This is a genomic window from Hyphomicrobium sp. 2TAF46 (genome assembly GCF_052114865.1).
Classification (GTDB): Bacteria; Pseudomonadota; Alphaproteobacteria; order Rhizobiales; family Hyphomicrobiaceae; genus Hyphomicrobium_B.
The window spans coordinates 110,911-166,921 of record NZ_JBFRFO010000002.1 but is presented as its reverse complement, the minus strand read 5'-3'; the positions used below and the strand labels follow the sequence as shown (position 1 = coordinate 166,921).

Sequence of the window (56,011 nt, the reverse complement as noted above, 5' to 3'; positions counted from 1 at the left end):
TGCCGGCGCAGCGGAGTTCGCGGGCTTCTTCGGCGACGGAGCGAGCTTCGGGACCGGCGTTTCGGTTTCCCTCGTGATCCACGAGCTGTTGTCGGCCATCAGCGGCGCGGCGGCGCCGACGCCGAAGAGCGCCAACAGCGCGACAGGGGCTACGAACTTCGTGACGCGCCCGATCATTTCGCGGGCTCCCGAATTCTCAAGGCCTCGGAAAATTTACGGATTTCAGAAGCGGCCGTTTCCGCAGCATTTGTGGATGTGAGGCGTACCGCGACGAAGTCAGCGCCGGTTGCGGCGAGGGAATGCGCAGAGTCCGGACTATTGACATCAAAGGCGACGCAGGGAATTTCGAACACTTCGCTCCACCATGAGACGAGATCGAGCTGTCGCTCGGCGGCGCGTTCCAGGTCTTCGACGTGAGGGGGAACGCCGAAGGCAACGTAATCGGCGCCTGCTTCCGCCACTTCCATTGCGTCGTGACGGCTGCGCCCGGCATCGACACCAATGATCATTCCCGGCGCGGCCGCTTGCTTCAAAGTTTTGAACTCGCGGACGATTTCGCGCGACCAAGGCAAATGGACGCCGTCGGCGCCGAGTTTCGCCGCATCGTTGAGGCTCGAGGCGACGAGGGCCGCGATATTCCTTTTCTGAGCCTCAGCAATAAGTGTGCGCGCGGTGGCTTCGTCGAGTGCGGAGCCATCTGCAGGACGAATGAGAATGCTCGCGAGATGCGCGGCATCGCACGCGGCCTTCAGCACGCTTGCTGCGTGCGCTGCGGTAGATCCCGCATCGATCTCGAAATCTAGATAAAGGCTGGTGGCGCTCGACACGCGATAAGGCTCCAATTCAGGCCCGCTCTTCAAAGCCGATTGCGGCGGAAACAAGAACGGGGGCATTCAAGGTGTGTGGCAACGTTGGTTTCCCGCATTGGGTCGCAGCAATCGAGGCTATACTCAAGACGATTCGAGTTTTCTTGGTCACAGACCGGTTTTTTCGCCGGATTCCGAGCCTTACGCAGTTTACCAACGAGGGGGGACGGGCGATGGTTGCCCATCTCTGAGTTTCGGCGTTTTTCCGCCAACTTGAGGGCTCACGTAGTGTCGGCAACGCTGGCATCGCCGCGCCTCTCGCCTATCGGAGCCAAACGGGGAATGAATAAATTTTCTCTTCGCCTTATCGGCGTTAGCTTGCTGGGGATTGGTTTAGCCGGCGGCATTCCTGCCGCCATGTCAGAGCCGACGGTTCAGAATTCGCAGGACGGGACGACGACGTATTTTCCGCCGTCCAGCACGCCTGCAACAACCGGCGCGATTCCCTCTTCCGAATCAACGAAAGACGCGGCTGAAGCCGCCACCTCATCGCCCGCGGCGGAAGCTCCGGCTGCTCCGAGGCCATCGACGGCGGCCGTAACGCCGCCCGCCAGTGAAACGGCTCCTCCTGCGGAGCCGAACGTATCGACACCGCCGCCATCGGCGACAGATCCGGCCGCGGCAACGCCCGCTGTGGCGCCTGCGGATACTGCAACTCAACCGAAGCCCGAGGCGACACCGGCCGTTGCTGCACCCGTCGCGCCGCCCGTCAGTCCGATCGTTGAGGCGGTCCGAGCGAAACTCGGCGAGAAATCTCTCGCAGGCCGTGACAACGTCAGCGAGGATGTTGCGGCCGCGCGCGACTTCTACAACTCGCGAACCGAACCCGTGTGGGTGCACGACGGCGCGTTCACGCATAAAGCCAAGGCCGTGATCTCGACGCTCAGAAGCGCGGACGATTGGGGTCTCGAGCCCAGCGATTTCCCGGTGCCGGAACTTTCGAGCGGGGCGAGCCCTGAAGCACAGGGCGCAGCGGAAGCCCAGCTGACGCTTTCGGCGTTGAAATATGCGCGCTTTGCACGTGGCGGCCGTCTCGATCCCGTGGCGCTCAGCAATATTCTTGACATGAAGCCGCCGGTCAAAGATCCGAAGTCGGTGGTGAGCGAACTGGCGAGCGTCGCCGAGCCCGATGCGTACCTGCGCGGTCTAAATCCGAGGCACGTCGGCTTCGAGCGGCTGCGCCAGGCGTTGCTGAAGGCGCGCGGTCCGAAGCAGGAAGAAGAGCCGATCGATCCGGCGCTGTTGGTAAAGCTGCCGCAAGGCAAACAGTTGAAGCCCGGCGCGGAAGACGATCAGGTGTTGCTGCTCCGCCAACGTCTGAAGGTGCCGGCCAGCAATTCCGCCGACGAGCGCGTTTACGACGACCAGCTGGCCGACGCCGTGCGCGCCTTTCAGCAGGACAATGGCCTCAAGTCCAATGGTGTCGTGACCAATCGCGTTCGCGAGGCGCTGAACAAAGAAGGCGAGCCGAAGAAAGTTGATCCCACGCGCAATCTCGACCGGCTGATCGTGAACATGGAGCGCTGGCGGTGGCTGCCTGTGGATCTCGGGCCCTTCTATGTGATGAACAACATTCCCGAGTTCACCAGCGAAATCTGGAAGGGTAACGAGCTAGAGCTCAAGCAGAAGATGATCGTGGGGCAACCGTCCTGGCCAACGCCGGTGCTCTCGGCGAAGATGCAATTTGTGATCTTCCATCCGAGCTGGGGCATGCCCGACGGCATCAAGGCCAAGGAGCTTCTACCGCGTCTCAGAAGTGCGTCCGGCGGAGGTACGGGTATCGGTTTCTTCGACCAGCTGTTCGGTGGTGGTGGCGGTGGCGGCTCCCGCGTGCTCGAGTCGTACAAATTGCAGGTCTATTACAAGGGCCAGCCGATAAATCCGGATTCCGTCGACTGGAGCACGGCCGATATCCGGCAGTACAGCTTCACTCAGCCGCCCGGGGCGGACAATCCGCTCGGTCTCGTCAAATTCCGCTTTCCGAACCGGCATGACGTTTACATGCACGACACGCCCCAGCGTGATCTCTTCGGTCAAAGCTACCGCGCTTTGAGCCACGGATGCATGCGCGTCGAGGAGCCACGCCGGACGGCGGAAGTTCTACTCGCCCAAGATAAGGGATACTCGACCGAGAAAGTCGGGCAGCTCTGGGATAGCGCCGCAAACGTTACGCTATCGAAGGAAGTGCCGGTCTATCTGGTGTACTTCACAGCTCGCGTCGACGACGATGGACGGCTCGCGACCTATCAGGACATCTATGGTCATGATGGACGGATCATGTCGGCGCTACGCGGTCATCCGGTTCGCTACACGGCGCCGGAATCGATCGATCCGACGGAATCGGATGCACCGAGCGCGTCCAACGAGCCGCGCGGCGGCACCAGGATCGGCGATGCCGGATCTGACAGCATGATGGATACACCTCCATCATCGAAGAAGAACGCGAAGAAGAGCGCATCGGCGAAGCAGCAGAAGCCGCAGGGCAAATCAACCGGCGGCACCATTCAGGATGCGCTTTCGAACATCTTCCTGAACTGAGCCGGCGCTATCGGCCATTCGGTGAGCCGCAGACAAAAAAAGAGCGGATCAAACGATCCGCTCTTTTTCTGTTTCGCAATTTGTGTTTCGAGGCGGCGCGAGTTCAGGCGGCCTTCTCGAGCTTTTCGTTCCATTTGCCGAGCGCGGCGAGGCTGTTCATCTTGGCGCGATGCGTGAAGGCGCGCTGACCGGCAGCAACATTCTCCGGCTTTCCACCCCAGGCCTGGATCGCTGCGGCCTGCAGCGCACGGCCGTAAGAGAACGTCAGCGGCCACGGCAGCGGGCCGGCGGCGTTCATGAGCGACAGGTGCTCGGTCGCCACCTCATCGGATTGGCCGCCCGAGAGGAATGCAATTCCCGGAACTGCGGACGGCACCGTTTCCTTGAGGCACCTGATGGTCTTTTCGGCAACCTCGGCGGGGCTCGCCTGCTTCGGCGATTTCTGGCCAGCGATGATCATGTTCGGCTTCAGGATGATGCCTTCGAGTTCCACGCGCGCATCGTAGAGCTCGCGGAACACGGTGCGCAGCGTCCATGCCGTCACGCGGTAGCATTCGTCGATGTCGTGGCCCGAATGCGGGCCGTCCATCAGAACCTCAGGCTCGACGATCGGAACGATACCCGCTTCCTGGGCGAGGGCGGCGTAACGGGCGAGCGCGTGCGCGTTGGCCTTCACGCAGTTCCAGCTCGGCAGGCCGTCGGCGATGGTGATGACGCCGCGCCACTTCGCAAAGCGCGCGCCGAGCTTATGGTACTCGGCGAAGCGCTCACGCAGACCATCGAGGCCTTCGGTTATCGTTTCGATCTTCGACGTCGGGCCGGCGAGCGGCTTGGCTCCGACGTCGACCTTGATGCCCGGAATAGAGCCAGCGGCTTTCATGATGTCGACGAGGGGCGTTCCGTCCTTCGCCTTCTGCCGCAACGTCTCGTCATAAAGAATGACGCCGGAGACGTAGTTTTTCATACCCTCGGTCGCGCGGAACAGCATCTCGCGGTAGTCGCGGCGGCTGTCCTCGGTCGAGGTGAGCTTGATCGTGTCGAAGCGCTTCTTGATCGTGCTCGTGCTTTCGTCGGCAGCGAGAATGCCTTTGCCAGGCGCAACGAGGGCGCGGGCAATATCCTCAAGTTTGTCGCTCATTTTTGCCTCCGTAGGCGTTTTCAATTCCTTACTCGTGAAAACGGGCGCTGTTTCACAGCGCCCGTCTGAATTCCATCAAATCAGCTTGGCCATCGCGACTGCGGTATCGGCCATGCGGTTCGAAAAGCCCCATTCGTTGTCGTACCACGAGACAACGCGGACGAAGTTCCCGTCGATCACCTTGGTTTGATCGAGGGCGACCGTCGATGACGCGGCGTCGTGGTTCAAGTCCATGGAAACGAGCTTTTCGTTGGTCGTCGCCAGAATGCCGGCGAGGCGGTTCGACTTCGACGCCTCGATGATGGCCTTATTGACTTCCTCGGCCGTCGTATTCCGCTTGGCGACGAACTTGAAATCGATCAGCGAGACGTTCGGCGTCGGCACGCGCATCGAGGCGCCGTCGAGCTTGCCATTCAGATCCGGGATGACGAGGCCGACCGCTTTCGCGGCGCCCGTCGTCGTCGGGATGATGTTCAGCGCGGCGGCACGGCCGCGGTAGAGATCCTTGTGCAAGGTGTCGAGCGTCGGCTGATCGCCGGTGTAGGAATGGATCGTCGTCATGAAGCCGTGCTGGACGCCGATGACGTCGTGCAGGACGTGGACGACCGGAGCGAGGCAGTTCGTCGTGCACGATGCGTTCGAGACGACGACGTGGTCCTTCGTCAGCTTGTCGTCGTTGACGCCGTAGACGACCGTCAGGTCGGCGTTGTCGGCGGGTGCGGAGACGAGCACGCGCTTGGCGCCCGCATCGAGGTGCGCCTTCGCCTTCTCTTTCGACGTGAAGATGCCCGTGCACTCGAACGCGATATCGACGCCGAGGGCTTTGTGCGGAAGCTCAGCCGGGTTCTTGATCGCGGTGACCTTGATCGGTCCGCTGCCCGCATCGATCGTGTCGCCGGAGACCTTCACTTCTTTCGGATACCGTCCATGCACGCTGTCATAACGCAGCAGATGGGCGTTCGTTTCTACGGGACCGAGATCATTGATGGCGACGACTTCAATATCCGTGCGTCCACTCTCGATGATTGCGCGCAGCACGTTACGACCGATGCGGCCGAAACCGTTGATCGCCACCTTCACAGTCATTCTCGGGGGTCCTCCGGGGTAAGAGATTTATGCTTGATCTGACGAGATACCGCCTGATCGCCGTTATCGCCAGGAATTGCGGGTCTTTAACGTCAGTTGGTGGCCTGCTGTCAATCAAATAGGCCCCGTGCTTGGAGACACTGCCCGGCAAATCTTTTCGTTCAACAGGGTACAAACACGGTCTCGTTTATTGACGTCGTTTACCTTCGCCACGTAACGTAGGCGGCGACTAAGGTGCGTCAATCGTGTCGCCCGAGAGGGCGATTAGAGGCCATGACTGAACGCAACACCGTCAAGATCAAGCGCGGGGAAGAGGTCAAGCCTGCCCGCAAACCGATGGGCGACGTTGAGCTCCGGTCGGAAAACGCGCGCTTGCGTGCCGAGTTGGCGGCCGCGCATCAGCGTATCGCGGAGCTCGAGCAGCGGTCGGCTGATGCGCTCAACCGGATTGATTGGGCGCTCGATTCGCTTCATAGTCTGCGCGAGAGCGGTTGACTGTGCGCGTCGTTCAATCGGAGAGCGGCGGAGCTGCCGGATAGAATGGCCGAAGTCCCGTTCACCTTCAATCAACGCACCTATCGCTTTTCGTGCGAAGAGCACGATGCGCGGCGTCTCACGGATATCGTCGATTATCTAAGCTCCAAGCTCGATGGACTGCTGCAGGAGCACGGCGCCGTCGGCGACGAGCGGCTCATCCTCATGGCTGCATTAATGGTGACCGACGAGCTGTTCGACGCCCGGGCGGACGTTGACGAGCTGCTCGAAGGCAGCGCGCCGGAGGTGCGATCGGCCGCCATTCGCAGCATCGAGGCCGATGACCCCGGTTCCGACCACGAGGACGAAGACATCGAGCCGGTGAGGCGGCGGGCCAAAGGCTAGCGCGTATCCCAGGATAACGCCCGGCCGGGCCCTGGATTTTTCCCGGTATCTCGCTTAAATCAGGGGTGCTGCGGGGCTCGTCAGGGACAAATGACCCGGGGGCCTATAAGATCCGCACGGGTGCTGTCCCTGTCCGGAGCCGTGGCTTCGGACATATGGTGCCCACCTACGCTCGTAGGGACCACGCGGGATCATGTTCCCAACGGCCTTCGCGGCATTTGCCTTTTGGACGGATTGAGCCGTTTGACTTCGGAAGTTATGCCAGACGCCAAAAAAGAGTTGCGAGCCGAAGCGTTTCGCCGGCGGAAAGCGGCCTTTGAGCGTCACGGAGCGGAGGCGAGCCGGAAAATTGCGGCCCAGGGCCTCGATTTTTTGGGTATCAAGCCCGATGCGGTCGTCTCGGGCTTTGCGGCTATCCGCGACGAGATCAATCCAGCGCCGCTGATGGCTTGGCTGCAGGCCGAAGGGTTCAAGCTGGCGCTTCCGGTCATGCAGGGGCGCGGGAAGCCGCTTCTGATGCGATCGTGGTCGCCGGGCGATGCCATGGCGCCGGCGCAGTGGGGTATCGCGGAGCCGCTCGACGACAAGCCCGCGGTCGACCCGGATGTCCTTCTGGTGCCGCTCCTGGCCTTCGACGCGAGGGGTTACAGGCTCGGCTACGGCGGCGGTTTTTACGACCGGACGCTGCGGCGATTAAGGCAGCTGAAGCGCGTCGTCGCCGTGGGCGTCGCCTATGATGAACAAAGGGTCGACGCGGTCCCGGCCGAAAGCTATGACGAGAAACTCGATTGGGTGCTGACACCCTCGGGCCCGCAACGTTGTTTCGATCCTTGATCCGGAAGTCTTGATGCGTCTCTTGTTTCTCGGCGATATCGTCGGTCGCCCGGGCCGAACGGTGGTTTGTGATGCATTGCCGGGATTGATCAAACGCCATGGGCTGGATTTCGTCGTGATCAACGGCGAGAACTCGGCTGGCGGCTTCGGAATTACCGAGGCGATCCTCAACGATCTGATAGACGCGGGCGCCGATTGCGTGACGCTCGGCAATCATGCGTTCGATCAGAAAGAGGCGCTGGTTTTCATCGAACGTCACGAGCGGCTGATCCGGCCACTGAATTATCCGAAGGGAACGCCTGGAAGAGGCGCGACTTTGCTCAAGGCGAAGAGCGGGGCGGATGTGCTCGTCGTCAATGCGATGGGCCGCATTTTCATGAGCGAACTCGACTGCCCGTTTCGCGCGGTCGATGCGGAGATTTCGGCGTGCGCATTGAAACACGGTGCTGATGCCATCCTGATCGACTTTCACGCCGAAGCGACGAGCGAAAAGCAGACGATGGGAATGTTCCTCGACGGGCGCGTTAGCGTCGTCGTCGGGACGCACACGCACACGCCGACGGCGGACGCCCGAATTCTTTCCAACGGCACGGCCTATATGTCGGACGCGGGCATGTGCGGCGATTACAACTCCGTGCTTGGCATGGATACGGAAGAGCCGATCAACCGGTTCTTGACGCGGATTCCGCGCGGCCGTTTCGAGCCGGCGGCTGGTCCTGGAACGATTTCCGGACTTGCGGTCGACATCGACGATGCAACGGGGTTGGCGGTGAACACGGCGCCTTTGCGCCTTGGGCCGCATCTCGAGCCTGCCATTCCCGCGTTCTGGCAGCAGAATTGAGGCGGCACGCGCTGCCGGTTTTCCAAGCTTTTTGAGGCCGTGGCGGTGGGTCTTTCGGCCAATGGCCGTCGCTCTCTTGACCGGCGCGCGGCCGTTGCGCAAAAGACGGACTTCAGTTCAGCGCAATTCTTAAAGTCGAGCGAGCACGAGCATGGCCGGCCATTCGCAATTCAAGAACATCATGCACCGCAAGGGCAAGCAGGACGCGATGCGTTCGAAGCTCTTTGCGAAGCTTGCGCGCGAGATCACGGTTGCTGCGAAGTCGGGTACGCCCGACCCCACTATGAATCCGAGATTGCGCCTCGCGATCCAGGAAGCGCGCGCCGAGAATATGCCGAAGGACAACATCGAGCGCGCCATCAAGAAGGCGCAGGGCGGCGATCTCGCGAACTATGAAGAGGTCCGCTACGAGGGCTATGCGCCCGGCGGCGTCGCCGTGATCGTTGAAGCTCTCACGGATAATCGCAACCGGACGGGCGGCGTTGTCCGAAGCGTGTTTACGAAATTCAACGGCAACCTCGGTGCGACCGGCGCCGTCGGACATATGTTTAATCATATCGGCGAGATCACCTACAAAGCTGCCGCTGGTTCCGCAGAGACCATTCTCGAAGCCGCGATCGACGCCGGTGCGGATGACGTGCAATCGGATGCCGCTGCACATGTGATCTCATGCGCGTTCGAGTCCTTGGGCACGGTCGCGGGGGAACTCGAAAAGAAGCTTGGCGAGCCGGAAAGCGTCAAAGCGATCTGGAAGCCGAACCTCACGACGTCCGTCGATGAGGACAACGCCCAGTCGATCATGAAACTGCTGGCAGCTCTCGAGGATGACGACGACGTGCAGAACGTCTTCGCCAATTTCGAGATTTCGGACGAGGTCATGAAGAAGCTGACGGCGGCCTGAGGCAGGCGCTGCCGATCGCTGCCCTATTCTCCCGAATAGAATATCCCGAACACGGCGTAGACGAGGCCGGCGATGATCATCAGCAGGCCGACAATCCCGGCGAGCTGAGCCATGGCATTGCGAAAGTTGGCGGCCGCGCGCTTCTTCGCGGGCTTCGCCGAGCCGGCGGGATTTTTCAAAAGTTTGTTAACGGCGGCTTCGGTTGTTGCTGCTGCAATTTCGGCGGACGCGCTGTTACGCCGGGACCATCGAAAGAGCCAGAAACCGGCAAAAATCAGTAATACGCCCGCCACAATCCAGAGGGGATGTGCAAATCCGGGGTCCATGACTTCCTCGCCGGTTGGGTTGGTTATGAAGATGCTGGTCAATCGGCAACACTAAAGCCCAAATCTCGGGTTCTGACGAGGGCCGTTCACGGTGAGAGGGGCTATCGCCCGCCTTGCCAAAAAAGTTATGATTGCTGCGCATGTTGCGTACGAGGGGGAGTAAATGGCGGCGGACGGACCATCGGGTGCAAGGGGCCGGGTTCGCGTCGGATTGGTCGTCGTCCATGGCGTCGGTGAGACCGAGCCCGGTTATTGCGTCAACGCCGTTCTCGATACGCTGGCCTCGACGAGGCCGGGCTACAGTGTTTCCCCAGCCAACGAATATAACCGGATAGCAGAGCCCGAGGCCGGGTCGCCGCCGCCGGTTTTTCCGGTTATTCGCCGCGGCGCCGCGCACACCAGCGGCATCGAGATCGAGGCGGTGGAACTGCACTGGGCCGATCTGACCACGGTTCAAGAAGGCCGTGTCAACACGCTGCTGCAACTCTTCCGGGTCATCTTCGAATCCCATCACCTCGTGGACGCGATGCTCGACCGCACACGGGATGTGATCTCGTGGCTGCTCCGAAAAATATTATGGGTTGCCGGGTGGCTCATTCGCGGGCCGAGCGCTGCACTGACGATCGTGACATCCGTTATCTGCGGCCTTTTCCTTTTCGAGCCTGCAACGCTGACGACCGACGTCGTGGACGTGAGATCGCAGGTGCTGATCGTCACTGCGATCATGTTCATCGGATCGCTCTACGTCTTCTACCGGATTTCGCGACAGCAGGATTACTCGTGGTACGACACCGTATTCTGGCTCGGGATTGCGGCGCTCGCGGTGTTCGGGCTGACATTTTACGATGTGCTGTTGCCGCTGCTTAAAAACGTTCCTGATCTCGAGATTGGTCCGGAGCGCGGAGCTGGCGCGCATGTGGTGGATTGTGCCGTCGCCGGATCCTCGGCGGCTGCCTGCTACATCAACGGTCTTTACAAGGTCATCATCTGGGGCTGGCGCATTTGGGGCGGGATCATGCTGTTCGCCACGGCGCTGCTCGGCATTGCTTATCTGCGCGCGTTGAAGACGGGCGATCGCTCGCGCCTGGCGACGGTTTCGACGAGCATCGCTATTTTGATCATGCAATTCCTGCTCTGGACGACGGTCGTCGTCAGCGCGATCTATCCGATCCTCAATCGCGCCGAGACGATAACGACCCTCAAGGAAGCAAAGCCGTTCATAGAGCGCGCGATCGAGGCGCATCAGATCGACAGGAACAGCGCCGTCGCCAAGCTCGTGCAGGTTCCCAATATCGAACTCGACTGGATCGGCCGGTTCAAATTCATCTTCGCGGCGGCCGCTCTAACGGTGATGCTCTTCATCATCGGCGGCGGCATTTTGATCGAACTCAGACATTTGCGGGCGCGACGAGGCCTGTCCGATCTCGAGCACACGGCGCGGAACATGCCGAGGCTGCTCTTCAATCCGTTTCTTGTCGGGCTGCTGATCATCGCTTTCATTGTCGTCTTCGCGCTGGTGTTCGTGCAACCCTACCTCGACAGCAACCATGTCTTCGTGACGCTCAGAAGCTATATCCTTCCGCTCGCGGCCGTCGTCGCGCTGGTGCTGCCGTTCTTCTTCGGTCGGCGCATTGCGAACGTCGTGAACGTCGCGCGCGATCTGATCGACCATCATTATCAGCCGCGGCAGGAGACGGCGGCGTACTTCATCCCGTCAGCCTTCCGCGCGCGGTTCCGGCATTTGCGGCGTGAGCGTATTCAGGGGCGGCTCAATCTCGTTCTCGAACACTTCGTTCAGAACCAAGGCTACGATGGCGTGATTTTTCTGGCGCACAGCCAGGGCTCGGTCATCGTGTATGACTTCCTGCGCGATAACGGCCCGCATTACACGAGGCTGGGCGACGCTTCGCCGGCGCTGCTGACGTTCGGCTCACCGCTCGGTACGCTCTATCAAAAGTATTTCCATGAATACTCGGCCTCGAAGGGGGCACCGCTCGGCATCGCCGCCAGCCTCAAATGCTGGATCAATCTCTATCGCGTCGACGATTACATCGGCGGCCGCATCAACCCGCCGCGCGGGCTGCGCATCGACAACCACGTCATGGGGATCGGCGGGCATACGGGCTACTGGACGGAGCCCGCCGTCGCCGAGGCGCTGGATGCGATTCTGACGGGCAAGGTTGCCGACGCGACGAAACCGCCGCCGCTGCCGCCGCCACCGATGACGCCTTCGGCGCCCTATGCGGTTCGTGCTATGCGGAGAGCATGAATGGACGAACGATTCGCATTATCGGCATCGATCCCGGGTTGCGGCGCACGGGATGGGGCATCGTCGAAAGCGACGGCGTCCGGCTCGGTTACGTCGCGTCAGGCGTCATCACGCCACCGAAAGACGACGATCTCGCCTACCGGCTTTCCGCACTGTTCGACGCCGTGACGAGCGTCATCCAGAGTTTCAGTCCGTCCGAGGCTGCCGTCGAAGAGACGTTCGTCAACGAGAACCCGCGTTCGACGCTGAAGCTCGGACAGGCGCGCGGCGCGGTACTACTCGCGCCCGCCCGGCTCGGTCTCAGGGTTGCGGAATACACGCCGAATTTGATCAAGAAGTCGGTGACGGGGGCGGGACACGCCGAAAAGCAGCAGATCCAGGCGATGATCGGTTTTCTGTTGCCGAAGGCGACCTTCGGATGTGCCGACGAAGCCGATGCGCTCGCGATCGCCATAACGCACGCTCATCATCGCGTCAGCCGGCAGCGGCTGGCAGCCGTTGCAACCAAGGTTCCGCAGTCATGATCGGCAAGCTCAAGGGCAAGGTCGACGCTGTCGGCGAAAGTTTTCTCGTGATCGACGTCAACGGCGTCGGCTACGAAGTGCAGGCGTCATCGCGAACGCTGCGCAATTTGAAGCCCGGCGATAATGTGTCTCTGACGATCGATACGCACGTCCGCGAGGACGCGATCCGGCTGTTCGGATTTCAGAGTGAACTCGAGCGGAGCTGGTTCCGCACCTTGCAGTCCATTCAAGGCGTCGGAGCCAAAGTCGCGTTGAGCGTTCTCGGCGTATTGGCGCCGCAGGACATTGCCAGCGCGGTGGCTCTCGGCAATTGGGCGGCGGTCGAAGAGGCCCCCGGTGTCGGCAAGAAGCTGGCGCAGCGCATTGTCGCCGAGCTGAAGGACAAGGCCCCGGCGCTATCGCTCGGCGGTCATGCGATTCCGGCGGCGGGTGCTACATCGTCGTCCGCGATCGAAGGACCTTTGGGCATGGCGTTTGCGGAAGCTCTCTCGGCGTTGACCAATCTCGGCTATAACCCGGCCCAGGCCAGTGCCGCCGTAGCCATCGCTGCAAAGGATCTAGGCCAGGCGGCGGATACGGCCGGCCTCATCAAGCGAAGTCTTAAGGAACTGGCTCGATAACAGCCCTGAGACCGGCAAAATCGATCGGAAACGTTGCCTCACCATGCGTAAGATTACTTTGAGCAACACCCAACGCACGATTTGGATGGTGCTCATTACCTCTCTCGCGGTCGCCTTTTTTGCGGGCCTTATCGCTCTCGGGCTGATGTTTCTCAGTCCATTGACCGATCCGTTGTTGCCGCCGCGTGGGGCCGAGGGTCTTGGCGAAGCTGCTATCGATGCGTTCGTCTGGAGCGCCTTTCCGGCAACGATCGGGGCGCTGGGCTTAACGCCGTTCGTTTTACAACGTGGCACCTACAGCTGGCTCGAAGCGGCGGTCGCGGGTGTCCTCGCGTTCATGGCGGCGGTCATCATATTTCCATTCGACGCGCCGGGCGGGGTGCCGTTTCTCGCATTCGCCGCGGGGCTTCTGATGATCGGCATGCGGGCGTTGCTGATCGTGGCCGGGATTCTCAAATCCTGATCACGGGAAGCCCAGAGATTTGCCGCTCGACTTGACGGCGCAGCCGAATAGCATCACGAACAAACCATGACCGACAGGCTTGTCAGCAGCGCGCGAAACGACGTCGACGCCTTCGAGGCGACGATACGTCCGCAATCGCTCGATGAATTCGTCGGGCAGGAACAGGCGCGGGCGAACCTCAGGGTTTTCATCAAGGCAGCGCGCGGGCGGGGCGATGCTCTCGACCATGTGCTCTTCGCGGGCCCTCCTGGTCTCGGGAAAACGACGCTCGCGCAGATCCTATCGAAGGAACTGGGCGTCGGATTTCGCGCGACGTCGGGGCCGGTGATCTCGAAAGCCGGCGATCTCGCGGCGCTTTTGACGAATCTCGAAGAGCGCGACGTGCTCTTCATCGACGAAATCCACCGGCTCAATCCGGCGGTCGAAGAAATCCTTTATCCGGCGATGGAGGATTTCCAGCTCGATTTGATGATCGGTGAGGGACCGGCGGCGCGGTCGGTCAGAATCGATCTTCCGAAATTTACGCTGGTCGGCGCGACGACACGCGCCGGGCTCCTGACCAATCCGCTGCGCGATCGTTTCGGCATTCCTGTGCGGCTCAACTTCTATTCGATCGGTGAGCTGGAACTCGTCGTCGGCCGCGGCGCGCGCGTGCTCGGCGCGCAGATGTCGCCGGATGGTGCGCGAGAGATCGCCAAACGCTCGCGGGGAACGCCGCGGATCGCCGGGCGCCTCTTGCGCCGCGTACGTGATTTCGCGAGCGTCGAAGGCGCAGTCATTATCAATGCCGAAGTCGCCGACCGGGCGCTGACGATGCTTGAAGTCGACCACGAGGGGCTGGATGCGCTCGATCACCGATATCTCGGCTGCATTCTCAAGAATTACGAAGGCGGGCCGGTCGGCATCGAAACGCTGGCGGCGGCGCTTTCCGAGCCACGCGATGCGCTCGAGGAAATCGTCGAGCCCTTTTTGCTGCAACAGGGGTTCATCGGCCGCACGCCGCGTGGCCGGGTGTTAACACTGAAGGCATACCGGCATCTCGGCGTCAGCGGTCCAGCACGTGCGGCTTCCCCCGAACTGCCGATTTTCGAAGACGATGCAGACGGGACTTAACGCCGCTGTTCCTGCTTTAGAGTGGCGGAATTCACGGTTTCGACAGCATTCTCTGGCCAAGGTGCGTTGGTTTTGATTTCACAGCACAATCCGATTTAACGAGACCGAGGGTAACGGGTTTTGATCAGCCGTCGCGATCTGCTCAAGATGACGGGCATTGCCGGTGCCGGCACGACGGCGCTGAGCGGTTATGCGCTCGCCGAGGTCTTCCGTGAAAAAGTCACGGTCTACAACCTGACACCGCCAAACTGGACGCCGGGTCTCAAGCTGAAGCTTGCCGTGCTCGCGGACCTGCATGTTTGCGAGCCGTGGATGTCGGTCGAGCGGCTTCAAGGCATCGTCGAGCAGACGAATAGTCTTGGCGCGGATGCAATTCTGCTGCTCGGCGACTACGTCGTGGGGCACCGGCTCGGCAAGTATTCGCAGAAGGTGAGCAACGGCGCGTGGGCGACGGCGCTCGCGAAGCTCTCGGCGTCATTGGGCGTGCATGCGGTTCTCGGCAACCACGACTGGTGGGAGTCGCGAGAGGTGCAGGACAGACGCGCGGGCCCGACACCGGCGGGCCTCGCGCTGCAAGCCGTCGGTATTTCCGTTTATGAAAATAACGCCGTCCGCCTCGAGAAGGACGGCAAGCCCTTCTGGCTCGCCGGTCTCGGCGACCAATGGGCGTTCAAGCGCCGCGACGACGATTACGACGAGTCCGTAGCCGGCGGAAAAGTCGCCTTTGACGGCGTCGACGATCTGCCGGGGACGCTGCGACAGATAACGGACGATGCACCGCTCCTTCTGATGGCGCACGAGCCCGATATTTTCCCGGTCGTGCCGGAGCGCGTTTCGCTGACGATCTCGGGCCATACGCACGGCGGGCAGGTCCGCATATTGGGATACGCGCCGATTGTACCGTCGCGGTTCGGCTCGCGGTACGCTTATGGCCACATCGTCGAAAACGGCCGCCACTTGGTCGTTTCCGGCGGTCTTGGCTGCTCATCATTGCCGATCCGGTTCGGCTCTCCGCCCGAGATCGTGATGATCGAGCTCGGCGGTGCCGAGGAGGGCCAGGTTTGACCGGAGCGCGTTGGCCAGACCTTGCCGGGCGCATCGTTCAGGACGCAGAAGGCCAGCGTCACATCCTTCCCGTACGGGTCTACTTCGAAGACACCGATGCTGGCGGCGTGGTCTATCATGCGTCCTATGTGCGGTTTGCGGAGCGCGGACGCACAGATTTTCTCCGGCTGCTCGGCACCGACGCCCGGCGGATGATCGACGGCACCGACAGCCGCGAACCGGCCGCTTTCGTCGTCCGTCGCATGTCCTTCGATTTCGCACGTCCGGCACGCATGGACGATCTCCTGGAGGTCGAAACGCGCGTCAAGGAACTCGGGGCGGCCAGCGTAACGCTCGACCAGAGGATCAGCCGCGACGGTGTGCCTCTCGTCTCGGCCGAGGTCGTCGTGGTGCTCGTGTCGATTTCGGGAAAACCTCTCCGTTTGAGCGACACGGTTCGAAAGGCATTCGAGGCGCACGCCGAAGGGCGAAAGAATTCTTCCGCCTAGTTCCCCGGGATTTCGTGGACGTTCCGGACGCCGCGTCCAGACGCCAATTGACATTCGCGAGCACGCTCTGCATGGCTCATGGTGAGATCAATGGCCGCATTTTTCGTGGATAAACACGAAGATGCGTCATTGCCATCGGCTACACAAAGCCCTCGTTTGGTCATATTGGGCGTCAAAAGCTCTCGATGCGAATGAGCGCGGTGGGCGATGGCGCTTGCTGCCGGGGTGGACGTCATTACGCCGTCATACGCAAACTTCATCGGGCCCGCGCCGGGCGCGTCCCAATGCTGCCGAAATTCCAAGGCCCGTGCGGTTCCGTACGGGTATCGCAATTCTTCGACATGGATGGTGAAATGAATCCCGCGGATGTCGCCCAAAGCGCCGTTGCCCCGGTCGGAGCGAGCGGCTTCTCGTTCATCGAGCTCTTTATGCAGGCGAGCCTCGTCGTCAAAATCGTGATGACAGGGCTCGGCGTCGCGTCCGTTTGGTCGTGGGCGATCATCTTCGAAAAGCTCCTGGCGTTCCGGCGCGCGCGCGTCGAGAGCGATCGCTTCGAGCAGTTGTTCTGGTCGGGCCAGTCGCTCGATGAGCTTTACGCCAACCTCTCGCGCGGGCGGACGATCACGATGGCGGCGCTTTTCGTGGCGGCGATGCGTGAGTGGAAACGATCGGTCGAAGGCAACATCCGCGCGCTCGGCGGCATTCAGCTGCGCGTCGAGAAGGTGATGGACGTCACGATCAGCCGCGAGATGGAACGTCTCGACCGGCGTCTCCTGTTTCTTGCGACGGTCGGATCGACAGCACCGTTCGTTGGACTCTTCGGTACGGTCTGGGGCATCATGACGAGCTTCCAGTCGATTGCCGTTTCGAAGAACACTTCGCTAGCGGTGGTCGCGCCCGGTATCGCGGAAGCCTTGTTCGCGACGGCGCTTGGCCTCATGGCCGCCATTCCGGCGGTTATTTTCTACAATAAGTTCTCGGCTGATTCGGCCGCGATCTCTCAACGTCTCTATGCTTTTTCCGATGAATTCGCAGCGATCGTATCTCGCCAGATCGACGTGAGGGCTTAAATCCAATGGGGATGAGCGTCAAAGCGGGCGGAGGCGGCGGGCGCCGGCGGCGCGGCCGGCACATGCCGATGAGCGAGATCAACGTCACGCCGATGGTCGACGTGATGCTCGTGCTCCTGATCATCTTCATGGTCGCGGCGCCGCTGTTGCAGACGGGTATCGACGTCAATCTGCCGGAATCCAAGGGCCAGCAAATCGAGCCGCCGAAGAAGGATCCGGTGGCGGTAACGGTCAAGGCCAATGGCGACGTCTACATCGGCGACTCGCAGGTTCCGCTCGACGACCTGGCGACGAAACTCAAGGCAATCGCGGGCAACGGCTACGACGAGACAATCTTCGTGCGCGGCGACAAGGGCGTGAATTACGGCACGGTGATGGAGGTCATGAGCCGCATCAACCAGGGCGGGTTCAAGAAGCTGTCGTTCGTTCTCAATGGGGAGAAGGGAGGCACTTAGCGCCCGCAATCGCCAGAGGACGATACGTATGACGAACAAGAATGCGCGTCGGCCAAGGGAGACGCTAAGGGCGATGCCGACGCATCGCACGAGCGGTTCGACGCCGCCCATGCGCATTCTTGTTCGCCCGACGGGTCGCCGCGCCCGGACGACCGGTTCGTCGCGACGCTTGTCCGTAGCGAAGGCTGCGGCCTGCGCTCCGCTCCTGCCGAATCGTCGCAAGGATCGGCGATCAGACGTGGCGTCCTTTAGCGATTGTGGGTGCTGACTGTGCCCTTAGGACTGGTTCTGTCCCTCCTCTTCCACGCCTTGCTCCTCGGGTGGGCGCTTTTTTCCATGCGCACTGCGCAGCCGCTGCTATCGCCAGATACGCCGGCGATCTCAGCGGACATCATCACGCCATCCGAGTTTCTGCGCCTGAAGCAGGGGAGCGAGGACTCGAAGAATCTCGAGACGAAGGCGAACGACCAGCCGAAGCCCGACGACAGCAAGAACGATACGCCGAAGCCCTCCAACGCGCCCCCGCCACCACCGCCGCCGGCGGAGCAGGTCGCCAAAGCCGAGCCACCGCCGGAGCCTGAGCCGCCTCAGGCCGCCGAGCCTCCACCTCCGCCGCCACCGGCGAAGACTGAGCCTGATCCGATTTCCAAGAAGATCGACGAGCCGCCGCCCCCGCCGGAGCCTCAGCCCGGTCCGACGCCGGACGAGAAAAAGCTTCTTGAGCAGAAGCTTGAGCAGGAACGCCAGGCGGAAGAAGCCAAGAAGAAGGCCGACGAGGAGGCCAAGAAAAAAGCCGAGGCGGAAGCGAAGAAGAAGGCCGAAGACGAAGCAAAAAAGAAAGCGGAAGAAGAGGCGAAAAAGAAGAAGGCCGCTGAACTCAAGAAGAAGAAACAGGAAGAGGCCAAGAAGAAAGCCGAAGCCGCGAAGAAGCAGTTCGATCCGAGCAAGATCGCGTCTCTTCTCGAAAAGTCGCCGGACGACGCAACGCCGAAGGCTCTTCTCGACAAGGACAAGAAGAAGAAGGGGCAGCAGGCATCGGGCTCAAGCTCGACTTCGACCCACTTCGGCAAGGAAGCGGGGACGCAGACCGGCTCGGATACCGTTCTTTCGGCGCGCGAGCAGGATCTCTTGAAGGGGATGCTGAAGTCGCAGCTCAACGGCTGCTGGCGGCCGCCCGGTACGGGTGGCGGCAGCGAGGTTCCGGTTGTCGAGCTTCATTGGGAGCTCAACGCCGACGGCACACTCGTCGGCGAGCCACGTGTCACGTCCGCGCCATCGACGACGGCTGGACAGGTTTATGCCGAAGCCGCACTCAGAGCCGTCAGGATGTGCGCGCCGTTTCGATTGCCTCCGGACAAGTACGAAGGCGGGTGGAAGTACATCGACTGGACTTTCGATCCGCGTGAAATGTTGTAAACGCCCAAAAGTTGCTTCATTCGACCGCGAAGCGAAGCAACGACTTGGGAATTCCGAATCGCACCGTGACGCATGAGAGACCATCCATGATCTTGAAAGTCCGCCTCAAAAGGCTCTTTTCAGTTGCGACGCTCGTCGCTGCTTGCGTCTGGCTCGTTCCGGGTTTTGCACCGGGTGCGATGGCGCAGCTCAAAGGCACGCAGACGGAAGGCACGATCGCGCCGATCCCGATCGCCGTTCCAAGCTTTCTTGGCGACGATCAGCAACTCGCGAGCAATATCGCGGCGGTGGTCGAGGCCGATCTCGAAAGGTCCGGACTTTTTCGGCCGCTCGATCATCAGTCGTTCCTGGAGCAGGTGCGCGACGTCAACGCCGCGCCGCGCTTCGGCGACTGGCGCTCCATTCAAGCCGACGCGCTGGTCGTCGGGCGTGTCGTCAACGCGGGCGACGGCAAGGTCGGCGCTGAATTCCGCGTCTGGGATGTCGCGGGCGGGAAGCAACTCGCTGGCCAGCGCTTTTCGACGGCGTCGCGGAACTGGCGGCGTATCGGCCATCTCATCGCCGACAGCGTCTATGAACGGCTGACGGGCGAGAAGGGCTATTTTGATACGCGCGTCGTTTACGTTGACGAAACTGGCCCCAAAGAGAAGCGCGTGAAGCGTCTCGCGATCATGGATCAGGACGGCGCGAACGTCCGTCTGCTGACGCAGGGCCAGGAGCTTGTGCTCACACCCCGGTTCTCTCCGACGAACCAGGAAATTACGTACATGTCCTATACCGACGGCGGCCAGCCTAAGGTTTTCATCATGAACCTGGAGACAGGCCGTCGTGAACTCGTTGGCGATTTTCCCAACATGACGTTCGCGCCGCGATTCTCTCCCGACGGGCAGCGGGTGGTCATGAGCCTCGGGCGCCCCGATGGCGGCTCCGATATTTACGAGATGGATCTCCGCTCCCGGCAGCCGCGGCAGATCACGCGGTCGAACGGTATCGATACCAGTCCAAGCTATTCGCCGGACGGCGGTCAGATCGTCTTCGAGAGCGATCGGGCTGGCAGACAGCAGCTCTGGGTCATGAATTCGGACGGATCAAACCAGCATCCGATCTCGATGGGCGACGGCAGCTACTCGACGCCTGTCTGGTCACCTCGGGGTGACTATATCGCGTTCACCAAACAGACCAGCGGGGCGTTCATCATCGGCGTCATGAAGCCGGACGGCTCGGGGGAACGCACGCTGACGGAAGGATTTCACAACGAGGGGCCGACCTGGGCACCAAACGGCCGGGTTTTGATGTTCTTCCGCGAGTCGCAGGGCACAAACGGGGGGCCTCGAATCTTCTCGGTCGATATCACGGGTTACAACGAACGAAAGGTCGACACTCCGGCCTTCGCTTCGGACCCGGCTTGGTCACCGCTTCTGAATTAACACCCTATTTACGAACGGCTTCGTTCAATTATTAACGACGCCTTTGTCGAGGCGAACAAAGATGAGTGATATCAAGGTGTTGCTCGTCTTAACCGTAGTCACAAAAGTGTTGACTTTTGCCCACTAAGTCCCGTTGCATTTTCGCATCTATTGCCTTGGAAAACTTGGGAATTGCCCCCTCAGTTCTTGATCGGGACGCGCCCTCCCGGTACCCCAGAGTACGGCTTTTGCCGGAATCGTATCAGGAGATATGACCATGCAGGGTGTGAAGGGGCTGATCCTTTTGTCAGCAGTAGTCGCGGCTGTTGCTCTCGGCGCATGCCGTCGCGAAGCTGAGCATACGCCTTTGAAGCTCGGCGGCCCGACCGCTAGCGACCAGGTCGCTCGCTAATCGCGGGTACTCTGGACTCAAAGGACTACCTATGAAGAGCGCATTCGTTCTCGTCGCAGCCTTTGTAACTGGTGCTCAGCATCAGTCTATGGAGATCGGCGGGTTCGATGCTCAGCAGCAGGACGCGCTCTAAGCGCTGCCTGTTACTCAGTACTGCGTTTTTCATCCTAATCTTCAAGACCGAGTTGTTGGCGATTAGCTCGCCACCATCTCGGTCTTGAGCTTTTTAGGGGTGCCGTCGCGGGGATGATTTTCCCGACTCGCGTGACGCGCGCTTCGCCGATTTCAGGCAGCTCGAAAAGTCGATTCTTCCGGCCGTTTTTGGTGCGGAAAAGATCGAGAAAAGTGCTCAAAACCAAATTAGTCGCACGCGCGCTTCGCAACGCGATGCTACAAGCTCCTGAGAGAACGGATCGCGGGAGATCCAGGTAATCCGAGCCCTCCTCAGGGAGAGACTTGGTGGGTCATCGGCGGACTCGGCCATATTTTCGGCTGAACGATTCTCTATGCGGGAATGAAACAGCTATCTCTCTCAGACAAAGCGCATGCAACTCGCGCGAGAGATGAGATCGATACGAAGGGGATTTGCGAAATGATGGCCACGTTTGCGCGGAGCTTGGGTCTGCGCCTTGCCGCCGTTTCGATACTTGCCGCGACGCTCGGCGCGTGCGCCAACAAAGACATGCAGCCCGACTCCCTAAGCGGCAAATACGGAAACGCGACGCCGGGCTCGCAGCGTGACTTCACGCAGAACGTCGGCGACCTCGTCTATTTCTCGACCGACTCGGTCGATCTCACGCCCGAAGCCGCGCAGACGCTGACGAAGCAGTCGCAGTGGCTGCAGCAGTACCCGAACTACACCATCACCATCGAAGGCCATGCCGACGAACGCGGCACGCGCGAGTACAACATCGCGCTTGGCGCGCGGCGTGCGACGACGGTGCGCAACTTCCTGTCCTCGCATGGCGTGAACGGTGCGCGCATCCGCACGATCTCCTACGGCAAGGAGCGTCCGGTTGCCGTCTGCAACGACATTTCCTGCTGGTCGCAGAACCGTCGCGCGCAGACGGTGCTCAACAGCGGTGGTGTGGTTAGCCAGCGTTAATCCTCGCGCCGGCTAGGTCGCTTCCAGGTCTTCTTCGTGTGGCGTTTGTGTGTTGGCTCATAAGAGCCACACTCCCACAGGGCTTTTGCGCACCCAAGATTCAGCAAAGTTTGGCCTAATTGGACTCGCATAACGGCTCCTTGATCTTCCAGGTTGCGGCGCCGTTCGATGTTGAAATTGCGGACTTCCAAGGTTGCGGTTGGCGTTTTCTGCTGTGTGATCGCCTTTACGGCGATATTGGCGCAGCGCGTCTTCGCCCAAGATGAGGCGGCGGATCGTGAAACGGCTGCGGAGCTGCTCGAAGACGGTCTAGATGCGCTTTCGGATCACGCCGACGAGTCCGGCCGGCGGCTGCTTGACCGGGTGGTCAGCGACTATCCGGGAACGATCGAGGCCTCGCGGGCAAAGCGCGCGTTGGCGGCGCTTGATCGCGGCGAGAGGACTCCAGACGAGCGGGCGCTGATCAAGGCCGGACTTGCCGAGCGTACTGTCGAATACCGGCGGGCTTTTCTGGTCGATGTCGGAGACCGCGTGTTCTTCGCGGAGAACAGCGCAATTCTCGGCGGACGGGCGCGCAGTATCGTCGAAGGTCAGGCGCGCTGGCTCAATGCCCGGCCCGATCTGACGGTCGTGGTTATCGGGCGTTCCGACGATGACGGGGGGCGGGCCACATCGGGTGAGCTTTCCCTGCAGCGCGCTCAGGCCGTTCGTGACAGGCTGGTCGCGGCAGGAATTGCGGAAAGTCGCATCGAGGTCAAAGCCGCCGGGAATACGGACCGCATCGCGGTGTGCGGCGGGCCCTTGTGCCAAGCTCAGAACCGGAATGCCGAAGTTTACATAAAGGACTGGCGTTACGATGGAACTTGGCCGCCGCGGCCGGGGACTACGGGGTTGCCTGCCAAAGCTTCGGTGGGTCCGGTGAGCGGCGCCCGATCCGATCAGGCCGAGGCGATTTCGCAATAATTGCGCTCTCTGGGTTGATGGGTCCCTGCGACCCGGCGTAGGTGGAGGCGCAGGCGATGCTGGGATACAGTTTCTTCCAGCGGTAGTTGACTGGCGCTTCAGCGATTTAACATTCGATCGAACATTAGGGGTAGAGCCGGGAATGGCCAAGCTTGCGGGGATACTTCGGAGTGGCTTGCGATTGCAGATCGTTGCGCTGGCGTTCGCCCTATCGGCCGTTCCGGTCGTGGCGCAGACCAGCGACGCGCGGCCATCGAAGAGCAGCGGGGCGGCTGCTGCAGCTTCTTCCGGTGATGCCGGGCTCAAGGCGAGGGTTCAGGCGCTCGAGGAGCAGCTCGTCGATATGCAGGTCGTCGTCGGCACTTTAGAGTCGCTTGCCAAAAGCGGCGGTTCGGCAGCGGCACCATTTCCTTCGTCGGGAGGTGCGGTTTCGGCCGATCCGGCGCGGATCGAGGGGCTGGAGACGCAGGTTCGCGCGCTTTCGGCGCAAGTGCAGCAGCTTTCGGATCAAGTTCGCAGCTTGGGCGGCGTGCCGAGGCGATCGGACAATCAGGGCGCTCCTGACGCTGGCACCGCTGATCACGCGGACGCGGCGGTCAGCGGGTTCGGATCGACGACCGTTTCATCGGGCACCGATGCCATCGGTGGCCTGCTCGACAGCCATGGACAGCCCAGCAATGGACAGCCGGAGCCGGCTGGCGGCGTCGGCGGATCGCCCGCGCCGGTCGCCACGGCGGCTTTGCCTGAGGCGAGCGAGCCGAACGCAAACCCAAAGCAGCTTTATGAAACCGCCTATGGGTATCTGCTGCAGCGCGATTACGGCTCGGCGGAAACGGCATTCACCGATTTCCTGAAGAAGTTTCCCAACGACTCGCTCTCGGGAAATGCGCAATACTGGTTGGGCGAGACTTATTTCGTCCGCGGTCAATACAAGGCGGCGGCGAGCTCTTTCCTGAAGGGCTATTCGACCTATTCGCAAAGCGGAAAGGCGCCTGACAGTCTTTTGAAGCTCGCGATGTCGCTCGACAGGCTCGGGCAGAAGGATGCGGCGTGTTCGTCCTTCTCCGAACTCGCGTCGAAGTTTCCGACGGCGGCGCAGAACGTGAAAGCACGCGCACAGAGTGAACGGCAGCGGATCGGCTGCCAATAGAAGGAGCGGCGGGCTCAGGTTCTCCGCTGAACTGAAGAAGCCGTGAGTCGCTTATCGCCATTACCGATTACTGATCTCGAAGCGGATGCCGCCTTCGGCCGGCTCGCGCGGTTCGATCACGTCGTCCTTGCCGTGTCCGGCGGTCCGGACAGCATGGCGCTCATGGTTCTCGCTGCCGAATGGCGGGCGCGTGCAAAGCTTGCGACGCCGTCGCTATCCGTCGCCACCGTCGATCACGGTCTGCGCCCGGAATCGCGTTCTGAGGCCGAACTCGCCGGTCAGGCTGCGGAGCGGCTGGGCTTACCGCACGCCATCTTGACGTGGGATGGCGCGAAGCCGCGAAGTGGTGTGGCCGCCGCGGCGCGGGGGGCTCGCTACCGGCTTCTCGAAGAGCATGCGCGTGGGATCGGCGGCGGCAAAGTCGCGATTGCGACCGCGCATCATCTCGACGACCAGGCTGAGACGTTCGTCATGCGCCTCGCGCGCGGCGCAGGCATCGACGGTCTTTCCGGCATGCGCAGTGAGCGGCCGATCTCCAGCCAATCCCAGATTGCTCTGGTGCGGCCGCTCCTCGGCTTTGAGAAGGCGCGTTTGATCGCTGCCGTCGTCCAGCGCGGCATTCTCTATATCGAAGATCCGTCGAACACGGACGATCGCTATGAGCGGGCGCGCGTGCGTTCGGCATTGGTTGAGCTTGCAACAGCCGGTTTGCCGCCCCAGGCGCTGGCGACGTCGGCGCGCCGCCTCGGGGACGCGCGCGAGGCGCTCGCCTATGCGGAGGAGCAGTTCATCGCGTCGCTCAATATCTCGTTCGGCAACGAGGTTTTTGCGACGCTCGATCGCCGGGCCTTCGATGCCGGTCCAGCCTTCCTGCGGCAGAAGGTGATGGCGCGTCTCATCGCCCGCTTCGGCGGAGACAGTCCCGAGCCGCAACTTTCCGAAATCGAAGCACTCTCGGCCCGGCTTCGGGAGGAAGAACGGTGTTCGGCAACGCTCGGCGGCGCGATGATTTCGATCGGGCCGCGCTTCATCCGGTGCTGGCGGGAGGCCGGCCGGCTCGATCACACGGAGATTGAGCTGCCGCCCCAGGCCGTAAGGATCTGGGATAATAGGTTTGCGCTGAGCTGGTCCGCCGAAAACTGGGGAGGGGGGGCGCCGCTCAACGGCCGGGAGGCCATTACCGTCAAACCGTTAGGCACCGCAGCATACGGGGCGGTTGCGCATCGCCTCCGCGACGAATTGCGACCGCCCGCGCGTGCCGCGGCGGCGCTACCGTCATTTTGGGCCGGGGATGAACTCGTTGCAGCACCCTCTCTCGCGCCTTTTGCCCTTCCGGAGGCCGAGCCGTTCGATCCCGACGGGTTCGAATTGACGCCCTTGGCGTCCGTTACATCTTAAGGATTACGACGTATGGTGGCCCCGAGAACCAAGGTAAACGCACGAACTTGTGCGGAGATTGGCCGCCACCTATGTTAAGGTCTCACTTTGGGGGCAGCAGTGCCACCGAGCACGCGCCATTTTGGTGCCGACGGCGCCATCAAGGAAAAAAATGAACCCGAATTATCAGAAACTTGCGATCTGGGCGGCGTTGTTCGTCCTCTTGCTGGCGCTCTACAATCTCGTCAGCAATCCGAGCACAACCCGCCGGACAAACGAAATTCAATATTCTGAATTTCTAGACGCCGTGGATAAGGGTAACGTCTCGGAAGCCGTGATCGCGGGCAACCGTATCACGGGTACGAAGCGGGACGCGGGCTCAAACGATGCGGCGTTCTCGACTTATGCCCCAGAAGACCCGAACCTCGTGACCCGCCTGCGCGAGAAGGGTGTGAAGTTCAAAGCGCGGCCTGCCGAGGATGAAGTGCAGTCGATCACAAGCATTCTTCTGAGCTGGTTTCCGATGCTGCTGCTCATCGGCGTGTGGATCTTCTTCATGCGTCAGATGCAGTCGGGTTCCGGCCGAGCAATGGGCTTCGGCAAGTCTCGCGCGAAGCTCCTGACGGAGCGGCATGGCCGCGTCACGTTCGAGGACGTCGCCGGTGTCGACGAGGCGAAAGCCGATCTTGAAGAGATCGTCGAGTTCCTTCGCGACCCGCAGAAGTTCCAGCGCCTCGGCGGACGCATTCCGCGCGGCTGCCTGCTCGTGGGTCCTCCCGGCACTGGTAAGACGCTCATTGCGCGCGCCGTTGCGGGCGAAGCCAACGTTCCGTTCTTCACGATCTCCGGCTCCGACTTCGTCGAGATGTTCGTCGGCGTCGGCGCAAGCCGCGTGCGCGATATGTTCGAGCAGGCGAAGAAGAATGCGCCGTGCATCATCTTCATCGACGAAATCGACGCTGTCGGCCGTCATCGCGGTGCCGGTCTCGGTGGCGGCAACGACGAGCGCGAACAGACGCTCAATCAGCTGCTTGTCGAGATGGACGGCTTCGAAGCCAACGAAGGCATCATCATCATCGCGGCGACGAACCGTCCCGACGTGCTCGATCCGGCGCTGCTGCGCCCCGGCCGTTTCGACCGCCAGATCGTCGTTCCCAATCCGGATGTGGTCGGGCGCGAGCGGATCCTGCGCGTTCACATGAAGAAGGTGCCGCTGGCGCCGGACGTCGATCCGAAGGTGATTGCCCGCGGTACGCCTGGGTTCTCGGGCGCGGATCTTGCGAACCTCGTCAACGAGGCGGCGCTGCTTGCCGCCCGTCGCAACAAGCGGCTCGTGACGCAGGCGGAGTTCGAGGATTCCAAGGACAAGGTCATGATGGGCGCCGAGCGCAAGACCATGGCCATGACCGAGGAAGAGAAGCTCGCGACCGCCTATCACGAGGCTGGCCACGCGATCGTCAATCTCGTCGTGCCGGGCAACGATCCCCTGCACAAGGTGACGATCATTCCGCGCGGCCGCGCGCTGGGCGTTACGATGAGTTTGCCGGAGCGGGATCGCCTCAGCTATTCGAAGCAGTGGTGCGAGGGCAAGATCGCGATGGCCTTCGGCGGCCGTGTTGCCGAGCAGATCATCTATGGCCGCGAACACTTGAACACGGGTGCTTCGAGCGACATCAGCCAGGCGACGAACATCGCCAAGAAGATGGTGACGGAGTGGGGTATGAGCGACTTGCTCGGGCCGCTGCTCTACTCGGAGAACCAGCAGGAAGTGTTCCTCGGTCATTCGATCACGCAACAGAAGAACATGAGCGAAGAGACCGCCAAGCTCATCGATGAAGAGACGCGGCGTATCGTGACCACCGGTCAGAAAACCGCCTGGGAAGTGCTGACGAAGCACAAGGGCGAGCTCGAGCTGATGGCGCAGGCGCTGATGGAGTACGAGACCATCACGGGCGACGAGTGTCAGGCGATCATGCGCGGTGACAAGATCTCGCGTCCGACGGACGATGACGGCAGCAAGGGACCAGCCGGTTCGGCCGTTCCGACTGCGGGCCGGCAGCCGCCGCGGCCGCGGGGCGAGCCCAAGGGCGGGATCGATATCGAGCCCGAACCGCAGCCGCAGTAATCGTTGGACGATGGTCCGCAAATTTCCTGGCGGCCGCGATAACATCGCGGCCGCTTTTGTTTCGGAAGCTCGGGAACGGATTCCCCTCCCCTTGAGGGGGAGGGGTTAGGGGTGGGGTGAATGACCAGCGGACTGTTAAAGCACTTGGGCAAATTGGCTGCTGAACTGCAAATGCTGATCTCGAAATTTCTTCTCTCTCCGAACCCCCCACCCCCGATCCCTCCCCGCGAGGGGGAGGGGAGAAGTGTTGCGTCCGGCGGAAATTTTTCTGTGTGCGAGTGTCAATGAAACGATCAGTCTACCTGCAGCCTAGCGCGATCTTCTGGGACCGGAGCGTCAGCCGGGCGGTCGATGAGGCCGACGTTCCCGAATGGAAGGGTCTGCCTCTTGCCGGCGGCCGGATGTCGTTCGCGGCGCTTGATGTGTTGACGCGCGGTTCGCCCGAAACGAAGCGGCGGACCGTTGTCCTGGGAGACGCCTTCAGCGGCGACTGGGGCCGGGAAGCGTTGTCGGCCGCCGACATTCTGCAAGCGCTTTCCGAGCCGCGTGCGCGTGTCGCCGGGTTGTCGCTCGATCGCCCGCGCATCATGGGCATCATAAACGTCACGCCGGATAGTTTCTCGGACGGCGGCCAGTTCGCGAGCACTGAAGACGCGATCGCACACGGATTGCGGCTCGTCGAAGAGGGGGCCGACATTCTCGATATCGGCGGTGAAAGCACGCGGCCGCAATCGGATACGGTCGCGGTCGATGAAGAGCTGCGCCGGGTCATTCCCGTGGTCGAGGGATTGCGAGCCAGGACCGATGCGGTGATCTCGGTCGATACGCGCAAATCAGAGGTGATGCGGCGCGCGGCTGCGGCTGGCGCGGACATTCTGAATGACGTCTCCGCTTTCACGTATGATCCGGAAGCCTTGGAGGTCGCGGCCGAGACCGGGCTGCCGATCGTCATCATGCACGCGCAAGGCGATCCGAAAACGATGAACGACAATCCGAAGTACGACGACGTCGTGCTCGATGTTTTTGATTATCTCGAGGGGCGCATCCAGGCGTGCGTCGCGGCCGGTATCCCGAAGGCGAAGCTCGTCGCCGATCCGGGCATCGGTTTCGGCAAGCATCTTCATCACAACGTCGCGGTGATGGCGGGCCTTTCGCTTTATCACGGGCTTGGCGTGCCTATCCTGCTCGGCGCCAGCCGCAAGAAGATGATCGGTCAGCTCTGCAATGTGGACGCAGCGAAGGACCGTGTGCCGGGGTCGCTCGCCTGCGCGCTTGCGGGTGTCGCGGCTGGCGTGCAGATCGTCCGCGCGCATGACGTCGCGGAAACGAAGCAGGCCGTCGAGGTTTGGCGTGCGTGCTCGGCGGGGACGGAAAAGGGGCTCGGCTGATCTCGATGGGCGATGCGGCTTTGCGAGCGCTATCTGATCTTCGGCGCCGTCGTTTTGAGGGCGGCGTAAAAGCAGAGGATCACCGCGAGGAGTGCGCCTGCCAGTGCCGGGGCGCGCCAGTCGGCACTCGCCAAGCGCGTGACGAGAAGCGCCGCGCAGACGATGATGCCCGCGACCGGCAGGATTGTCGGAATTTCGAATTGTCCCGGAGCTTCGCCCCTCCGGCGCTTCAACACAATGAGCGACCCGTTGACGGCGATGAAGACGACGAGCAGAAGCAGGACCGTGGCGGCGGCGAGATCGGCAATTTCTCCGGCAACGACCAGCAGCAACAATAATCCAAGTATCGCTGCGATCGCGATGTGCGGCGTTCTCCGCGTCTCGTGCACGCGTCCGACGACGGCCGGCAGAAGTCCTTGACCTGACATGCCGTAGATCAGGCGGGAGGCCGTCACGTAATTGACGAGTGCGGTGTTCGCCACCGAGAAGAGCGCGATGAAGCTCATCAGCCCGGCGGGTATGTCCGGAGCGCTGCGCTGCATGACCGCGGTCAATGGGCTCGGTGCTGCGGCGAGTTCCTGCCACGGCAGCACGGATACCGCAGTGATCGAGACGGCCACGTACAGGAACGCTGCGGAAACCGTTGCGATGACGAGGCCCCACGGGATCGTGCGCTGGGGGTTCTTGCATTCCTCGGCGACGTTGATGGCATCTTCGAAGCCGATAAACGCAAAGAACGTGAGCACGGACGCCTGCAGCACGACGAGGGCGATGCCTGTGTCCGCTGCCCGTGGCGGGATTTCGAAGTAGTCGACCGTGCCCCAATAGGAGATGCCCGACACGATGACGAGGAGAATTCCCGAGACCTCCAACAACGTGCAGACGACGTTGACCCACATGCTCTCGCGGATGCCCCGGAAGACGATGCCGCTAAGGATCAACAGAAAGCCCACCGTGATGGCGGTCGGTGTCAACGCCTCGATGTCGGCGATGTCGGCGAGGATCGCCGCGAAGATCTTCGACTGAGTTGCGATCGAGGTCAGTCCGGACGCTACAAGGGCGAGCCCGATGGTGAAGCTCAGGAGCGGCCGCTTGAACGCGCGGTCCGTCACATATGCTGCGCCACCCGCGCGCGGGTAGCGAGATCCGAGCGAGGCATAGGAGAGGGCAGTCAGCAGCGCCGCCAGCATGGCGATTATAAACGACAGCCAGACGGCAGAGCCGGCTTCGCCTGCGGCCTTGCCGATGAGGCCGTAAATTCCCGACCCGACCATGCTGCCGAGCGCATAGAGTGCGAGCTGTGTCGTTCCGATGGAGCGGCGGAGGCCGGGATTTGCGTCAGACGGCGCTTCGGCCACCACGTAGCGTCCCTCCCTTCGCCCGGTTGAAGCTCGTCAGCTGGCCGCGGCTTTACGGTCCGCGAGGCGACGTTCGACGCCGGCGACGATGGCTTTGCGGATGTCGTCGGTTCGCTTCACGTTTGCCGCAACAGGTACGTGCTGGGCTTCCGCGAACGCCCGCAGACTTTCCGCCGATTTGATTTCCTGAAGGCGCGTCATCAGGCCTTCGCGGCCGTGCTTCGCAAGCGTCACCATCGCGGAGAAGCGATAGGGATTGAAATTCTCGGCGCGGTCGTGCCGCTCGTTCGACTCGGCCGGGGCCGCGGCTTCGGCGGCTTTCGGGGCTTCGACCGGCGGCTCTGCTGCAAGCTCTCCCGAAGGCTCGGGGGGCATCTCGCGGACGAGCATGCGGTTGATAGCCTTCGTCAGCGCGGCTGCGAGCCGGTCCGCCGCTTCGCCCTCAAGCGTTGTCTCGCGCCGGATATGGGCGCGGAAGAACATCGCCATCTCATCGCCGGGCCAGAGCTGTTTGCCTTTGCTCATGATCGACGTCTTCTCGCCTGCAACAGTTAAGAAACGGATACTTTGTTTTTCTTCTTCGCCGCCACGGTTTCAACCAGGCGGGCGATCTCCTGATGAAGCTCTTTGACGTCGCCGGCGGCGTCGGAATACTTGACGTCGATCGATCTCAGCTGGCCGATGTAGTCGAAGGCGTTGGCGATGCCGTTGCGTTGCGGCAGAAACGTCTCGAGCACCGGATGCACGAGGCTTATTTCCTCGATCATCATATAGTCCCGGTCGTCGTTGCGCACATAGTTTGCGAGACAGACATACCGCCTGTCCTCCGTGGGCATTGCGGCAAGGTCGTCGAGATTGCGCGTGTCTTCGATCAGCATCGCGACGCGGTCGACGGCGAGCTGGGAAACGTAGTCCGGGCGGAAGGGCACGATGACCTTGTCGGCCGTCTTGAGCGCGGCGAGGGCGGCGAACGAGAGGCCCGGCGCGCAGTCCAGAATGACGACGTCATAGTCGCCTTCGAAGCGGCGGATGAGGCTTTCCATGCGGCCGCGGACGCGGTTCGCGACGACCTCCGGGACGTTGCTCTGGCTTGCCTGCTTCAGGTACAGCTCGCCCTGGATGTCCTCGAGGAGGAGGGAACCGGGGACAAGCGAAATCGGGGCCGGCTTGCCGTTCGCAATGGAAACATCGCCGACGTTCTTGGCGACGTAATCGCGGGCGTTGGCGGGGATGCCGTCGAACAGGTCGTAGAAGTAATCGGCGATGGTTTTGCCGGCTTTGCGGGCTTCGTTCCAGCCTTGACCGCCCATCAGGATGAGCGATGCGTTGCATTGGGAATCGAGGTCGATCAACAGGACGCGTTTGCCCCCGTGGACGGCAAGCCCGTGAGCCAGCATCACTGCGACAGTGGATTTGCCGACGCCACCCTTGCGGTTAGCGACTGCTAGAAAGACTGCCATAATCGATACCCCTCGGATTGCGCCCGCTAAACGACTTTGCCCCTGAAGCGCGCGCTACATCAATAGTGGACCTATGGGCCGATTCCGTAACGCGAGCCAACCTGTGTCTCAAAATCTCATAATGTGGAAAGAAGGTGCGAAGTCTGTGCAACCCCGAGTGGAATCCGGTGTAACATTTGCGGCAATTCAGCCAACGGCGTGGAATGCAAGTGCTTGCTCGGGCATCTATGGTCTCTAAGGGGACGGAAAATCACGCCGACCGCAATTGGACGACGTGTTTCACCGCTATTTTAGGATTGCCGGTTCGAGCGTGCTACGCGAATGGGCTGATCCGCACGACGGGAGGTTAGCATGGTACGCCGCTATTTCGGGACGGACGGCATTCGCGGTCTCGCCAACAGGCATCCGATGACATCGGAAATTGCGCTGAAGGTCGGGATGGCCGCCGGGACCGTCTTCCGGTCGGGTACGCACCGGCACCGCGTCGTGCTCGGCAAGGACACGCGGCTTTCCGGCTACATGCTGGAAGCGGCCCTGATGTCGGGTTTCACGTCGGTCGGCATGGACGTGTTTCTGCTCGGCCCGATGCCGACGCCGGCGGTCGCCATGCTGACGCGGTCGCTCAGGGCCGATTTGGGCGTGATGCTGTCGGCTTCCCACAACCCTTCCAACGACAACGGCATCAAGCTCTTCGATCCGGACGGCTATAAGCTTTCGGACGAGATGGAAAAGCAGATCGAAGACCTGATCGAATCCGATTCTAAATCGCTGCTTGTCGACGCCGATCGCATCGGGCGCGCAACGCGGGTCGAAAGTGCGCAGGAACGGTATATCGAGTTCGCCAAGCGCACGATGCCGAAGCAATTGCGTCTTGCGGGGCTGCGCATCGTCATCGATTGCGCGAACGGGGCGGCATATAAAGTCGCGCCGGAAGCGCTCTGGGAGCTCGGGGCCGAAGTCATCAAGATCGGCGTCGAACCGAACGGCCACAACATCAATTTGAATTGCGGGTCGACGTCGCCGAACGCGCTCGTCGAGAAGGTCAAGGAACTTCGCGCCGACATCGGTATTGCGCTCGACGGCGACGCGGACCGTGTTGTCATCGTGGATGAGAAGGGCGAGATCGTCGACGGCGATCAGCTCATGGCGGTGATCGCGGAAAGCTGGCACCGGACGGGCAAACTTGCGGCGGGCGGCATCGTTGCAACGGTCATGAGCAACCTCGGCCTCGAACGCTATTTGCGGTCCATCGGTTTGACGCTCGCGCGCACGCCGGTCGGCGATCGCTACGTCACCGAGCATATGCGCAAGCACGGCTTCAACGTCGGCGGCGAGCAATCGGGCCATATCGTGCTGTCCGACTTCACGACGACGGGCGACGGATTGGTCTCTGCACTGCAGATCCTGGCGTGCGTCGTCGCCACCGGGAAGACGGTGTCGGAAGTCTGCAACCGCTTTCACCCGCTGCCGCAGATCTTGCGGAACGTGCGCTATGCCAACGGCCAGCCGCTGGAAGACACGCGCGTTATCAAGGCCATCGAGGGTGCGAAGGCGAAGCTCGGCGAAAACGGGCGCCTCGTCATTCGGCCGTCGGGCACGGAACCCGTCATCCGCGTCATGGCGGAAGGCGATGACGAGAAGATCGTGTCGAGCATCGTCGGCGACATCTGCGACGCCGTTCGATCGGCCGCTGCGGCGTAAGCGGCGGCCGTTGCGGCTCCCGAGATAATCCGCACACATATCGTATTAACTTTTCATTAGCATTTGGGCTTCTGCTCCGGCGTGTCAAATTTCGACGCCGATTAAGCTCGTCTTAAGCCTTCTTCGTAATATTCGAGACCGGTTTTAGTAGCCGGTCCGGCGCGTCGCGCTGAGCCGCACGAGAAGGGAAAATACATGCTCATTGCGCGCAAAGTACTGCTCAGCGCGGCTCTTGTTCTTGGCAGTGCTCTGGCGGCTTCGGCTGCCGACCTCGGCGGCACCAGTCTCAAGGATGCCCCTGTGATGGAAGCCATGCCGGCTGCGTCGCCGGGTTGGTATGCCCGCGTCGATGGCGGATATAACTGGTTCACGAGCCCGTCGTTGAGCTTCAGCGGCCGTGAGGTCGGAAATTCCAGCCAAGACGGCGCGTGGAGCATCGGTGGCGGTATCGGCCGCTATTTCGGACGCGGATTCCGTGGCGATATCACAGTCGATCATATTTTCGACTCCACCACCGAGTCCTCGCTTTACTATTCTCCGGGCAACCTCGTCGGCAATTCGAAGTTCGATTTGAGCAGCACTGTCGTCCTGGCCAACCTCTATTACGATTTCAACCGTGGCGGTCGCTTCGTTCCGTACATTGGCGCCGGCATTGGTTATGCGCACAATTCGACGTCGTCAGGCACGTTCGAGCAGTGCGGTTGCACAACCGAATATGGCGGAAAGTCTACCGATAATTTCGCGGCTGCTGCAATGGCCGGCATTTCCTGGCGCATTCGCAGCGGTGGCACGACCTACGTCGGCGGCATGAAGGATGAGCCGGTCGCTGTCAGCTCGGGCAACGCACTCTACCTCGATTTCGGCTACCGCTTCCTCTACCTCGGAAAAGCTGAAACGGCTTCATTCGATGCAGACACTGTGACGTCCAGTGAAAAATCAAAGGACATCACAGCACACCAGCTGCGTGTCGGTCTTCGTTACGATCTGAACTGATTGTTCGTCTGATTGTTAGTTTGGGCGCCGTCGCGCCTTCGAGAAGACCTGGAGCAGGGGCGCAGCACCTGTTTCCGTCCGGAATGCCAAAGGTGTGGTTTGTTGTGCGTGTTTCGCGTTCGCGTGTCCTCTCCCCGTGAAGCGTAGTGGGCTCCTCCTTCCCGGGGAGCCCACGGACACCGAAACGAAACCGCTGTTCCCTCCTAGGGCTCGGTTAGCGCAAGCGTAGCGTTGAGCAGAGTCTTTGAGTGGCGCGCATGTCAATGCGTGCCGGATTTGAGGGATCGAATTATGAAATCTGCGAAGGCGTGGATCGCCACGTGTTTTCTGTTTGCCGCCAGTGGGGCGCCTGCAATGGCTGCGGACTGGGGCGGCGTCAAGGATATCGGCGGCGGTGTTGCGGTGCCTGTTCCCGCGCCCGTTCCTGTTCCGACGTATGACGCGGATTCCGATTGGTACGTCGGATTGATGCTCGGCGGAAACATTTCGCAAAGCGCGTCGACCAAGAACACGAACATCGACTATCTTGGGGATGCAAGCCCTGGTTACTTTGCGAAAGACAGCAGCGACCTTCCCATGTCGCCGATTTTCGGCCTGACTTTCGGCCGCTATCTCACGCCGTCTCTACGGGCCGAAGTTGCGATCGATTACACGCCTAATTATCAGATCACCGATGATCACAAATTGGGATATTTCGCAACGAACTCTGCGCCCAAATTTGGAAGTCCCATCAGCATTGATACAAACGAGTATTCGATTTCGCGCACCGACACCGTGAAACTTTCGCGAACGACGGGCCTCGTCAACCTGATCTACGATTTCAATACGGGGACTCGATTTACGCCATACATCGGCGCAGGTGGCGGCTTCTCCTGGAGGCGGCTGCAGCGTTCGTATACGGAAACGGCCACGTGTGTCGGTGCGACCAACTCGATCGATGGCCCATATACGCCGGCGGGCACTTGCTCCGGCAACGCCGCTCTGCCGGGAAACTCTTCGACTAACAACGGTTCGACCAGCAAGAACCAGATCAATCTGGCGGCTGCCGTGCAAGCCGGTGTCGCCACTAACCTCACCGAATCCATCATTTGGGACAACGGCTGGCAGATGCTTTGGGAGGGCGGTGCGATCTCGTCCTCGGCTCCGTCGGCGGCAGGCGAAAACAAGATCGTCTACAAGGATGCCATCCTGCAGCAGTTCCGCTCCGGCCTTCGGATCAAGTTCGATTAGAATACGTGCACCCTTGTGTTGCTTTGGTGCCGGAAAGGCGGTCGTTCGCGACCGCCTTTTTTCTTTGGCGGGCTCCGTGCTAAGAGGCCCCGATGTCCGAACCTCAAAAGCCGAAAATCAAGCCAGCTCGCCCCTTCTTTTCGTCCGGCCCCTGCGTCAAGCGGCCGGGATGGAGCCCGGATGCGTTGAGCGGCGCTCTCACTGGCCGTTCGCATCGCTCCACCGAAGGTCGTGAGCGATTGAAGCTCGCGGTGGACCGCACGCGGAGCATCCTCCGTTTGCCACCAGGCTACGAAGCCGCGATCGTTCCGGGCTCCGATACCGGCGCGTTCGAACTCGCGATGTGGAACCTCCTCGGCGAACGCGGGGCCGATGTGCTGGCGTGGGATGTGTTCGGCCGCAACTGGCTCCGCGATACGACGGCCGAGCTGAAGCTTTCCGATCTGCGCACGTTCGAAGCTGAGCCTGGATATCTTCCCGATCTCGGCAAGGTTGATTTCTCGCGCGACGTGCTCTTCACCTGGAACGGCACGACGACGGGGGTGAAGGTGCCTGACGGCGATTGGATTCCCGATGACCGGCAAGGGCTCGTTATCTGCGATGCCACGTCGGCTCTGTTTGCAGAAGACATCGATCTTCGCAAGATCGACGTGCTGACCTATTCCTGGCAAAAGGCGCTTGGCGGAGAAGGCGCACATGGGATGCTCATCGTGTCTCCGCGCGCGCTCGAACGGCTCGCGTCGTACCGGCCGCCATGGCCGGTGCCGAAGCTTTTCCGGCTGACGAACAAGGACGGAATTCTTCGCGACGTTTTCGAGGGCGTCACGATCAACACGCCATCGATGCTGTGCGTCGAAGATTATCTCGATGCTCTCAGCTGGGCGGAAGGTCTCGGCGGGATCGATGCGACAGTCGCGCGGGCGCGCGCCACATCGTCGATACTCTACGATTGGATCGACCGGACCCCGTGGGTGGCGCCGCTGGCGGCGGAGCACCGGACCCGCTCCCAGACATCCGTTGCGATGCGGTTCGCGGAACCGGCGCTGGTCAATGCGTCGGAGGACGTGCGTCTCGAGGTCATGCGCAACATTGTGATGCTGCTCGAAGGCGAGGGTGCGGCCTTCGATATTGCCGCCTACCGCGGCATGCCGGCCGGACTGCGCATCTGGTGCGGCACTACGGTCGAGAGCCAGGATATCGCGGCACTTTTGCCCTGGCTCGAATGGGGATACGCAAAGGCAAGGGCTAAGGTGCTTCCGGCGTGAATTTTACTGGCGACCTTCGCGTAATCTGGTTAATAGCGGCCGTGTCAATGCCTTTTTCTCGCGCTTTGCATCGGCCATAATCGGCCGGGGTCGCCACTCGCCGAGGCGGTTCATCGGGCGTCGTCAACCAAACAACCAAAGGTCACAGCGAGATGCGTTTTGTCTTTGCGGCAGCTTTCCTGGCCGCCATGCCGTTCAGCGCGCGTGCGGCCGAAGTGCCGGCTACGTCGACCATCGACGACGTGACGGTGTTCCTGTCGGGCGCCGAGGTCACACGCATCGCAAAGGTGCATATCGACAAGGGCGAGCATACGATCGTGATCGGCGACGTGCCAGCGAGCGCCATCCCCGGTTCCATCAGGGTCGAGGGCAAGGCGACGGGCAAGCTCGACATCGGGTCCGTCGATACGGCGAAGAAGCTGCTGCAGCGTGCCGAGAGCGAGGCTGCCGACAAGCAGCGCAAGGTTCTCGAGGACACGATCCAGACGCTCAAGGATCAGCGAACGACGGTTGAAGCGCAGTCGCAGGCTGCGAAGACGCAGAAGAAGCTCATCGCCAATCTCGCTCAGCTGCCGACGCGGCCCGCTCCGCAGACGACAAATGCCGCATCGCCGCCGGATGACTGGCCGAAGGTTCTGGCGCTCATCGCACAGGCGACAGGAGACGCGAGCAAACTCGCGCTCGAAGCGGATCAGAAAATTCGCGACATCAACCGGCAGATTTCCGACACAGAGAAACAGCTCGCGGCGCTGGCGCCGGCACGGACAGAGCAGACTGAGGTGCGCGTTCACGTCGTCGCGCAGACGCCGCTCGAGGCCGATCTCAGTGTGCATTATCAGGTTCCGGATGCCCACTGGGCACCGTTGTACGATGCCCGGCTGCAGACGGGTTCGAAGACCGAGCCGCCGAAACTGTCGCTTGACCGGCGCGCGGCGATTACGCAGCGCTCGGGAGAAAATTGGGATGCGGTTTCGCTGAAGCTTTCGACGTCGCGGCCGAGCGACAGTTCGTCGGCGCCGTATCTCGAAACGCAATTCGTGGATTTCGAACAGGCGCCGAAGCCGGTGGCTGCTGCTGCCCCTGCCCCTCCTTCGGAGCCATCGCCGCGCTTGATGGCGAAGCATCGCAATATCGCTGCCGCGGATGCACTCGGCGGTAATTTCGAGCAGGCAGCGTCCGAGTCCGTCAACGTCGAAGAAGCCGTGGCGCAGCTGCAAAGCGCGCCATTCGAGGCAACGTTCGAGGTTCCGGGGCGCGCGAGCATCTCCGGAACGGGTGAAGCCAAGCGCGTGCTTCTCGCTTCGGAGGCGCTCGAGCCGGCGTTGAGCTGCCGTGCAGTGCCCAAGGTCGATACGAGTGCCTACCTCTACGCGAAGTTGAAGTTCGCCAAGGGCACGCCTCTGCTGCCCGGCACGGTTTATCTGTTCCGCGACGGCACGTTCGTCGGCACCGGTGATTTGCCCCTTCTCAGTCCGGGCAGCGAGCATGATCTCGGCTTCGGCATCGACGACCAGGTGAAGATCAAGCATGCGGTGCTGGAAGAAAAGCGCGGTGAGAGCGGGCTCATTTCGACGTCGCACGTCGATAGCCGGAACTTCCGCGTCAATGTCAAAAACATGCATGAGCGGGCCATTGACGTAACCATCCTCGATCGCGTTCCTGTGGCGCAGAACGACGACATCAAGGTCGAACTGACGGGTCGCGTTTCGCCGACAGTGCAGAACGTCGACGACAAGCGCGGTATCATCGGGTTCCAGGCCAAGCTGGAGCCGGATGAGGAAAAAATTCTGGAGTACGGCTATCGCGTTTCGTGGCCGGCGGCGAAGTCCGTCGTCTACGGACCCTGAGGCGACAAGTCGGATACTGGCCGGATCTTGGGCCGGATCTTGAATTAAGCTAGCGGAATTGCCGCGAGGCCCTGGCCGATGCCGGGGCCAAATCATGAGAAGTGAGAAGGTTGAACTAAATGGCAAACGTGGTGGTGGTCGGAGCCCAATGGGGGGACGAGGGCAAGGGCAAGATCGTGGATTGGCTGTCGGAGCGCGCCGACGTCGTTGTCCGCTTCCAAGGCGGACATAATGCCGGACACACGCTTGTCATCGGCGGCACGACGTTCAAGCTGTCGCTGCTGCCTTCGGGTGTGGTGCGGCCGGACAAGCTTTCCGTCATCGGCAATGGCGTCGTCATCGACCCGTGGGCGTTGGTCGATGAGATCGCGCGATTGACCCAACAGGGCATCGCCATCACGCCCGAGAATCTACGCATCGCCGAGAACGCGACGCTCATTCTTCCTTTGCATCGCGAGCTCGATGTCGTCCGCGAGGCTGCGGCGGGCACCGAAAAGATCGGCACGACCGGCCGCGGCATCGGCCCCGCGTATGAAGACAAGGTCGGGCGCCGCGCGATCCGTGTGCAGGATCTGGCGTCACCCGCGACGCTTGGTGCGAAGATCGATCGGGCGCTCGCGCATCACAATGCGCTCCGACGGGGGCTCGGTCAGCCTGAGGTCGCGAAGGACGAGCTGATGGCAGAGCTTCTCGCCATCGCGCCGAAGGTTCTTCCCTATACGGATGTGACGTGGGAGCTTCTCGATCAGGCGCGGCGCCAGGGCAAGCGCATCCTGTTCGAGGGTGCACAGGGCGCGCTTCTCGACGTCGACCACGGCACATATCCGTTCGTCACGTCATCGAACACGGTCGCGGGTCAGGCGGCGACGGGGTCCGGCATCGGCCCCGGTCACGTCGGTTATGTGCTCGGCATCGCCAAGGCGTACACGACGCGCGTCGGATCGGGCCCGTTCCCAACGGAGCTGACGGATGCCATCGGCGAACGGATCGGCGAGCGCGGCCGTGAGTTCGGCACCGTTACGGGTCGCAAGCGGCGCTGCGGCTGGTTCGACAGCGTGCTGGTGCGGCAGGTCGCGAAGGTTTCCGGCATCGACGGCATCGCGCTGACCAAGCTCGACGTTCTCGACGGCTTCGATACGATCCGTATCTGCGTCGGCTACAAGCTCAACGGCGAGCGCATCGAGCGGCTGCCGGGAAGTTCGTCCGCTCAGGCAGTCATCGAGCCGATCTACGAAGACTTCGAGGGCTGGTCGGAATCGACGCAAGGCGCGCGGCGGTGGGCCGATCTTCCGGCACAAGCCGTGAAGTACGTCCGCCGGGTCGAGGAATTGATCGAATGTCCGATCACGCTCCTCTCGACGAGCCCCGAGCGCGACGACACCATTTTGATGAAGGACCCCTTCATCTGAGAGCGAAGGGGCGGCGGGGCGTGCGGGCGCGCCCGGTCGTGATCATCGGAGGCTGACGGGCGAGGGCAGGGGCGATCGCAATGTTTTTCATCGCATCGAAGGTCGTCTTCTTCTGCATTCAGCCATCGACACTGGCGGTTCTCGCGCTTGCCGCTGGATTTCTTTGTCTACAATTCCGGCGTCCGAAGTCCGGCGCGTTCTTTTTGTCGGTCGGCTTCGGAATCATCGTTCTTTTCGGCTTCCTGCCCGGTGGGAATATCCTCGTTCTGCCGCTGGAGCAGCGCTTTGCGACGCGCGTTCCGGATGTGCCGCACGAGAAAATCAGTGGCATCATTCTATTGGGCGGCTTTGAAGACGGAGCGATAACCGACAGCCGAGGCGGCTTGGCACTCAACGAGTCGGCGGAACGGTTGACCGAGACGCTGCGCCTTGCGCGCGCGCTTCCCGATGCAAAAGTGATCTTCACCGGCGGCAGCGGGTCTCTTTTCGGCGGCGAGGGGATTGGACCGGAAATCCGGAAGTTTTTCGTCGACTCCGGCATCGAGCCGAACCGCATCGTGATCGAGAACCTCTCTCGGAATACCTACGAGAACGCGATGTTCACGAAGCCTCTCGTCAATCCCACTCCGCAAGACAAATGGCTTCTGGTCACATCGGCCTACCATATGCCGCGTTCGGTCGGCGTATTTCGAAAGGCCGGATATGACGTCGTGCCCTATCCGGTCGATTTCCGGACGCGCGGCAGACGGGATGCGGTTCGTCCGCTGGACAGCGTTTCCGCCGGATTGGCGCGAACGGATCTCGCCGCCAAAGAGTGGATCGGATTGTTCGCGTACTGGGTGTCTGGGCGGAGCACGTCGTTATTTCCGAAACCCTGATGCCGAAGCTCGCTCGCAGAATCGGGGCTGCATGGTTCAGACTTCGTTGCGCCGGCGGCAACAATTTCATGAGTAAAGTGCAGACCGACTTCTGAACATCTCCCAATAGCGTTGCTGCAAATGCGAAGGCGTTCTTTTCCGGAACAAACTCCTCCCGGTAAAGTTGATCGTGCGGCATGATGTGAGGAGACGTGCAGTGCACGAGATCATTTATCTGATCGGGTTGATCGTGGTCATTTCGTTTCTTCTGGGCCTTCTGGGTTTTAGATGATCGATGGAGATGCCACGATGGTTGAAATCGTCGACGTGCGCGATACGAGTCCGTTTCTCAGCTGGCGAGGCATATTTGCCGGTGCAGTGGCGGGAACGGCGCTTTACTTTGTTCTGATGTCTATCGGCATTGCAGCCGGACTGTCGCTTTTGTCTCCATGGCCCGGCCAGTCCCATACGTGGCTGGCCGCTTCGCTCGCGGCGGCGTGGGTGCTGATCGCGACGATCGCATGGTTTCTCATTGCGGGATTTGTCGCGGCTCGCGTGCGTCCGCGCGCTGCCGATGTGCCGCCCGATGAAGTCGAATATCGCGACGGGCTGCAGGGATTCGTTACTTGGGGCGTCTGCGTACTATTTGCCACCTGGATCGTGGTGAGCGCCGGCTCTGCCGCGCTCCGGGGCGAACACTCGGCAATTGCGAAATTCTCGAGTACATCGTCGAGCCCGCTTTCGCGAGTTCTTTCCGCGTTGGCCACGCCGCCAGAGGGCAAGCCCGTCACCAACGTGCAGCTTCTCAGTCCAGAGGAAGAGAAGACGATCGAAGCGGTTTTCATGAGGTCGTTCGGCAACGAGCATCTTTCTCCGAACGATAAAAACCTCGTTTCGTCGATCGTCGCCGCGAGAGCCGGTATCGCGCTGACCGACGCGCAAGCTCGTGTCGATACGGCCTATACCGATGCGATTGCGGCGCTCGACAAGGCGAAGAAGGCGACGGAGCTTTCCGGACTGCTCACCGGCATCGGTCTTCTCATTGGTCTTGCCGCGGCTTGGTACGGCGGCATACGCGGCGGCAGCAGCCGCGACACCAGCGTTCCCGCGCGCTTCAGATTCCGCGCGTTCTGAACGGGTGATTATCCCGAGCGAGGGATATCAGTTGCCGTTGTCCAATATGATGTAACCCCGGCGCCGCGTCGGGAGCGTCGGCAACGGTGGACCGAAGACCGGCTGTCTCAGCGTCCAATTGGGTCCCGCAACACCGGCCGTGCTGACGCCGTGGCCGTTCCAGCCTGAGTCCGGCAGCAGGAAGTCGTCGGCCGCAAACGTCGGTCCCGTGCGATCGACAGGCGCCCATTGGACGCCGCCGTCCGGGCCTCGGGGGCCGGAACCTGAGCGGGGCGGCTGGGCGACTGCGGCGGCGGCCGACAGCAGCAAAGAGGCTGAGACTGCGCAAGTGAAAGCAAGAGATTTCATCGCTCGGGTCCTTCGCATCGGACTGCGTCGCAGGCTGACTGCGGAGAGTAATCCTGCCCGCCAACAACTAAAAGACCGTTTAGCCGGATCCTACAGTCTGCTGCTTTAATGGCACAGAATGCGACGCCGCCGGCCCGGAGCGAGGGGCTGGCGGACGCCCTATACCGTTATTGGATCAATGGTTATGATGCCGTTGGAATTTGAATTTCCTTGCAGGATCTGAAGGATCGGAGAACTGCTGGCCGTCGAGTTCGTGGCATCATAAAGCGCCGAGAACTGCGCAATAAGCTTGTTCAGCTTGGTCGGATCCTGAAGGTCGGTCAGGTTCAGTTTATTGGTTATCATCTTCGCCTGAGTATCGATATCGGCGGCTGACATCATCGAGGACAGGCCAAGGGCAGTCTGGGTGAACTGCAACAGGGCCTTATCCGCGAGGATCTGATAAGCGGACGTGATGCCTGTCGCCTTCTTCTGGAAGTAGAGCGCAAGGCGAACGCCGTCACTCTGGTCTCCGGCTTGGCTTTCCATCGTCTGCTCGACGTAGCCGTCCATCGTCGAGACCATCTGGCTGCGGTCCTGCGCCTGGCCTGGCGGTACGTTGAGCGTCTTGCCGTCGGTTCCGAAATTGAATGCTACGGCAAGCGGACGATATTTGGCATTTTCAGGCTTATTAATGTAGCTCTTCGGATCGAGCGGATCGCTCGTCAGGATCTGGCGCAGATCGGAGGTCGAAAGGTTTGCGTCCTTCAATCCGTAGGCGCTGGTCATGAACGTCACGAGCTTGGGGTCTTTCAGCAGATCATCGACGTTGGTGATGTTGGCGATGGTGGTCGCGTAATAGTTGCTATCGGTCTCGGCCTGATCCAGCGCTGCCGTCGTCGTGCCGGCTTGCGTCATGTAGAGTTTGACCGTCGATTTCAGGTTTGCGTCCGTTTGGGCAACCTCAGCGGTCTTGGCATTGCCGTTTGAATCGAAGTTGAACGCCGCCGCCATCGCGATATAGGCGGGGTTATGCGATTGGTTTGCGAAGCTGTTCGGGTCGCTCGCGTCGCTCTGCAAGATCTTCGTGATCGTGTACTGCGAAGTCGTGAGCGGATCTATTCCGTAGGCGGACAGAATGTAGTTGTACGCCGTGCTGTTCAGTAAGCCTTTCACGGTCGTCGAAGCGGCGATCGCGTCCTGGTAGGCCTTGGTCGCTGCGGCGTCGGACGTGTTTTGGGCCGCGTTGTAGTTCGACTTATAGAGGTTGATCAGGGTGTTGACCTGAGTGGTCGTCTGCGCGGCGCCATTTTGGACCGAGCCGTCGGTGTTGAAGCTGAATGCCGCTGCGAGCTTCTGATACGCGGTGTTTTTCTGTTGATTTGCGACGCTGTTCGGATCGGAGAGATCGCTCGTCAGGACCTGGCGTATGAGCGTTTGCGATTCCGTGGTGGGGTTGAGGCCGAACGCCGTCAACGCAACATCGTACATGATCGGGTTCGACAGCAAGTCGTCGACCGAAGTCACGCCTGAAAGGGCGGTTTGATAATATTGCGTTTTGTATGTCGCGACCGCTGGGGCAGCATTCGTTCCGGTCGCGTTGAAGTACTGCGAAATTGCGGTGACGACGTTGCTCGACGATTGCGCCGTTCCATTCACGCTGCCATCGGCCGCGAAATTGAACGCGGACGCGAGCAGCTTGAAATTGGGGTTTGAAGTCGAGAGCGTATTGGCGACGCTATTGGGATCCGAGAGATCGCTCGTCAGTACGGCTTTGATCGTGGCGCTAGTGACGTTGGACGAGCCGAGTCCAAAGGCCGTCATCGCAAAGTTCAACAGACGCGAATTCGACATCAATTGGTCGACGGACGTCACGTTGCCGATCGCGGCCTGGTAGTAGGTGGCTTCGGTCACGGCGGCGCTGCCCTTGTTGGTCTGCTGCTGCGTGTACAAGCCAATCGTGTCGTTCTCTTCCGTGGCATTCTGGGCGACCGTGGGCTGCGTTGCGAGCGTGCCGTCGGTCGAGAATTGGAAAGCTTTCGCGAAATCGGCAAATCGCGGGTCGGTGAGCTTGTTGACGAAGCTCTGGGAGTCCGTCAGGTCGCTGGTCAGAACCTTTTTCATGAAGGCTTTGGCGTAGGCCATGTCGCTCAAGCCATATGCCGTCATCGCGTAGGTGAAAAGCCGCGAATTGTTCAGGAAGTCATCGACCGTTTTCACGCTGCCGATGTTGGCCTGATAGTACTTGGCGGCGTTCGACACATCGCTCTGGGCGGAAATGCGCGAGAGCGTTTTCGGCAGGTCGGCGGCGTAGGTCCGGTAGAGCAGGTATGTTGAGATCATCGCGGGCTTTCTGCTGCAGTCGATTCACGTACGCGCATTATGGTCTCGGAGCTTGCACTGGACCTGACAAGTTGTTGCCCGGCGCTCGATGAGTTTGGATACAACTCATGCGTCACGGACGGGCACGACCGATCGTCGACAGATTCGTGTTACGATGTCGTTACTGCCGGGAGCGCGACACTCAATTATCCGGCAATTCTCCGGGGGGCTCTGCAACCACCAGTCCGCGATAGCTCGCGAGCGCGCCCGGTTCCAGTTCATGGGCCAGAATGCGGAACGGGTTGACGGGGCCGGGGAAGACGATCTGGCCGGGCGGGACGGCGTTGAAGCCGAAACGTCCGTAGTAGGGATGATCTCCGACCAGCACGACGAGCTTGGCGCCGCCCTTGTGCGCGGCTTCGAGCGCTGCCGTTATGAGCTTGCTGCCCAGTCCGAAGGTGCGATGGTCGGCATCGACCGCCACCGGTCCGAGCAGGATGGCGCCCTTCGCGCCGCCGATGGTGATTTCCGTCGTCCGGATCGAGGCGACGACCTCGTTGCCGATGCAGGCGACGAGACAGAACCGTGACAGATGCCCTTTGCCCTCGCGCACCCGGTAGGCGGATCTCGCAAAACGTCCGGGTCCGAAGACGCGCGCATGCAACCTCGATATCTCGACGATATCTTCGGGATGCGCTTTGCGAATGACGATCGATGGGGACATGCGCGGACAGTCAGGCTCGAGGACGCCGGCAAGCCCGGCAGGCGGGGCCTTCTATCATGTTTGGGAAATTGTGCGACCCTCAACCAAGCGGCTAATTCGCTCGGCGGCCGGCTTTGTGACACCGGCCGGCAAGGAGGCCGGCGCGAAGAAGCCCGTTTGGAACGTCGGGGGGGCGGAAAGCCGCTGCCAGTTGCGGACGACGTATATTCCCGTCTGCCGGTCCGGGCTTTCGGTATGGAAACCGCGCAACTCGGGTTTCGAACTAGCCTCGATGCCTGCCACGTCGCGCATAAGGCGCCGGAGCGCGGTCTCGAGGTTTTCGCCGTTCCGGACCGTCGAAGCCGGCAAGCTCCACGCGCCGTCCGCTGCCTTTCGCACCAGGAGAATGCGGTCCGCTTCGTCGATGACGCACGCCTCGACGTCCAGATACACGCCACGCGTCAGCCGCCAATATTGCTGGAAGGCGCGGGCGACGAACACGCCTAGAAGGGGTCGGTCCTCTCTCAAGGGCAAACTCTCCCTTTCCTGCCGGTCGTGAGGCATTTGCTCGTTGTCACGGTGTGCTAGAGTGTCCTTCCCTCAGGATACGCCCAATTCCCGGCATGACCGAATTTTTCACGCTTGCGCACTTTTCCGATGTGCATCTGCCGCCGGTTTTGGGGGCCGGCTGGCGGCATTGGAATGCCAAGCGCGCGCTCGGATATGTGAACTGGATTCGCAAACGGCGCCGAGTTCATCAAGGTGAGATCGCCGACAAGTTGCTCGCCGATGCGGCTGCACTGCGTGTCGATCATATCACGATCACGGGGGATCTCATCAATCTCGGGCTGCCGCGGGAGTACGAAGCGGCGCACGCTTGGCTTGAAAGCATCGGGCCACCCGAGAACGTCACCGTCGTTCCGGGAAATCATGACATCTATTCGAGCCTCCACGGCGATCCCGGGGTCGCGCGGTGGGCGGAATACATGGGGGGAGAGAACGAGACGCTGGCCTTCCCGTTCGTCCGGCGGATCGGGCCGATTGCGCTCGTCGGCTTGAATTCGGCGGTGGAGACGCCGCCCTTCGTCGCCAGCGGGCGGCTCGGAGCCCATCAGCTGGAGATCGCCGGTGAGCAACTTGCGGCACTCGGTGAAGAAGGCGTCGTCCGCGTCGTTCTCATCCACCATCCACCGCTTCCCAATCTTGCGCCGCCGCGGCGGGCGCTGAGCGATGCTGCGCACTTCGCGCATCTCCTCGAACGTGGCAATGCCGAGCTTGTGCTCTACGGACACAATCATCAATCGCGCGTTGACTGGCTGCCGTCGCGCACGAAACCCATTCCGGTGGTCGGCGTGGCTTCGGCGTCGGCGGGTTTCGCGCATGGCAAAGAACCCTTAGCGAGCTACAATCTCTTCACGTTCTTCAAAAACGGGACTGGGCTTCGCATCCGTCATGTCGTGCGCGGAATCGATGCGCCCGATGGTCCGGTCAAAAAAATCAGCGAGACTGTTCTCACGCCGGAACTGTGATCGCGTCGACTGTACGATTGTTTTCCGAGCGGCCAAATGCCACGCGCGCCAACAGCGTGCCAATATCGTGACAGTGATGCTGCAAGCTGACGCACGCGCTCGATCTTGGATTACGATCCGCCATCTCGCGAGTTGACGCCTACGCGCCGAGCACAACAGCGGCTCCGATCGCACAAGCGTTGAGCAAAAAATGCTCAATGGGCATGTGTAACATTTACACGCTAGTGACTAACCTTTGTGAATGCCCAGTCGTTCTGCCGCGGCGTCTCGGTCACACGCTTGCCCCCGGCGTTAATGATATGGGATCACGCTGGCCTTGGTTTCCGATTGGCCTGCGGGGAGCAATGCGGTTTGCCGAAGTCTGCTTACATCAATCTCGCCCTTCAGGGCGGCGGAGTGCATGGCGCCTTTACGTGGGGCGTGCTCGACCGGCTGCTGGAAGATGAGACGCTTCAGTTCGGCTGGATCAGCGCGACGAGCGCGGGCGCGGTCAACGCGGTCGCTCTCGCGGCGGGGCTTGCCGAAGGTTCGCGCGATAAGGCGCGCGAGAAAATGTACAAGATCTGGCATGCCATTCATAACGCGGCGATTCCGGATCTGACGCGGCTCAATCCCTTTCTCAATGGGCTCGTTCGGCCGTCGCACTTGACGACGCATTTCACGACGATGTTGTCGCCTTATGAATTCAATCCGCTCGGCTTCGATCCGCTGCGCCGGCTGCTCACTGAGCATGTCGATTTCGAGTTGATCCGCGCGAAGTCGCCCGTCGAGCTGCTGATTGCGGCGACGCATGTCGCAACGGGAAGAGCGCGCCTCTTTCGCGAAAACGAGATTACGGTCGATGCCGTGCTTGCGTCGGCGTGTCTGCCGGTCATGCATCACGCGGTCGAAATCGAAGGCTCGGCATATTGGGATGGCGGCTTCTCGGCCAATCCGGATCTCGTGACGCTCGCGAGCGAAAGCCCGGTCGGCGACACGCTGCTCGTGATGGTCGCGCCGCGCGTCAATACGAAGTTGCCGACGACGGCGCGCGATATTTCAAATCACGCCAATCGTCTGACGTTCAACGCGCCGCTGCTGCGCGACATCGAGGTCATAACGGCGGCGCGCGAGACATCGGGACCGCTTCTCGCGAAAGGCCGTCTCGCGCCGATTTGCCGCCACCGTTTCCATCTGATCGATGGAGGTCCGGTGACGGGTGAGCTCAATCCCGAGACGACCGTGAAGCCCGATTGGGACATCATCACGTACCTCCATGGTGCGGGACGCGATTACGCGGAGAAGTGGTTCGGCGTTGCGCGTTCGGCCGTCGGCAGGCTCGAAACCGTCGATCTGGTCAAGCACTTCTTCCCCGCCGTCGAGGCAGGCATCACGTTCCGCTCGCCGGTCTTGGCGAAGCGGCCGGCGCTGAAGCGTGGCGCTGGCGGCAAACGCCAGAAGTAATAGGCGATAGGGTTTTGAGCGATCAACTCACAAGCCGTGCGTAACCCTCGGCGATTGTTTCATCGAGCAAACGCTTGTATTCGCCATAGGCGGGGTTCTTCGGCGATATCTCGCCGAAGGCATCGGCCGTAAAGTTTTCGCGCTGCGCGTAGAGGATCGGTGTTGCGACCGGGATGAACGTCGCGCGCTGCTTGTTCAGCGTCGTGATGATGCCGCGCATTTCACCGGCGCGATCGAGCTGCGAGACGACCACCATGCGCATCGCGCCTTTCGTCAGCGAGACGAGGTGAATGAAGCTCGACGACGCCGGGATATAGAGACGGCCGCGATGCGCATATGGCGCATCCGGGCGCTCGCGCTCTTGAAAGACAAGGCTCGGCCATTCCGGGTCCCAGCTGATATCCGTGCGATAGGCGATGATCTGATCGGGGACGGAAAATGCGCGTCTCAGCGTCAGGTAGCTGCCGATGTAATGATCGACCGCCGCGCGCGAATAGGCACCCATATAGACGGGGGCGATGCCGCCGCCGTTGCCCTTGAGTTCCAACGGCCCTCCGGCGCTTTCGAGGGCGACGGATTCCCCGTGCCAGGCGTCGCGCAGCCCGTGAAAATCGAGGCCCAGCACCATGCAGACATCGAACAGCGTCTGATCGCGAACGGAGCGGCCGCCGAGCAGGTTCTGGATCGTCTTCTCGTGGCAATCGGCGGCGTCGGCGAGTTCCGCCTGCGTCAGCTTCTTTTCGACCATGGCCGTCTTGATGCGCTCGAGCGCCTCGGGACGAGTTGTGACGGGCGCAGGCTGGGCGACAGCTTTTTTCATTGGCCGCATGGTTTTGAAGCCCGGCGACGGACGCCGCCGGTTACCGGAAATTACCGATTCTTTCCGTTCGGACGCAATCGGAATCCGGGGGTAATAAACCCCTTCCTCCCGTTGCCGCTGGGTAACGCCTAACGGCCTCACGTTTCCGACCGGCTTTCCGCATTGTCGGGATGTCCACCGCTGGGGTGGGGCGGCGCTCTCGGAGGCGCGAGAACTGAGGAGATGGGCACATGTCGGACACTGGAACCTTGAAGCTGGCGGCGGCGGTATCGGCCGGGTCGCTGTTGGCGCTCGCATTTTTCGCCAGCGCGGTTCGTCCCGCAGCCGCGCAGGACTTCGACTGCCGGAGAGCGCAATCGACGTCGGAACGGACGATTTGCCGGAGCGACAGGCTGGCGGGCCTCGACGAGCGGATGAGCTCTCTCTATTCGGAACTCAAAGCCGCCTCCGGCAACCGCTACGAGCGCAGCGATTTGAGGGATTACCAACGGCAGTTCCTGGATGCGCGCGACAGCTGTGGCCGGGACACGGAATGCATCCGCGGCGCCTACCTCGATCAGATCAGTGTTTTGGAATCCCGTCTGGAACGGGCTTACCGGCGGTCGGAGCGCTGAGCGACATTTTCCGGCTTCGGACCGTCTTCCCGGCCGAGGACCTCGAGCTTGACGTCGGCCAGACCCTTGCCGGTCATGCCGAGGTTCTCGGCGGCCTTCGTCGAAAGGTCGATCACGCGGCCCGGCTTGAAGGGGCCGCGGTCGTTGATCCGGACGACGACGCTATCGCCGCTATCGAGCCTCGTCACGCGTACGCGCGTGCCGAAGGGCAGGGTTCGGTGGGCGGCCGTGAGATCCTGAGGATTGAAGGCTTCCCCGGTCGCGGTCCGCGCTCCCTTTCCATAAAAGGAGGCAACGCCCGTGAGGGCGTGACCGGCACCCGCCGGGTCGGGGCCGTGCAGGGCATAGGGCCGCTCGCCGAGCGGCGTTGCCGTTGCGGGCGGCTGCTTGGATTTCGTGAGGGCCGGCTTCGCGATGATGATGTTCGCCTGCCAATGATCGAACGTGCCTGCCGGGCTGGCGGGGGCGGTGACCGTCTTCCAATTTCCGAGGGTCACAGCCTTATTGGCTGGTCCGGAAAGGGCATCGGGCAGCGATTGGGCTTCGGACGGGCCGCTCGTGGCGGAAAGGCTCAAACCAACCAGAAGCGCAATACTTGCCGGACTAATGCTCAGGCGCACGCATATCCCCCCGGATATTCCCCAATCCGACGACTATGCTGATTCGCGATGGCGGAAAAACGTCGGGGAGCACTGGATACCCAACACTCCCCGAAGTTAGCCCGCTATGACCTTAAGACCTCAGCTCCGGCCGAGAACCTCGAGCGAGACGCGCGCGACGCCGGCTCCAGTCATGTTGATCTGCCGTGCGGCACCGCGCGACAGGTCGATGACGCGGCCGCCGATGAAGGGACCACGGTCGTTGATCGTGACGACGACCGACTGGCCGTTCGACTGGTTCGTGACGCGAACGCGCGTGCCAAACGGCAGCGTGCGATGAGCCGCCGTCATGCCCTCAGGGTTGAAACGGGCGCCCGAAGCGGTCTTCTGGCCTTCCCAGTAGTAGGACGCCATACCGCCCGTGGTGCTGGTGCCGCCGCCAACGTGTTTGCGGGTGTTGGCCTGAGCGTAATGCTTGCGCGACCCCTTAGACGCGTAGCGGGCCTTCTTACTAGATGCGTAGTGAGCCTTCTTATAGGAAGAAGCCTTATGATACGTCGCCTTGTGATGCGTCGAGGACGCCATTGCGGGGACGGCAGCTGCCGTCATCCCAGCGAACGCGAACACGGCGATCGCAATAGTTGAACGCATAGTGCACTCCTCATCAAAGGAGCAGCAGTGGTTCGGGTCGAATGAGCGGTTTCCCCCGCCCGCAGCACGCCTCCAGGCGACCACGGGTCAACCGCTTCGGAAGCGGCACCGTCGTTAATGTTGGGAGAAGTAGCCCCTAAGGCAGATTACCCCTATGACCCGTTACAGAACTCCAGAACCCAGTTCGTACTGCTGCCCGTGTTGACTGGGGTTCCCCCCGTCCTGGCCCGCCCAACCAGCACCCTGTGGAAAAGAGGTCAACCCATTGCTGTTACCACCTTTTAACCATAATTGGTAAGTTGTGGAAAATTCTAAGATATTTTGAATGCACTTTGAGGTTGCGTGACGCCAGGTCGCAGAATTGGACTGCGATTAAGGGAACGGAAATGGTGGCGTACGCTGTGCCACAAAATGTTTACCCTTCAGTCCTCTAGCGCGCAGCACTGCGTTTTCGCTCTGTGAGCGCCCCTTACAACGGACGGCTGATTTGGCTGGCCCGGGCGCTGTCGTGACGGGATAGCCGCCGGGAGCCCCTTATTTTTCGGCGGCGGTACGGCATCGAGATCAGAGCCACCCCTTCTTCTTGAAATAGAGGTAGGGGATGAGGGCTGCTGCGAACATCATAAAGAGCGCCATCGGATAGCCCCAGGTCATATCAAGCTCGGGCATACTCTTGAAGTTCATGCCGTAGATCGAAGCGACCAGTGTCGGCGGCATCAGCATGACCGCCATGACCGAGAACAGTTTGATGATCTGGTTCTGCTCATTCGAAATCATGCCGAGCGTCGCGTCGAGCAGAAAGCTCGTCCGAGTCGAGAGAAAGCGCATGCTTTCCATCAGCGACAGGATGTCGTGGTTGGCCGCTTCTATACGGGTGGCGACGCGCTGGTCGTCTTTGCGCTCGCGCACGGCGTTGGCAAAAAAGAGCAGGAGGCGATGCAGTGACATGGCGCTTTCCTGCGCTCTCGCGGTTACGTCGCCTTCCTTGCCGATGGTTTTCAGAAGAACGTCCAGGCGGCGGCTCTGCGGCGTGCTTGCAGTGCTCTTTTGCCCGAACACAAGCGGCGCCATGCGTTCGACCTCGTCCTGCACGCGCTCGATCAGATCGGCTTCCCGTTCGATCAGCATTTCCAAAAGGCCGACCATGACGCCGGCGCCGGTAACGCAATCGATGTCGCCCTTCGCTGCGCGGGCGATGTAAATCGGAAAAGCGCGCGGCGAGGCGTAGCGAACCGTCACGAGGTGATTGCCGGACAGGATGAACGTCACGACCGAGGTCATCGGCACTTCCTGGTCGCTGTTGTGCAGGATAAAGCCGCTCATGTAGTAGGCGCCGTTCTCGGTATAGAAGCGGTTCGACGCCTCGATCTCGCGCATTTCGGACCGCGTGGGCACCTCTATGCCGAGCGCCTGCTCGATAAATTTGTCTTCGTCTTCCTTCGGTTCGACCAGATCGATCCAAACGCTCGTCGAGAGATCACCCATCTGGTCCCGCTGGACCAGTTTGCCGCCAACTGCGTCGTAGACCGTGATCATTGTGGATAAACCTTTTAGGTTTGCTGCGCATTCTGATTGGCACTTGCCCGGCTCGGTGAGGAACTGGCCGAAAGTGCCCGGAGGTGGGACCGGCACTTGCGATTTCGCTCCCGCGCGTCGACCGCAAATGCCGAGTTATAGCGGCGCCAGCCATTTCACGTCGCCGGTCTCGAGGCAACTGAGCTAAGCGTCTAAGTTTCGTGACGGAGGTTTGTTGCACCAAGACGCACGAAGTGTGACAATTCAGTTCCAAAAGGAGGCGGCCATGGCTCTGCGATTGAACATCGGGACTGGTGTCTGCGTTGCGTTGCTGTCGACTGGATTTGCAGTGCCGGCGGAAGCGAAGATTCTATGCAACAAGGGCTATCAAGTGGTGCAGGGCTCGATGCTCGCGACGCCGTATTGCCAGGACCAGTATGTTGCGCAGGTGGCGAACGATTACGGATTCAGGGCGTCGCCGGACCGGGTTCGCAACGACCCGCTTTTCAAACAACACCTGTGCCGGTTCATCGGCCAGGACATCCGCATCAAGGAGTCGTGCGACGAGGTTAGCCCATCGGTGCGCGGACGCTTCTAGATTGGGGAGGTTATCGCAGTGATGCGATGACAATCGCGGCAATTGCGACGGTCACCGGCATCACTCAAGAGTGTGGCTGTGGCGGCGGAGCCGCCAGTTCCGAAATCAGTTGAGGTCGGGGGTGACTTCGCCCGCGTCCTTGGCGCGGCGCACGCTGCCATCGAACTGCGCGCCTTCGTCGATCGAGAGCGTCTGCTTGACGATGTCGCCATCGACGCGCGACGTGGCGTTGAGGTTCACCGACGTGCCTTTGAGGGCGCCGCTGACTTCACCCTGCACCGTGATGGTGCGCGCCGTGATGGTGCCTACAACACTTCCCGTTTCGCCAACCGTTACCGACTCGCCATGAACGTCGCCCTGGATATGGCCGGCGATGAGAAGCGAGCCCTTGGTCTTGATGACGAGCTGCTGGCCGGCAATCGTGATGTCCTGGCCGAGGACCGAGGTCGGCGCGTCAATCGCCGGACCTGACTGCTGAAGCGGCGAGCCAAAGAGCGGCGGAGCCGGGGCCTTCACTTGTGGAATCGGTTGCTGCTGCGCTGGCGTGAGCGTCTTGACTGGCTCCGGCCCACGTGAATCCGGCGTCGCTACGCGGTTGAACATATGACTACCCCCAAAAAAGAAACTGCTTTCGCCCGTCCCGCTGGCACAGCTTTAAGCAGTGTACTTTGGGTACATTATGGCCAAGTTGGCATATCCGCCAGCCTCGTTTCGCTGCTGCGCGAAAAAGGATTTCAAGGAAGATTGTTAATGGGCGCGCGCTGCACAAAATGTGAGCGGGCCGCCATTTCTGAGGACCCGCTAAAGAGCTTTTGCGCACCCGACAACCTATCTCCAGATGTCGACGAAGGGGGCAACGATATGCTTGCCGTGGCGGCCTTTGTAGACGTGTGCGAACGGTGCATCGACGACCGTCCTGCGGCCGCTTTCTACGCGGGTGAACGGTGCATGCACGACATGCCGCCCATGGCGGCGATGATAGTGCCGATGCCCGTCGCGATCGTAATCGTAATCGACGTTCACGACATTGGTGGACGCTTGGCCCGCGGGCTTCGCGACAGGCGTGGCGTTCGCTGCGGATGCGATCATCGCAGCCGCGCCGAGCGTGGCGCCAATCGTTAGCGAGTGGCGGAAAAATGCCAGCATAAGATACTCTTTTCGTTTCTGTTTGTAGTGCATTGAAAGTAAGGGCCAAACGCCTATGTCGCAACTCGGGTGCGGCAATCACCGACTCATGCGAGACTTGTGCTGAACAGGAGCCTGTGCGGGTGAAACCGGAAAGCGACGTGCTCGTCCCAAATTTTCGGGAGCGGGCTGCTGAGGCCATCGGAGTCTGCTAGGTTCGATTAATAAAATAAGGGAGGACAACATGTTCGCATGCCGGGTGGGTCTCTTATTTGGTTTGACGGCGCTGCTTGCCGTTCCTGCCGCCCGGGCCGCAGACGAAGCGACGTGTCCTCGCGCCGGCACGCTCGGCGTCTCCCGCACCGTCGAAATCGATACGACCGGCGGACCCGGCTTCGGCATGGACAACTACAAAGCCTACGACTTCCTGCAGGACAAGGAAGTCATCCTGACATTCGACGACGGCCCGCAGAAATATACGACCGAGGCCGTGCTCAAGGCGCTGGCCGATGAATGCGTGAAGGCGACGTTCTTCTCGATCGGAAAGATGGCGCTCGGTTATCCCGAGATCATTCGCGAAGTCGCCAAGGCGGGGCACACGGTCGGCACGCACACGTGGAGCCACAAGGCGATCAACAAGCTCAAGACATTCGATGAAGGCAAGGACGAGATCGAGCGCGGCGTCAGCGCCGTGCATCGCGCGGTTGGCGGTTCGGTTGCGCCGTTCTTCCGCTTCCCAACGCTCGCTGACACGCCGGAGGCCGTCGCCTATCTCGGCAAGCGCAACATCGCGATGTTTTCGACGGACATCGACAGTTTCGATTTCAAGCCGCAGACCGCGGATCATCTCGTGAAGTCGCTGATGCAGAAGCTCGACAAGAGGGGCAAGGGCATCCTCTTGATGCATGACATTCACAAGACGACGGCGAAGGCCGTGCCGATGATCCTCGCTGAGCTCAAGGCGAAGGGATACAAGATCGTTCACATGACGGCCAAGTTCCCGGTGACCACGGTCGCGGAATACGATCAGGCCATCGAGAAGGAAGCCAAGGGCTTGCCGCAGGTCGGCGCCGAGCGACCGGTTTCGAGCATCGTCAAGACGATCGATGGCGCTGCGCCCGCAACGGAATCCGCGTCGGGCAGTGGTGAGCCAGAAGGGCTGCCGCCGCCGCCAACGCCCGATGCTTCGACGACCGCGGGATCTGCCGCTTCGCCATCCGGCGCCGCTCCACCGGCGCTTCCGGCATTTCCGACGACACCTTCGACCGAATCCGGCCGTGCCGCTCCGGGCAAGCAGTCGGCCGTGCAGCCGCCGATGAAATCCGTTGCAGAGCCTTCATCGCCACCGTCTCCGACGGGCCCGGCCAGCACCGCGACGGGCAGTCTGCCAGCTGCCGCAGCCAATACGACGGCGGCGCCGACGCATACGGCAGCCGTGAGCATGGCGCCGGAAACGGCGTCTCCCGTCAAAACGGTTTCCGGGGACGGCGAGAAGATGGCCGCGAGTGCGCCTTTGGCGCCTGTCGCGCCAGTCATGCCGATCGAGACCAAGCCGCAGGCGCCGGCGAAATCGATTTCACAGCGGGTTAAGGAAGCTTGGGAATATTGGTTCGGTCAGTAGGCGATCCCACAAAAAAGAAATGGGTGGCGATGCCACCCATTTCTTTTTGGACGCCCTGTTAGGCCCCCCCGG

55 protein-coding genes and 1 other RNA gene (1 of these 56 cut by a window edge) are annotated in these 56,011 nt (G+C 61.4%); 38 read left to right on the top strand and 18 right to left on the bottom strand.

The features are described 5' to 3' along the window. Both AB4Z24_RS04630 and AB4Z24_RS04625 read right to left on the bottom strand, forming a co-directional pair. A protein-coding gene (locus AB4Z24_RS04630) for a tetratricopeptide repeat protein (protein ID WP_441706234.1) crosses the window boundary here: on the bottom strand, window positions 1-177 show its beginning. The gene continues 921 nt to the left of window position 1, outside the view; only the first 177 of its 1,098 coding nucleotides appear in the window; it begins with the start codon at window positions 175-177; its stop codon lies beyond the left edge, outside the window. Further along, a complete protein-coding gene (locus AB4Z24_RS04625; protein WP_441706233.1) occupies window positions 174-827 on the bottom strand; it encodes a thiamine phosphate synthase in 654 nt (217 codons plus the stop codon). The genes AB4Z24_RS04630 and AB4Z24_RS04625 overlap by 4 nt, the downstream gene beginning before the upstream one ends. Window positions 828-1,148: 321 nt before the next feature. On the opposite strand from AB4Z24_RS04625, the gene AB4Z24_RS04620 reads away from it, so the two are divergent. Next, on the top strand, window positions 1,149-3,404 hold the full coding sequence (locus AB4Z24_RS04620) for a L,D-transpeptidase family protein (protein ID WP_441706232.1): 2,256 nt from the start codon (window positions 1,149-1,151) through the stop codon (window positions 3,402-3,404). A gap of 103 nt (window positions 3,405-3,507) precedes the next feature. On the opposite strand, the gene AB4Z24_RS04615 is transcribed toward AB4Z24_RS04620, so the two are convergent. Next, the gene (locus AB4Z24_RS04615; RefSeq protein ID WP_441706231.1) at window positions 3,508-4,542 is read right to left on the bottom strand and encodes a class I fructose-bisphosphate aldolase; all 1,035 of its coding nucleotides are present in this window, start codon (window positions 4,540-4,542) and stop codon (window positions 3,508-3,510) included. A gap of 75 nt (window positions 4,543-4,617) precedes the next feature. Further along, window positions 4,618-5,628, bottom strand: coding sequence for a type I glyceraldehyde-3-phosphate dehydrogenase (gene gap, locus AB4Z24_RS04610; RefSeq protein ID WP_441706230.1), 1,011 nt, complete (start codon window positions 5,626-5,628; stop codon window positions 4,618-4,620). A 273-nt stretch (window positions 5,629-5,901) separates the two neighbouring features. Here gap and AB4Z24_RS04605 point away from each other — a divergent pair, with 273 nt between their 5' ends. From AB4Z24_RS04605 to AB4Z24_RS04580, 6 genes are all read left to right on the top strand, one after another. Next, entirely contained in the window at window positions 5,902-6,123 is a 222-nt protein-coding gene (locus AB4Z24_RS04605) for a hypothetical protein (RefSeq protein ID WP_290992170.1), read from the top strand. A gap of 45 nt (window positions 6,124-6,168) precedes the next feature. Further along, a complete protein-coding gene (locus AB4Z24_RS04600) occupies window positions 6,169-6,507 on the top strand; it encodes a cell division protein ZapA (RefSeq protein ID WP_441706229.1) in 339 nt (112 codons plus the stop codon). 62 nt (window positions 6,508-6,569) lie between these two features. Further along, a non-coding RNA gene (ssrS, locus tag AB4Z24_RS04595) (6S RNA) lies at window positions 6,570-6,729 on the top strand. 36 nt (window positions 6,730-6,765) lie between these two features. Continuing rightward, complete coding sequence (locus AB4Z24_RS04590) at window positions 6,766-7,341, top strand: 5-formyltetrahydrofolate cyclo-ligase (protein ID WP_441706228.1); 576 nt, start codon at window positions 6,766-6,768, stop codon at window positions 7,339-7,341. A 13-nt stretch (window positions 7,342-7,354) separates the two neighbouring features. Next, entirely contained in the window at window positions 7,355-8,182 is an 828-nt protein-coding gene (locus AB4Z24_RS04585; protein WP_441706227.1) for a TIGR00282 family metallophosphoesterase, read from the top strand. A 151-nt stretch (window positions 8,183-8,333) separates the two neighbouring features. Continuing rightward, complete coding sequence (locus tag AB4Z24_RS04580; RefSeq protein ID WP_441706226.1) at window positions 8,334-9,083, top strand: YebC/PmpR family DNA-binding transcriptional regulator; 750 nt, start codon at window positions 8,334-8,336, stop codon at window positions 9,081-9,083. 23 nt (window positions 9,084-9,106) lie between these two features. On the opposite strand, the gene AB4Z24_RS04575 is transcribed toward AB4Z24_RS04580, so the two are convergent. Beyond that, the gene (locus tag AB4Z24_RS04575) at window positions 9,107-9,409 is read right to left on the bottom strand and encodes a hypothetical protein (RefSeq protein WP_441706225.1); all 303 of its coding nucleotides are present in this window, start codon (window positions 9,407-9,409) and stop codon (window positions 9,107-9,109) included. A 163-nt stretch (window positions 9,410-9,572) separates the two neighbouring features. Between AB4Z24_RS04575 and AB4Z24_RS04570 the strand changes: the two genes are divergently transcribed. The 18 genes from AB4Z24_RS04570 (at window position 9,573) to folP (ending at window position 28,818) form a co-directional block, all read left to right on the top strand. Beyond that, complete coding sequence (locus AB4Z24_RS04570) at window positions 9,573-11,678, top strand: hypothetical protein (RefSeq protein WP_441706224.1); 2,106 nt, start codon at window positions 9,573-9,575, stop codon at window positions 11,676-11,678. Continuing rightward, window positions 11,675-12,202 carry a crossover junction endodeoxyribonuclease RuvC gene (ruvC, locus tag AB4Z24_RS04565; protein WP_441706223.1) on the top strand — a complete coding sequence of 176 codons (528 nt, stop codon included), beginning with the start codon at window positions 11,675-11,677 and terminating at the stop codon, window positions 12,200-12,202. The genes AB4Z24_RS04570 and ruvC overlap by 4 nt, the downstream gene beginning before the upstream one ends. Beyond that, the gene (gene ruvA, locus AB4Z24_RS04560) at window positions 12,199-12,822 is read left to right on the top strand and encodes a Holliday junction branch migration protein RuvA (RefSeq protein WP_441706222.1); all 624 of its coding nucleotides are present in this window, start codon (window positions 12,199-12,201) and stop codon (window positions 12,820-12,822) included. The genes ruvC and ruvA overlap by 4 nt, the downstream gene beginning before the upstream one ends. Window positions 12,823-12,865: 43 nt before the next feature. Next, the gene (locus AB4Z24_RS04555; protein WP_441706221.1) at window positions 12,866-13,285 is read left to right on the top strand and encodes a hypothetical protein; all 420 of its coding nucleotides are present in this window, start codon (window positions 12,866-12,868) and stop codon (window positions 13,283-13,285) included. 66 nt (window positions 13,286-13,351) lie between these two features. Beyond that, on the top strand, window positions 13,352-14,398 hold the full coding sequence (gene ruvB, locus AB4Z24_RS04550) for a Holliday junction branch migration DNA helicase RuvB (RefSeq protein ID WP_441706220.1): 1,047 nt from the start codon (window positions 13,352-13,354) through the stop codon (window positions 14,396-14,398). 120 nt (window positions 14,399-14,518) lie between these two features. Then, window positions 14,519-15,463: a metallophosphoesterase gene (locus AB4Z24_RS04545; protein ID WP_441706219.1), complete on the top strand. Its 945-nt coding sequence runs from the start codon at window positions 14,519-14,521 to the stop codon at window positions 15,461-15,463. Further along, entirely contained in the window at window positions 15,460-15,951 is a 492-nt protein-coding gene (gene ybgC / locus AB4Z24_RS04540) for a tol-pal system-associated acyl-CoA thioesterase (protein ID WP_441706218.1), read from the top strand. Before AB4Z24_RS04545 ends, ybgC begins: the two co-directional genes overlap by 4 nt. A gap of 353 nt (window positions 15,952-16,304) precedes the next feature. Further along, window positions 16,305-17,021 (top strand): protein TolQ, encoded by a 717-nt coding sequence (gene tolQ, locus AB4Z24_RS04535; RefSeq protein WP_441706217.1) that lies wholly within the window; start codon window positions 16,305-16,307, stop codon window positions 17,019-17,021. Window positions 17,022-17,026: 5 nt separating this feature from the next. Further along, window positions 17,027-17,476, top strand: coding sequence for a protein TolR (tolR, locus tag AB4Z24_RS04530; RefSeq protein ID WP_441706216.1), 450 nt, complete (start codon window positions 17,027-17,029; stop codon window positions 17,474-17,476). 261 nt (window positions 17,477-17,737) lie between these two features. Continuing rightward, complete coding sequence (gene tolA, locus AB4Z24_RS04525) at window positions 17,738-18,892, top strand: cell envelope integrity protein TolA (RefSeq protein ID WP_441706215.1); 1,155 nt, start codon at window positions 17,738-17,740, stop codon at window positions 18,890-18,892. Between the two features lie 86 nt (window positions 18,893-18,978). After that, window positions 18,979-20,319, top strand: coding sequence for a Tol-Pal system beta propeller repeat protein TolB (gene tolB / locus AB4Z24_RS04520; protein ID WP_441706214.1), 1,341 nt, complete (start codon window positions 18,979-18,981; stop codon window positions 20,317-20,319). Between the two features lie 256 nt (window positions 20,320-20,575). Further along, window positions 20,576-20,710 carry a hypothetical protein gene (locus AB4Z24_RS04515; RefSeq protein ID WP_290992211.1) on the top strand — a complete coding sequence of 45 codons (135 nt, stop codon included), beginning with the start codon at window positions 20,576-20,578 and terminating at the stop codon, window positions 20,708-20,710. A 592-nt stretch (window positions 20,711-21,302) separates the two neighbouring features. Beyond that, on the top strand, window positions 21,303-21,815 hold the full coding sequence (gene pal, locus AB4Z24_RS04510; protein WP_441706213.1) for a peptidoglycan-associated lipoprotein Pal: 513 nt from the start codon (window positions 21,303-21,305) through the stop codon (window positions 21,813-21,815). Window positions 21,816-21,983: 168 nt separating this feature from the next. Beyond that, complete coding sequence (locus AB4Z24_RS04505; protein WP_441706212.1) at window positions 21,984-22,778, top strand: OmpA family protein; 795 nt, start codon at window positions 21,984-21,986, stop codon at window positions 22,776-22,778. A 142-nt stretch (window positions 22,779-22,920) separates the two neighbouring features. Continuing rightward, complete coding sequence (gene ybgF / locus AB4Z24_RS04500) at window positions 22,921-23,928, top strand: tol-pal system protein YbgF (protein WP_441706211.1); 1,008 nt, start codon at window positions 22,921-22,923, stop codon at window positions 23,926-23,928. A 42-nt stretch (window positions 23,929-23,970) separates the two neighbouring features. Beyond that, window positions 23,971-25,326 carry a tRNA lysidine(34) synthetase TilS gene (gene tilS / locus AB4Z24_RS04495; protein ID WP_441706210.1) on the top strand — a complete coding sequence of 452 codons (1,356 nt, stop codon included), beginning with the start codon at window positions 23,971-23,973 and terminating at the stop codon, window positions 25,324-25,326. Between the two features lie 151 nt (window positions 25,327-25,477). After that, complete coding sequence (gene ftsH / locus AB4Z24_RS04490) at window positions 25,478-27,430, top strand: ATP-dependent zinc metalloprotease FtsH (RefSeq protein WP_441706209.1); 1,953 nt, start codon at window positions 25,478-25,480, stop codon at window positions 27,428-27,430. A 284-nt stretch (window positions 27,431-27,714) separates the two neighbouring features. Next, entirely contained in the window at window positions 27,715-28,818 is a 1,104-nt protein-coding gene (gene folP / locus AB4Z24_RS04485; RefSeq protein ID WP_441706208.1) for a dihydropteroate synthase, read from the top strand. A 29-nt stretch (window positions 28,819-28,847) separates the two neighbouring features. Here the strand turns inward: folP and AB4Z24_RS04480 are convergent, their stop codons facing one another. Genes AB4Z24_RS04480 through AB4Z24_RS04470 form a run of 3 tightly spaced genes read right to left on the bottom strand, consistent with a single transcriptional unit; the run spans window position 28,848 to window position 31,636 of the window. Further along, the gene (locus tag AB4Z24_RS04480; protein WP_441706207.1) at window positions 28,848-30,179 is read right to left on the bottom strand and encodes an APC family permease; all 1,332 of its coding nucleotides are present in this window, start codon (window positions 30,177-30,179) and stop codon (window positions 28,848-28,850) included. Window positions 30,180-30,212: 33 nt separating this feature from the next. Next, on the bottom strand, window positions 30,213-30,701 hold the full coding sequence (locus AB4Z24_RS04475) for a hypothetical protein (RefSeq protein ID WP_441706206.1): 489 nt from the start codon (window positions 30,699-30,701) through the stop codon (window positions 30,213-30,215). A gap of 26 nt (window positions 30,702-30,727) precedes the next feature. Continuing rightward, window positions 30,728-31,636, bottom strand: coding sequence for a ParA family protein (locus AB4Z24_RS04470; protein ID WP_290992238.1), 909 nt, complete (start codon window positions 31,634-31,636; stop codon window positions 30,728-30,730). 351 nt (window positions 31,637-31,987) lie between these two features. Between AB4Z24_RS04470 and glmM the strand changes: the two genes are divergently transcribed. The 8 genes from glmM to AB4Z24_RS04430 all read left to right on the top strand — a co-directional run bounded on the left by glmM (window position 31,988) and on the right by AB4Z24_RS04430 (window position 42,072). Continuing rightward, window positions 31,988-33,337, top strand: a complete 1,350-nt coding sequence (gene glmM / locus AB4Z24_RS04465; protein ID WP_441706205.1) for a phosphoglucosamine mutase — start codon at window positions 31,988-31,990, stop codon at window positions 33,335-33,337. A gap of 195 nt (window positions 33,338-33,532) precedes the next feature. Further along, window positions 33,533-34,330 (top strand): outer membrane protein, encoded by a 798-nt coding sequence (locus tag AB4Z24_RS04460; protein ID WP_441706204.1) that lies wholly within the window; start codon window positions 33,533-33,535, stop codon window positions 34,328-34,330. A 291-nt stretch (window positions 34,331-34,621) separates the two neighbouring features. Next, the gene (locus tag AB4Z24_RS04455) at window positions 34,622-35,560 is read left to right on the top strand and encodes a hypothetical protein (protein WP_441706203.1); all 939 of its coding nucleotides are present in this window, start codon (window positions 34,622-34,624) and stop codon (window positions 35,558-35,560) included. 92 nt (window positions 35,561-35,652) lie between these two features. Then, window positions 35,653-36,825, top strand: a complete 1,173-nt coding sequence (locus tag AB4Z24_RS04450) for a phosphoserine transaminase (protein WP_441706202.1) — start codon at window positions 35,653-35,655, stop codon at window positions 36,823-36,825. Between the two features lie 152 nt (window positions 36,826-36,977). Next, window positions 36,978-38,672 (top strand): mucoidy inhibitor MuiA family protein, encoded by a 1,695-nt coding sequence (locus tag AB4Z24_RS04445; RefSeq protein WP_441706201.1) that lies wholly within the window; start codon window positions 36,978-36,980, stop codon window positions 38,670-38,672. Between the two features lie 119 nt (window positions 38,673-38,791). Further along, a complete protein-coding gene (locus tag AB4Z24_RS04440) occupies window positions 38,792-40,081 on the top strand; it encodes an adenylosuccinate synthase (RefSeq protein ID WP_441706200.1) in 1,290 nt (429 codons plus the stop codon). Window positions 40,082-40,161: 80 nt separating this feature from the next. Continuing rightward, window positions 40,162-40,959 (top strand): YdcF family protein, encoded by a 798-nt coding sequence (locus AB4Z24_RS04435; protein WP_441706199.1) that lies wholly within the window; start codon window positions 40,162-40,164, stop codon window positions 40,957-40,959. Between the two features lie 288 nt (window positions 40,960-41,247). Further along, entirely contained in the window at window positions 41,248-42,072 is an 825-nt protein-coding gene (locus tag AB4Z24_RS04430; protein WP_441706198.1) for a hypothetical protein, read from the top strand. A 27-nt stretch (window positions 42,073-42,099) separates the two neighbouring features. Here AB4Z24_RS04430 and AB4Z24_RS04425 read toward each other — a convergent pair whose 3' ends face one another. The 4 genes from AB4Z24_RS04425 to AB4Z24_RS04410 all read right to left on the bottom strand — a co-directional run bounded on the left by AB4Z24_RS04425 (window position 42,100) and on the right by AB4Z24_RS04410 (window position 45,952). After that, on the bottom strand, window positions 42,100-42,420 hold the full coding sequence (locus AB4Z24_RS04425; protein WP_441706197.1) for a hypothetical protein: 321 nt from the start codon (window positions 42,418-42,420) through the stop codon (window positions 42,100-42,102). A 159-nt stretch (window positions 42,421-42,579) separates the two neighbouring features. Next, window positions 42,580-44,742: a DUF1217 domain-containing protein gene (locus AB4Z24_RS04420; protein WP_441706196.1), complete on the bottom strand. Its 2,163-nt coding sequence runs from the start codon at window positions 44,740-44,742 to the stop codon at window positions 42,580-42,582. 181 nt (window positions 44,743-44,923) lie between these two features. Next, the gene (locus AB4Z24_RS04415; RefSeq protein WP_441706195.1) at window positions 44,924-45,445 is read right to left on the bottom strand and encodes a GNAT family N-acetyltransferase; all 522 of its coding nucleotides are present in this window, start codon (window positions 45,443-45,445) and stop codon (window positions 44,924-44,926) included. A gap of 54 nt (window positions 45,446-45,499) precedes the next feature. Beyond that, window positions 45,500-45,952 (bottom strand): NUDIX domain-containing protein, encoded by a 453-nt coding sequence (locus tag AB4Z24_RS04410; protein WP_441706194.1) that lies wholly within the window; start codon window positions 45,950-45,952, stop codon window positions 45,500-45,502. A 95-nt stretch (window positions 45,953-46,047) separates the two neighbouring features. On the opposite strand from AB4Z24_RS04410, the gene AB4Z24_RS04405 reads away from it, so the two are divergent. After that, window positions 46,048-46,953, top strand: a complete 906-nt coding sequence (locus tag AB4Z24_RS04405) for a metallophosphoesterase family protein (protein WP_441706193.1) — start codon at window positions 46,048-46,050, stop codon at window positions 46,951-46,953. A gap of 351 nt (window positions 46,954-47,304) precedes the next feature. Then, complete coding sequence (locus AB4Z24_RS04400) at window positions 47,305-48,396, top strand: patatin-like phospholipase family protein (protein WP_441706192.1); 1,092 nt, start codon at window positions 47,305-47,307, stop codon at window positions 48,394-48,396. A gap of 22 nt (window positions 48,397-48,418) precedes the next feature. On the opposite strand, the gene AB4Z24_RS04395 is transcribed toward AB4Z24_RS04400, so the two are convergent. Next, window positions 48,419-49,216 (bottom strand): helix-turn-helix domain-containing protein, encoded by a 798-nt coding sequence (locus AB4Z24_RS04395; RefSeq protein ID WP_441706191.1) that lies wholly within the window; start codon window positions 49,214-49,216, stop codon window positions 48,419-48,421. Window positions 49,217-49,446: 230 nt separating this feature from the next. Between AB4Z24_RS04395 and AB4Z24_RS04390 the strand changes: the two genes are divergently transcribed. Then, entirely contained in the window at window positions 49,447-49,830 is a 384-nt protein-coding gene (locus tag AB4Z24_RS04390; protein ID WP_441706190.1) for a lysozyme inhibitor LprI family protein, read from the top strand. Here the strand turns inward: AB4Z24_RS04390 and AB4Z24_RS04385 are convergent. From AB4Z24_RS04385 to AB4Z24_RS04375, 3 genes are all read right to left on the bottom strand, one after another. Next, the gene (locus AB4Z24_RS04385; protein WP_441706189.1) at window positions 49,809-50,450 is read right to left on the bottom strand and encodes a septal ring lytic transglycosylase RlpA family protein; all 642 of its coding nucleotides are present in this window, start codon (window positions 50,448-50,450) and stop codon (window positions 49,809-49,811) included. The two genes, AB4Z24_RS04390 and AB4Z24_RS04385, sit on opposite strands and share 22 nt — an antisense overlap. 120 nt (window positions 50,451-50,570) lie before the next feature. Next, window positions 50,571-51,080 (bottom strand): septal ring lytic transglycosylase RlpA family protein, encoded by a 510-nt coding sequence (locus tag AB4Z24_RS04380; protein ID WP_441706188.1) that lies wholly within the window; start codon window positions 51,078-51,080, stop codon window positions 50,571-50,573. Window positions 51,081-51,644: 564 nt separating this feature from the next. Continuing rightward, window positions 51,645-52,616: a magnesium transporter CorA family protein gene (locus tag AB4Z24_RS04375; protein ID WP_441706187.1), complete on the bottom strand. Its 972-nt coding sequence runs from the start codon at window positions 52,614-52,616 to the stop codon at window positions 51,645-51,647. A gap of 265 nt (window positions 52,617-52,881) precedes the next feature. On the opposite strand from AB4Z24_RS04375, the gene AB4Z24_RS04370 reads away from it, so the two are divergent. Beyond that, complete coding sequence (locus tag AB4Z24_RS04370; protein ID WP_441706186.1) at window positions 52,882-53,193, top strand: hypothetical protein; 312 nt, start codon at window positions 52,882-52,884, stop codon at window positions 53,191-53,193. Between the two features lie 105 nt (window positions 53,194-53,298). Here AB4Z24_RS04370 and AB4Z24_RS04365 read toward each other — a convergent pair whose 3' ends face one another. Continuing rightward, complete coding sequence (locus AB4Z24_RS04365; RefSeq protein ID WP_441706185.1) at window positions 53,299-53,796, bottom strand: bactofilin family protein; 498 nt, start codon at window positions 53,794-53,796, stop codon at window positions 53,299-53,301. Between the two features lie 225 nt (window positions 53,797-54,021). Next, a complete protein-coding gene (locus tag AB4Z24_RS04360) occupies window positions 54,022-54,339 on the bottom strand; it encodes a hypothetical protein (RefSeq protein ID WP_441706184.1) in 318 nt (105 codons plus the stop codon). 223 nt (window positions 54,340-54,562) lie between these two features. Between AB4Z24_RS04360 and AB4Z24_RS04355 the strand changes: the two genes are divergently transcribed. Next, window positions 54,563-55,939: a polysaccharide deacetylase family protein gene (locus tag AB4Z24_RS04355; protein ID WP_441706183.1), complete on the top strand. Its 1,377-nt coding sequence runs from the start codon at window positions 54,563-54,565 to the stop codon at window positions 55,937-55,939. Window positions 55,940-56,011: the final 72 nt, after the last annotated feature.

Excerpts from the sequence above, each read along its gene's own strand:
- AB4Z24_RS04420 (WP_441706196.1), bottom strand. The coding sequence starts at position 44,742 with ATGATCTCAACATACCTGCTCTACCGGACCTACGCCGCCGACCTGCCG.
- AB4Z24_RS04455 (WP_441706203.1), top strand. The coding sequence starts at position 34,622 with ATGAAATCTGCGAAGGCGTGGATCGCCACGTGTTTTCTGTTTGCCGCC.
- AB4Z24_RS04555 (WP_441706221.1), top strand. The coding sequence starts at position 12,866 with ATGCGTAAGATTACTTTGAGCAACACCCAACGCACGATTTGGATGGTG.
- AB4Z24_RS04445 (WP_441706201.1), top strand. The coding sequence starts at position 36,978 with ATGCGTTTTGTCTTTGCGGCAGCTTTCCTGGCCGCCATGCCGTTCAGC.
- ruvC (WP_441706223.1), top strand. The coding sequence starts at position 11,675 with ATGAATGGACGAACGATTCGCATTATCGGCATCGATCCCGGGTTGCGG.
- AB4Z24_RS04370 (WP_441706186.1), top strand. The coding sequence starts at position 52,882 with ATGGCTCTGCGATTGAACATCGGGACTGGTGTCTGCGTTGCGTTGCTG.
- folP (WP_441706208.1), top strand. The coding sequence starts at position 27,715 with ATGAAACGATCAGTCTACCTGCAGCCTAGCGCGATCTTCTGGGACCGG.
- AB4Z24_RS04505 (WP_441706212.1), top strand. The coding sequence starts at position 21,984 with ATGTTGAAATTGCGGACTTCCAAGGTTGCGGTTGGCGTTTTCTGCTGT.
- AB4Z24_RS04580 (WP_441706226.1), top strand. The coding sequence starts at position 8,334 with ATGGCCGGCCATTCGCAATTCAAGAACATCATGCACCGCAAGGGCAAG.
- AB4Z24_RS04615 (WP_441706231.1), bottom strand. The coding sequence starts at position 4,542 with ATGAGCGACAAACTTGAGGATATTGCCCGCGCCCTCGTTGCGCCTGGC.
- AB4Z24_RS04575 (WP_441706225.1), bottom strand. The coding sequence starts at position 9,409 with ATGGACCCCGGATTTGCACATCCCCTCTGGATTGTGGCGGGCGTATTA.
- AB4Z24_RS04425 (WP_441706197.1), bottom strand. The coding sequence starts at position 42,420 with ATGAAATCTCTTGCTTTCACTTGCGCAGTCTCAGCCTCTTTGCTGCTG.
- AB4Z24_RS04450 (WP_441706202.1), top strand. The coding sequence starts at position 35,653 with ATGTCCGAACCTCAAAAGCCGAAAATCAAGCCAGCTCGCCCCTTCTTT.
- tolB (WP_441706214.1), top strand. The coding sequence starts at position 18,979 with ATGATCTTGAAAGTCCGCCTCAAAAGGCTCTTTTCAGTTGCGACGCTC.
- AB4Z24_RS04475 (WP_441706206.1), bottom strand. The coding sequence starts at position 30,701 with ATGAGCAAAGGCAAACAGCTCTGGCCCGGCGATGAGATGGCGATGTTC.
- AB4Z24_RS04390 (WP_441706190.1), top strand. The coding sequence starts at position 49,447 with ATGTCGGACACTGGAACCTTGAAGCTGGCGGCGGCGGTATCGGCCGGG.
- AB4Z24_RS04600 (WP_441706229.1), top strand. The coding sequence starts at position 6,169 with ATGGCCGAAGTCCCGTTCACCTTCAATCAACGCACCTATCGCTTTTCG.
- AB4Z24_RS04515 (WP_290992211.1), top strand. The coding sequence starts at position 20,576 with ATGCAGGGTGTGAAGGGGCTGATCCTTTTGTCAGCAGTAGTCGCGGCT.
- gap (WP_441706230.1), bottom strand. The coding sequence starts at position 5,628 with ATGACTGTGAAGGTGGCGATCAACGGTTTCGGCCGCATCGGTCGTAAC.
- AB4Z24_RS04620 (WP_441706232.1), top strand. The coding sequence starts at position 1,149 with ATGAATAAATTTTCTCTTCGCCTTATCGGCGTTAGCTTGCTGGGGATT.
- AB4Z24_RS04590 (WP_441706228.1), top strand. The coding sequence starts at position 6,766 with ATGCCAGACGCCAAAAAAGAGTTGCGAGCCGAAGCGTTTCGCCGGCGG.
- AB4Z24_RS04415 (WP_441706195.1), bottom strand. The coding sequence starts at position 45,445 with ATGTCCCCATCGATCGTCATTCGCAAAGCGCATCCCGAAGATATCGTC.
- AB4Z24_RS04380 (WP_441706188.1), bottom strand. The coding sequence starts at position 51,080 with ATGCGTTCAACTATTGCGATCGCCGTGTTCGCGTTCGCTGGGATGACG.
- ruvA (WP_441706222.1), top strand. The coding sequence starts at position 12,199 with ATGATCGGCAAGCTCAAGGGCAAGGTCGACGCTGTCGGCGAAAGTTTT.
- tolR (WP_441706216.1), top strand. The coding sequence starts at position 17,027 with ATGGGGATGAGCGTCAAAGCGGGCGGAGGCGGCGGGCGCCGGCGGCGC.
- AB4Z24_RS04460 (WP_441706204.1), top strand. The coding sequence starts at position 33,533 with ATGCTCATTGCGCGCAAAGTACTGCTCAGCGCGGCTCTTGTTCTTGGC.
- AB4Z24_RS04470 (WP_290992238.1), bottom strand. The coding sequence starts at position 31,636 with ATGGCAGTCTTTCTAGCAGTCGCTAACCGCAAGGGTGGCGTCGGCAAA.
- AB4Z24_RS04395 (WP_441706191.1), bottom strand. The coding sequence starts at position 49,216 with ATGAAAAAAGCTGTCGCCCAGCCTGCGCCCGTCACAACTCGTCCCGAG.
- AB4Z24_RS04365 (WP_441706185.1), bottom strand. The coding sequence starts at position 53,796 with ATGTTCAACCGCGTAGCGACGCCGGATTCACGTGGGCCGGAGCCAGTC.
- AB4Z24_RS04360 (WP_441706184.1), bottom strand. The coding sequence starts at position 54,339 with ATGCTGGCATTTTTCCGCCACTCGCTAACGATTGGCGCCACGCTCGGC.
- AB4Z24_RS04355 (WP_441706183.1), top strand. The coding sequence starts at position 54,563 with ATGTTCGCATGCCGGGTGGGTCTCTTATTTGGTTTGACGGCGCTGCTT.
- AB4Z24_RS04405 (WP_441706193.1), top strand. The coding sequence starts at position 46,048 with ATGACCGAATTTTTCACGCTTGCGCACTTTTCCGATGTGCATCTGCCG.
- AB4Z24_RS04605 (WP_290992170.1), top strand. The coding sequence starts at position 5,902 with ATGACTGAACGCAACACCGTCAAGATCAAGCGCGGGGAAGAGGTCAAG.
- AB4Z24_RS04435 (WP_441706199.1), top strand. The coding sequence starts at position 40,162 with ATGTTTTTCATCGCATCGAAGGTCGTCTTCTTCTGCATTCAGCCATCG.
- pal (WP_441706213.1), top strand. The coding sequence starts at position 21,303 with ATGATGGCCACGTTTGCGCGGAGCTTGGGTCTGCGCCTTGCCGCCGTT.
- AB4Z24_RS04585 (WP_441706227.1), top strand. The coding sequence starts at position 7,355 with ATGCGTCTCTTGTTTCTCGGCGATATCGTCGGTCGCCCGGGCCGAACG.
- tolQ (WP_441706217.1), top strand. The coding sequence starts at position 16,305 with ATGAATCCCGCGGATGTCGCCCAAAGCGCCGTTGCCCCGGTCGGAGCG.
- AB4Z24_RS04375 (WP_441706187.1), bottom strand. The coding sequence starts at position 52,616 with ATGATCACGGTCTACGACGCAGTTGGCGGCAAACTGGTCCAGCGGGAC.
- AB4Z24_RS04430 (WP_441706198.1), top strand. The coding sequence starts at position 41,248 with ATGGTTGAAATCGTCGACGTGCGCGATACGAGTCCGTTTCTCAGCTGG.
- AB4Z24_RS04440 (WP_441706200.1), top strand. The coding sequence starts at position 38,792 with ATGGCAAACGTGGTGGTGGTCGGAGCCCAATGGGGGGACGAGGGCAAG.
- glmM (WP_441706205.1), top strand. The coding sequence starts at position 31,988 with ATGGTACGCCGCTATTTCGGGACGGACGGCATTCGCGGTCTCGCCAAC.
- ybgF (WP_441706211.1), top strand. The coding sequence starts at position 22,921 with ATGGCCAAGCTTGCGGGGATACTTCGGAGTGGCTTGCGATTGCAGATC.
- AB4Z24_RS04570 (WP_441706224.1), top strand. The coding sequence starts at position 9,573 with ATGGCGGCGGACGGACCATCGGGTGCAAGGGGCCGGGTTCGCGTCGGA.
- ruvB (WP_441706220.1), top strand. The coding sequence starts at position 13,352 with ATGACCGACAGGCTTGTCAGCAGCGCGCGAAACGACGTCGACGCCTTC.
- ftsH (WP_441706209.1), top strand. The coding sequence starts at position 25,478 with ATGAACCCGAATTATCAGAAACTTGCGATCTGGGCGGCGTTGTTCGTC.